Source organism: Agrobacterium sp. CNPSo 3708 (assembly GCF_028674915.1).
GTDB classification, from domain to species: domain Bacteria; phylum Pseudomonadota; class Alphaproteobacteria; order Rhizobiales; family Rhizobiaceae; genus Agrobacterium; species Agrobacterium cavarae.
In genome coordinates, this window is record NZ_JAQZSF010000002.1 from 401,676 (window position 1) to 459,346 (window position 57,671).

50 protein-coding genes (1 of these 50 only partly in view) are annotated in these 57,671 nt (G+C 58.2%); 19 read left to right on the forward strand and 31 right to left on the reverse strand.

From position 1 onward, the window contains the following. Positions 1–156, reverse strand: the 5' portion of a protein-coding gene (locus PVA19_RS04820) for a DUF2171 domain-containing protein (RefSeq protein ID WP_274101390.1). Its footprint begins 78 nt before the window's first position; 156 of the gene's 234 nt are visible here — the first part of the coding sequence; its start codon is at positions 154–156; its stop codon lies off the left edge, out of view. A 202-nt stretch (positions 157–358) separates the two neighbouring features. Between PVA19_RS04820 and PVA19_RS04825 the strand changes: the two genes are divergently transcribed. Both PVA19_RS04825 and PVA19_RS04830 read left to right on the forward strand, forming a co-directional pair. Beyond that, on the forward strand, positions 359–2,038 hold the full coding sequence (locus PVA19_RS04825) for an FAD/NAD(P)-binding protein (protein ID WP_274101392.1): 1,680 nt from the start codon (positions 359–361) through the stop codon (positions 2,036–2,038). A 52-nt stretch (positions 2,039–2,090) separates the two neighbouring features. Further along, positions 2,091–2,831: an MOSC domain-containing protein gene (locus tag PVA19_RS04830; RefSeq protein WP_274101393.1), complete on the forward strand. Its 741-nt coding sequence runs from the start codon at positions 2,091–2,093 to the stop codon at positions 2,829–2,831. Positions 2,832–2,848: 17 nt separating this feature from the next. Here the strand turns inward: PVA19_RS04830 and PVA19_RS04835 are convergent, their stop codons facing one another. The 12 genes from PVA19_RS04835 to PVA19_RS04890 form a co-directional block, all read right to left on the reverse strand. Further along, positions 2,849–4,090, reverse strand: a complete 1,242-nt coding sequence (locus PVA19_RS04835) for a glucoamylase family protein (protein WP_274101395.1) — start codon at positions 4,088–4,090, stop codon at positions 2,849–2,851. 106 nt (positions 4,091–4,196) lie between these two features. Next, complete coding sequence (locus PVA19_RS04840; RefSeq protein WP_116493540.1) at positions 4,197–5,267, reverse strand: lipocalin-like domain-containing protein; 1,071 nt, start codon at positions 5,265–5,267, stop codon at positions 4,197–4,199. Then, a complete protein-coding gene (locus PVA19_RS04845; RefSeq protein ID WP_274101397.1) occupies positions 5,257–7,665 on the reverse strand; it encodes an ABC transporter permease in 2,409 nt (802 codons plus the stop codon). Before PVA19_RS04845 ends, PVA19_RS04840 begins: the two co-directional genes overlap by 11 nt. After that, entirely contained in the window at positions 7,662–8,321 is a 660-nt protein-coding gene (locus tag PVA19_RS04850) for an ABC transporter ATP-binding protein (protein ID WP_274101839.1), read from the reverse strand. The genes PVA19_RS04845 and PVA19_RS04850 overlap by 4 nt, the downstream gene beginning before the upstream one ends. 51 nt (positions 8,322–8,372) lie before the next feature. Then, complete coding sequence (locus PVA19_RS04855) at positions 8,373–8,882, reverse strand: 2'-5' RNA ligase family protein (RefSeq protein ID WP_337993145.1); 510 nt, start codon at positions 8,880–8,882, stop codon at positions 8,373–8,375. A gap of 2 nt (positions 8,883–8,884) precedes the next feature. Beyond that, positions 8,885–9,136: a DUF2188 domain-containing protein gene (locus PVA19_RS04860; protein ID WP_062600022.1), complete on the reverse strand. Its 252-nt coding sequence runs from the start codon at positions 9,134–9,136 to the stop codon at positions 8,885–8,887. Between the two features lie 104 nt (positions 9,137–9,240). Then, complete coding sequence (locus PVA19_RS04865; protein ID WP_274101398.1) at positions 9,241–10,134, reverse strand: DMT family transporter; 894 nt, start codon at positions 10,132–10,134, stop codon at positions 9,241–9,243. A 253-nt stretch (positions 10,135–10,387) separates the two neighbouring features. Continuing rightward, positions 10,388–12,130, reverse strand: coding sequence for a chemotaxis protein (locus tag PVA19_RS04870; RefSeq protein ID WP_274101399.1), 1,743 nt, complete (start codon positions 12,128–12,130; stop codon positions 10,388–10,390). 179 nt (positions 12,131–12,309) lie between these two features. Continuing rightward, entirely contained in the window at positions 12,310–12,963 is a 654-nt protein-coding gene (gene alkB, locus PVA19_RS04875) for a DNA oxidative demethylase AlkB (RefSeq protein WP_274101841.1), read from the reverse strand. Positions 12,964–12,965: 2 nt separating this feature from the next. Beyond that, positions 12,966–13,601 (reverse strand): hypothetical protein, encoded by a 636-nt coding sequence (locus PVA19_RS04880; protein WP_274101400.1) that lies wholly within the window; start codon positions 13,599–13,601, stop codon positions 12,966–12,968. A 198-nt stretch (positions 13,602–13,799) separates the two neighbouring features. After that, positions 13,800–14,786: an aldo/keto reductase gene (locus tag PVA19_RS04885; RefSeq protein WP_440599134.1), complete on the reverse strand. Its 987-nt coding sequence runs from the start codon at positions 14,784–14,786 to the stop codon at positions 13,800–13,802. 102 nt (positions 14,787–14,888) lie between these two features. Further along, the gene (locus PVA19_RS04890; RefSeq protein ID WP_274101403.1) at positions 14,889–15,665 is read right to left on the reverse strand and encodes an SDR family NAD(P)-dependent oxidoreductase; all 777 of its coding nucleotides are present in this window, start codon (positions 15,663–15,665) and stop codon (positions 14,889–14,891) included. A 109-nt stretch (positions 15,666–15,774) separates the two neighbouring features. Between PVA19_RS04890 and PVA19_RS04895 the strand changes: the two genes are divergently transcribed. Both PVA19_RS04895 and PVA19_RS04900 read left to right on the forward strand, forming a co-directional pair. Next, on the forward strand, positions 15,775–16,695 hold the full coding sequence (locus tag PVA19_RS04895; RefSeq protein WP_274101404.1) for a LysR family transcriptional regulator: 921 nt from the start codon (positions 15,775–15,777) through the stop codon (positions 16,693–16,695). Positions 16,696–16,865: 170 nt separating this feature from the next. Next, on the forward strand, positions 16,866–17,588 hold the full coding sequence (locus PVA19_RS04900; protein WP_130978693.1) for a metallophosphoesterase: 723 nt from the start codon (positions 16,866–16,868) through the stop codon (positions 17,586–17,588). A gap of 80 nt (positions 17,589–17,668) precedes the next feature. On the opposite strand, the gene PVA19_RS04905 is transcribed toward PVA19_RS04900, so the two are convergent. Further along, a complete protein-coding gene (locus tag PVA19_RS04905; protein ID WP_062424148.1) occupies positions 17,669–19,480 on the reverse strand; it encodes an IlvD/Edd family dehydratase in 1,812 nt (603 codons plus the stop codon). Between the two features lie 495 nt (positions 19,481–19,975). Between PVA19_RS04905 and ytfQ the strand changes: the two genes are divergently transcribed. From ytfQ to PVA19_RS04930, 5 genes are all read left to right on the forward strand, one after another. After that, positions 19,976–20,935 (forward strand): galactofuranose ABC transporter, galactofuranose-binding protein YtfQ, encoded by a 960-nt coding sequence (gene ytfQ, locus PVA19_RS04910; protein ID WP_062441680.1) that lies wholly within the window; start codon positions 19,976–19,978, stop codon positions 20,933–20,935. 173 nt (positions 20,936–21,108) lie between these two features. Further along, positions 21,109–22,632: a sugar ABC transporter ATP-binding protein gene (locus tag PVA19_RS04915; protein WP_274101407.1), complete on the forward strand. Its 1,524-nt coding sequence runs from the start codon at positions 21,109–21,111 to the stop codon at positions 22,630–22,632. Beyond that, a complete protein-coding gene (locus PVA19_RS04920) occupies positions 22,632–23,675 on the forward strand; it encodes an ABC transporter permease (protein WP_062600030.1) in 1,044 nt (347 codons plus the stop codon). The genes PVA19_RS04915 and PVA19_RS04920 overlap by 1 nt, the downstream gene beginning before the upstream one ends. Next, a complete protein-coding gene (gene yjfF, locus PVA19_RS04925; RefSeq protein ID WP_082546327.1) occupies positions 23,672–24,652 on the forward strand; it encodes a galactofuranose ABC transporter, permease protein YjfF in 981 nt (326 codons plus the stop codon). Before PVA19_RS04920 ends, yjfF begins: the two co-directional genes overlap by 4 nt. A 21-nt stretch (positions 24,653–24,673) precedes the next feature. Then, positions 24,674–25,405 (forward strand): FadR/GntR family transcriptional regulator, encoded by a 732-nt coding sequence (locus PVA19_RS04930; RefSeq protein ID WP_062600031.1) that lies wholly within the window; start codon positions 24,674–24,676, stop codon positions 25,403–25,405. Positions 25,406–25,456: 51 nt separating this feature from the next. Here PVA19_RS04930 and PVA19_RS04935 read toward each other — a convergent pair whose 3' ends face one another. The 11 genes from PVA19_RS04935 to PVA19_RS04985 all read right to left on the reverse strand — a co-directional run bounded on the left by PVA19_RS04935 (position 25,457) and on the right by PVA19_RS04985 (position 40,396). Further along, entirely contained in the window at positions 25,457–28,714 is a 3,258-nt protein-coding gene (locus PVA19_RS04935; protein WP_274101409.1) for an error-prone DNA polymerase, read from the reverse strand. Beyond that, a complete protein-coding gene (locus tag PVA19_RS04940) occupies positions 28,711–30,228 on the reverse strand; it encodes a DUF6504 family protein (RefSeq protein WP_274101410.1) in 1,518 nt (505 codons plus the stop codon). The genes PVA19_RS04935 and PVA19_RS04940 overlap by 4 nt, the downstream gene beginning before the upstream one ends. Further along, on the reverse strand, positions 30,143–30,904 hold the full coding sequence (locus PVA19_RS04945; RefSeq protein ID WP_112519608.1) for an ImuA family protein: 762 nt from the start codon (positions 30,902–30,904) through the stop codon (positions 30,143–30,145). Before PVA19_RS04945 ends, PVA19_RS04940 begins: the two co-directional genes overlap by 86 nt. A 117-nt stretch (positions 30,905–31,021) precedes the next feature. Beyond that, on the reverse strand, positions 31,022–32,293 hold the full coding sequence (locus PVA19_RS04950; RefSeq protein ID WP_112519607.1) for an O-antigen ligase family protein: 1,272 nt from the start codon (positions 32,291–32,293) through the stop codon (positions 31,022–31,024). 7 nt (positions 32,294–32,300) lie between these two features. After that, positions 32,301–33,584, reverse strand: a complete 1,284-nt coding sequence (locus PVA19_RS04955) for a polysaccharide biosynthesis/export family protein (RefSeq protein ID WP_113260946.1) — start codon at positions 33,582–33,584, stop codon at positions 32,301–32,303. 119 nt (positions 33,585–33,703) lie between these two features. Continuing rightward, positions 33,704–34,384 (reverse strand): sugar transferase, encoded by a 681-nt coding sequence (locus PVA19_RS04960; protein WP_062424139.1) that lies wholly within the window; start codon positions 34,382–34,384, stop codon positions 33,704–33,706. Between the two features lie 668 nt (positions 34,385–35,052). Further along, a complete protein-coding gene (locus PVA19_RS04965; protein WP_062424138.1) occupies positions 35,053–35,613 on the reverse strand; it encodes a DJ-1/PfpI/YhbO family deglycase/protease in 561 nt (186 codons plus the stop codon). A 42-nt stretch (positions 35,614–35,655) separates the two neighbouring features. Next, positions 35,656–35,877 (reverse strand): hypothetical protein, encoded by a 222-nt coding sequence (locus PVA19_RS04970; protein WP_062424591.1) that lies wholly within the window; start codon positions 35,875–35,877, stop codon positions 35,656–35,658. Positions 35,878–36,334: 457 nt separating this feature from the next. Next, positions 36,335–37,237 carry an amino acid ABC transporter substrate-binding protein gene (locus tag PVA19_RS04975; protein WP_274101413.1) on the reverse strand — a complete coding sequence of 301 codons (903 nt, stop codon included), beginning with the start codon at positions 37,235–37,237 and terminating at the stop codon, positions 36,335–36,337. Next, positions 37,234–38,142 carry an amino acid ABC transporter substrate-binding protein gene (locus tag PVA19_RS04980; RefSeq protein ID WP_112519834.1) on the reverse strand — a complete coding sequence of 303 codons (909 nt, stop codon included), beginning with the start codon at positions 38,140–38,142 and terminating at the stop codon, positions 37,234–37,236. Before PVA19_RS04980 ends, PVA19_RS04975 begins: the two co-directional genes overlap by 4 nt. A gap of 43 nt (positions 38,143–38,185) precedes the next feature. Continuing rightward, positions 38,186–40,396 carry a putative bifunctional diguanylate cyclase/phosphodiesterase gene (locus PVA19_RS04985; RefSeq protein WP_274101415.1) on the reverse strand — a complete coding sequence of 737 codons (2,211 nt, stop codon included), beginning with the start codon at positions 40,394–40,396 and terminating at the stop codon, positions 38,186–38,188. Positions 40,397–40,658: 262 nt separating this feature from the next. Between PVA19_RS04985 and PVA19_RS04990 the strand changes: the two genes are divergently transcribed. After that, positions 40,659–41,591 (forward strand): methylenetetrahydrofolate reductase, encoded by a 933-nt coding sequence (locus PVA19_RS04990; protein WP_274101416.1) that lies wholly within the window; start codon positions 40,659–40,661, stop codon positions 41,589–41,591. Positions 41,592–41,624: 33 nt separating this feature from the next. On the opposite strand, the gene PVA19_RS04995 is transcribed toward PVA19_RS04990, so the two are convergent. From PVA19_RS04995 to PVA19_RS05010, 4 genes are read right to left on the reverse strand one after another with little or no spacing between them, the layout of a single operon-like run. Continuing rightward, positions 41,625–42,539: an ROK family protein gene (locus tag PVA19_RS04995; protein ID WP_274101417.1), complete on the reverse strand. Its 915-nt coding sequence runs from the start codon at positions 42,537–42,539 to the stop codon at positions 41,625–41,627. Continuing rightward, the gene (gene nagA / locus PVA19_RS05000) at positions 42,536–43,717 is read right to left on the reverse strand and encodes an N-acetylglucosamine-6-phosphate deacetylase (protein WP_274101418.1); all 1,182 of its coding nucleotides are present in this window, start codon (positions 43,715–43,717) and stop codon (positions 42,536–42,538) included. The genes PVA19_RS04995 and nagA overlap by 4 nt, the downstream gene beginning before the upstream one ends. Beyond that, positions 43,714–44,736: an SIS domain-containing protein gene (locus PVA19_RS05005; RefSeq protein WP_274101419.1), complete on the reverse strand. Its 1,023-nt coding sequence runs from the start codon at positions 44,734–44,736 to the stop codon at positions 43,714–43,716. Before PVA19_RS05005 ends, nagA begins: the two co-directional genes overlap by 4 nt. Positions 44,737–44,759: 23 nt before the next feature. Then, entirely contained in the window at positions 44,760–45,509 is a 750-nt protein-coding gene (locus PVA19_RS05010) for a GntR family transcriptional regulator (RefSeq protein WP_062424132.1), read from the reverse strand. Positions 45,510–45,979: 470 nt separating this feature from the next. On the opposite strand from PVA19_RS05010, the gene PVA19_RS05015 reads away from it, so the two are divergent. The 5 genes from PVA19_RS05015 (at position 45,980) to PVA19_RS05035 (ending at position 51,418) form a co-directional block, all read left to right on the forward strand. Next, on the forward strand, positions 45,980–47,158 hold the full coding sequence (locus tag PVA19_RS05015) for a Gfo/Idh/MocA family protein (RefSeq protein WP_274101420.1): 1,179 nt from the start codon (positions 45,980–45,982) through the stop codon (positions 47,156–47,158). 13 nt (positions 47,159–47,171) lie between these two features. Further along, positions 47,172–48,056, forward strand: a complete 885-nt coding sequence (locus PVA19_RS05020) for a carbohydrate ABC transporter permease (RefSeq protein ID WP_112954070.1) — start codon at positions 47,172–47,174, stop codon at positions 48,054–48,056. After that, positions 48,053–48,913: a carbohydrate ABC transporter permease gene (locus PVA19_RS05025; RefSeq protein WP_062424129.1), complete on the forward strand. Its 861-nt coding sequence runs from the start codon at positions 48,053–48,055 to the stop codon at positions 48,911–48,913. Before PVA19_RS05020 ends, PVA19_RS05025 begins: the two co-directional genes overlap by 4 nt. Positions 48,914–49,008: 95 nt before the next feature. After that, positions 49,009–50,172 (forward strand): ABC transporter substrate-binding protein, encoded by a 1,164-nt coding sequence (locus PVA19_RS05030; RefSeq protein ID WP_111847223.1) that lies wholly within the window; start codon positions 49,009–49,011, stop codon positions 50,170–50,172. Between the two features lie 127 nt (positions 50,173–50,299). Next, entirely contained in the window at positions 50,300–51,418 is a 1,119-nt protein-coding gene (locus PVA19_RS05035) for an ABC transporter ATP-binding protein (RefSeq protein ID WP_274101421.1), read from the forward strand. A gap of 138 nt (positions 51,419–51,556) precedes the next feature. On the opposite strand, the gene PVA19_RS05040 is transcribed toward PVA19_RS05035, so the two are convergent. Further along, on the reverse strand, positions 51,557–53,032 hold the full coding sequence (locus tag PVA19_RS05040) for a M81 family metallopeptidase (RefSeq protein ID WP_274101422.1): 1,476 nt from the start codon (positions 53,030–53,032) through the stop codon (positions 51,557–51,559). 34 nt (positions 53,033–53,066) lie between these two features. After that, complete coding sequence (locus PVA19_RS05045) at positions 53,067–53,555, reverse strand: hypothetical protein (RefSeq protein WP_274101843.1); 489 nt, start codon at positions 53,553–53,555, stop codon at positions 53,067–53,069. A 112-nt stretch (positions 53,556–53,667) separates the two neighbouring features. Here PVA19_RS05045 and PVA19_RS05050 point away from each other — a divergent pair, with 112 nt between their 5' ends. The 4 genes from PVA19_RS05050 to PVA19_RS05065 are packed head-to-tail and all read left to right on the forward strand — an operon-like array spanning position 53,668 to position 57,665. Beyond that, positions 53,668–54,054, forward strand: a complete 387-nt coding sequence (locus PVA19_RS05050; RefSeq protein ID WP_062424125.1) for a RidA family protein — start codon at positions 53,668–53,670, stop codon at positions 54,052–54,054. Between the two features lie 10 nt (positions 54,055–54,064). Beyond that, a complete protein-coding gene (locus PVA19_RS05055) occupies positions 54,065–54,931 on the forward strand; it encodes a MurR/RpiR family transcriptional regulator (RefSeq protein WP_274101423.1) in 867 nt (288 codons plus the stop codon). A 4-nt stretch (positions 54,932–54,935) separates the two neighbouring features. Further along, entirely contained in the window at positions 54,936–55,718 is a 783-nt protein-coding gene (locus PVA19_RS05060; RefSeq protein WP_274101424.1) for an SDR family oxidoreductase, read from the forward strand. Positions 55,719–55,745: 27 nt separating this feature from the next. Further along, positions 55,746–57,665: a beta-N-acetylhexosaminidase gene (locus PVA19_RS05065; RefSeq protein ID WP_274101426.1), complete on the forward strand. Its 1,920-nt coding sequence runs from the start codon at positions 55,746–55,748 to the stop codon at positions 57,663–57,665. Positions 57,666–57,671: the final 6 nt, after the last annotated feature.

Genomic DNA, 57,671 nt, shown 5'->3' on the forward strand with positions numbered 1-57,671 from the left:
CCAGTCAAGTGGGATAAGATGATGCTTGCCGTCATCGGCATCGTTCTTGGTGAGCTTGATGCGGCTTTGGCCCTCCAGATGATCGACGGTGCCGACATGGCTGCCATCAGCGGCTTTGACTTCCATATGCTCGCGAATATTGTCTGCAGATACCATTGGTATTTCCTCCTGTTTTATCGTTTCGGATGCGAAGGAAATGAGCCCGGCGCCGTTTCGTTCCGACAAAAAAATCACTCAAGCCGCCCAAAAGACCCAGACTGACCGTCCGTTAGCGGACGCTTTAAGAGACGATGGAACAACATTCCGATCCTAGACTTTAATGTGGTCACTATCATCATCCGGACTGGGCGGGATCCACGTGAAAAACAGAATCTGCATTATCGGATCGGGTCCGACCGGCATCTACACGCTGAAGAACCTGATCGAATCCGCCACTCCTCTCGACATCACCATCTACGAGGCCGAAAGCGAGGCAGGCAAGGGAACCCCTTATCTTCCCGGCATCAACGACCCGGTGATGTTGTGCAATATCCCGAGCATCGAAATTCCATTGATCGGCCAGATCTTGACGGACTGGCTGAAACAGCAGCCGGACGCTTATCTTCAGCGCTTCGGCATTGTCAAAAGCGAGATCAACGAGCGCCAGTTTTATCCGCGCGTGGTGCTGGGAGACTATTTCCATACGCAATTCCGTTTCCTTCTCGCAGAGGCAGAGGAGAGAGGGCACGTGGTCACGGTGAAGCCTGGCCATCGCGTGTCGGACATTGTCGTCGGTCCAGGCGCCATTCAGGTGAAAACGGAGCATGCCGAGCAGTTGGGGAGCGCTTTTGGTCATGTGATCATGGCGACCGGCCACGATTGGCCTGAAACGACCGAGACGAAGCCCGGATACTTCGTCTCTCCTTGGCCGGCTACCGCTCTGGAGAGCATTCGCGGCGGACGGCTCGGCATTCTCGGAACGTCGCTGAGCGCCATCGACGCCCTGATGACCGTCTCGACGTCGAACGGCTCTTTCCTCTATGACGAGGCAGGCGCGCTGACCTATAAGGCTGCAAGCGACGCCGGTGATTTTCAAGCGACCTTGATGTCGCGAAAAGGTCTGCTGCCGGAAGCCGACTTCTATTTCCCCATTCCCTACGAGACGCCGAGCATCTGTACGGAAGAAGCGGTCGATGCGCTGATTGCCCAGGGACCGAGCGGTCTTCTCGATGCGACATTCGAGCTTTTCCGTCAGGAACTCTCGCTGCGCGATCCGGACTATGCCATGCAGATCGGATTGTCGGATCTCGACGTCGATACTTTTGCCGATGCCTATTATGCGTATCGCTCTGGAACCGACCCCTTTGCCTGGGCCGCGCTCAATCTCGCCGAAGCGAAGAGCAATATGGCCAATGAGGTCACGGTGCCGTGGCGCAATGCCATCATGATCACCCATGAGATCGTTGCGAGAATCGTGCCTCATCTGGATCTTGAGGACTTCAAGCGGTTCGGAAAGTCCTTCAAAAGCATCTTCATCGATGAGTATGCGACTGTCCCGCATCTCTCTATTGAGCGAGTCCTTGCGCTTCGCAATGCCGGCGTGCTGTCGATCCAGAAACTCGGAAACGATTATGAGATCGCGACCGATCCCGGGCGCCGTGGCGCGACGGTGACGACGGACGATACGACACTCCAGTTCGACACCTTCATCGATGCGACGGGTCAAAGCGCCCATTCCGCCAAGGACATTCCCTTCCCCAGCCTTGTTAGCAGTGAGGTGGTGCGCGAGGCGCCAACCGTGCTGGAACGCAGCGTATTATCGGACGACAATGCGCGCGCAGTTGCCCATCTTGGTGGCATCGATGTGGATGAGGAGTATCGCGTTATCTCCGGGGGTGCACTTCAGACAGCGCTCTATTGCGCCGCAATTCCCTATCTCCTGCACAAACATCCATTTATACAGGGGATCACCAGTGCTGCTGAAATAGGAGAAGTCGTTGCAGGGTCGATTATCAAGGACTTGGCGAAAATTGACCTGCACGAGCGTCTTACGGCTTGAAGACGCTTCCCGTAACAGGGAAGCACTCTGATCAACCGTTGGAATTCGCAGCATGAATAAAGTCGGCCACATCCAGGAAATCTGGCGTTACCCCGTCAGTTCAACTGGAGGCGAAAGATGTGAAACCGTTACCCTCCATGAGAGAGGTATTGCCGGCGATCGGTGCTTTGGACTTTTCGAGACCAGCACCGGCGCCATCGCCACACCGGAAAAGGACGCACGCTGGCGCCCTGCCCTCATGCTCTCCAGCCGGATCGATGGCGCCGGAAAAACCTGGCTTCTGTTTCCCGATGGCGATGAACTGCCCATTGACGATCACCATCTTCCAAGAAGACTGTCTGCGCATTTCGGCTTCAGCGTCTCCATCGGCAAATACGCCGATGCGGCGGAGAAGCTCGAACAGAGGCTCCCCGTTATCGGCAGGGCCTATCAGGCAAGCCCGCTCCACCTTCTCTCCTCGGCCTCGGTCGAGCAGATCCGAAACCGTCTGGCTTCAGGCGAGGCCGATCGCAGGCGCTTCAGACCGTCGATCCTTCTCCAGGCATCGGTAGCGGATGCCTTTCCCGAAGACGACTGGCTCGGTGCCATCCTGCATATCGGCAATATCCGCGCCATCGTCATTGAGAAGACCAAGCGCTGCGGCGTTACCCTGATCCCGCAACCGGAGCTACCGGAGCAGCCGGATGTCTTGAGAACCATCCTGCGCACGAACCACAGATGCCTTGGCGTCTATTGCGATGTGGTCGAAAGCGGGGTTCTGGAAACGGGAACAGACGTATTCATCGAAGGATGAGGACCGGCCGTTTGGCTTCACTTCGGTCGCTCGAACCCCAACCTGTCCAGTCCGCGCTGTACTTCGGGTGCGTTCATGAACAACCGCCAAAGCAGACCAGAGCGATGGTTTTCCATCATCGCGACGATCGGCCCCTGGTTGGTGGCCAGATGCGTTTTCGCCGCCCAACCGGTGGCGGGTGAGAAGGAATCGACAAAACCATATCGTCCCAGCAGCTTTCCATTTTGATTGGACGCGAAGATCTCCAGCGCCTGTTCCGCCTCATCCGGCAGAAACGCAAAACTCGAAAGGGCGGCCGTCGGCGCGATAATGCCGCCATCAACGCTTGGCGAGAAGGCGCGGTAGCCTTTCGGCCCATCGCAGGCCGTCATCCCCCAGGCACCGTGAGCGCCAAACTGGGACTTGCAGTAATCGTGATTGATCTTCGCGTGGGCCGTCACCTGCTCAGCGTAATCGCAATAGCGGTCGCGAAGCCCGAACGGGTTGAGGCCACAGAACGAATATTGCGACAGGAACAGCGGGCCACCAAAGGGTTCGCCCAGAGGCAAAACCGTATCGAGATAGGTGTTACCATTGACCATCTCGCCATGCCTTGCCCACCCGGCATGGTAACTCTCCGGCTTGATGGCATGATGCTCTGCGCCAGCTGCAAGCACGTAAGCGATCAGCGCCTCGTTCCAGCCGGTGATCGGCACGTTGCGCGCCCAGTGATACTTTGGACTCCAATGCCAATAGAGCGGCCCATCCTTCTTGCGGGTGAACCACGACCACTCCACGCCTTGAATGATGTGATCCGCCGAAGCTCTAAAGGCCGTCTCGTCCGGAGCCTGTCCTGCGAAATACTCCCTAGCGCAGATGAGGCCCTGCAGAAACAGCGAAGTTTCTACCAGATCGGCACCATCGTCCCTGCGGCCGAAGGGGAGAATCGTCAGCGTCTGCGCATGCACGAAATGCGGTAAGGCACCGTGAAACCGCTCCACGGAGGACAGCGACTGAAGCATGCGTGCGACCCGCTCGAGCGCTTGCCCGCGACCGATCCATCCCTGCTCGCCACCGACAAGAATGGCCATGAGGCCGAAGCCAGCGCCGGATATCGAGACGATATCATTGATCGGCTTTCCCTCGGCACTCAGCCGGTCAAAAGGCAAGCCTGTGTCGGGGTGAGCGCCCGACCAGAAATAGTCGAAGGTCGACCGATGGATATCGTCGAAAAGATTGACGGAGGGAAAGGCGTTCGACTCGGACGTTTCTATTCGCACTCTTGTCCGGCTATCGCCTTTGCGACAGCCGCCCCTGGCATCGAGATCATGTATAAAACTCGCTTTCTCCGTCTCGAAAAGACGATGCTGAGCATAGGCTTATGTATCAATAGCCCGTCATCTCCAGATAACCCACACCCTTGCTGCTACCCTCGAAGGAAATTGGCCCCTCCCAATAGGGCGTGGACGTTGCCATCCAGGCCTGCTCGTTGAGGGGGCGCGTCGTGATATCAAGACCTTTGCCCGGAATTCTCACCCGCCACGCGACTGGAATGGTCTTGCCGTTCACATCGGCGCTCCGCAGCGGTTCGAGAATGACGTCATCGGGCGAAAGCGGCGTCGTCTTGCCATCGGCGGAGATCCAATTGGCAGACGTGTACCCACCCTTGCTATCCCGCAACCGGAAGGCCATGACCTTGTCGCCCGATGCCAGATGAAGCGAGAACCAGTCCCATCCGGTCTGATCTGCGGCAAGCGGCTGCGACGACCACTCGCGATCAAGCCACGCGCGCCCGCTGACCTTGATCGATCTGCCATCAAGTTCGGCACTGCCTGTGACCTGATAGAAGGGCTGGGAGTAGTAATAGCTTGCCTGGCCCGCGAGCGACTTGACCGAAAAACCGCGATCTCCCTGCAGCGCGAGAGGTCCTTTGGCATCCAGTTGCAGTCGATAGGAGAAATCCGTGCCGTTGGCCGTCAGCGTCAAATGATCCAGGGCGTCACCGGAATCCTGCGGGCGGACCGTCATCTGCCAATCATCGATCCAGGCACTGAACGGCGCGATTTCTACGCCGGCTTGCCCGACACCACCCCGTCCCAATTTCTCGGCAACGAAATGCTTTTCCGGGGTGGTGACCGCAGCGTGGCCGATCCAGATCTGAGAACTGGACCAGCCTTGCTTGTCGGTGGGCGCAAGGGCGGAACGAAAAAGTGTCCACTGCGCCCCGAGAGCACGGCCATCTTCGGTCGTCAGATTGGCGGTTACATACCACCACTCGATACGATAGTCCGGATGCGCTCCATGATCCTTGGGAAAGACCAAGCTCACGCCACGCTGTGGTATTGCAAAGCCTTGCGCCTCCGAGCCCAGCCCCGCAAATCCTTGCGCCGATGCTGCAAGCGGCTGCACCAGGGTGAGACATAAAAGCAGGAGGCTGAGATGTATTCTACCGCTCATTGGCAAACACCCTGAGAAGATCCGCCGGATCGATGGAGGCCAGGCGGCGGACGGGCAGGAGGATGGAGAGCAGCGCCGCAATCAGCGCGATGACGCCAAGGCGCAGCCACTCCAACGGAAAGATCATCATCGGAAGCTTCCAGCCGAAGGCCTCGACATTGACGATCGCGAGCAGCACCCATGCCAGTGCAAGGCCAACGGGAATAGCGAAAATGAAGGTGATGAACCAGAGAGCGAGCGTTCGCCACACTTCGAAAAACGCCAGATTGCGCCGCCTGATCCCCATAGCCCAAACGGGTGCGAGCTGTGGGAGTCTTGCGCCCGAAAGAGTAAGAAGGCTGGCGAACATGGCGAAACCGGCAACGCCAAGCGTCAATATATTGAGGGCCGCCGTTACGGTGAAGGTTTGCTCAAAGACTGCCCGGGACTGACGCTTGATCGCCGCCTGATCGATAATGTTTCCCTCCGGCAAGCCAAGCTCCGTAACCATCCGCCTCTTCAGCTCGGCAGCGCGGGCGGGCTCGACACGGATGCCATAGCGCAATTTCGAGGCTTGCGGGTAATGCGTCGTCAGAGCATTTGCGCCGACCATCAACTGACCGCGCGGGTTGCCATAGTCGGAATAGACGCCGACGATCCGCACGGTCCAGCCGTCCACAAGCCGCAGTGTTTCTCCGAGTTTCAAACTCTCTCCGCGCCAAAGCTGCTCATTGATGAGAGCGCCGGCCCCAGATGCAACGGCGTCCCAGGCATCTGGCTGCTCGGACAAAAGCGGCCAGTGGTCGCGATAGGTCGCATGGTCCGCGACCCCTGATATCTGCACCGGCTTGCCCATGACCTCCCCTTCAGCACTGAAGATCGGAAGCACGGCATCGGCGTGTTGTGGCAGCCATGCTCTGAGGCGAGCGGCTTCCTCGTCGTTTCTGGCGGTGACATAGAGCTCAGAGACCAGGCGCTGATCGAGCCAACCGATGAAGGTCATTCGGAAACTCGACACCATCGTGCCCACGCCGATATTGGCCGAGAGCGCCAGAAGCAGCGCCATCAAAGCAAGAGACAGGCCCGGCAATTGCAAGCGCGTATCCGCCCAGAACCAGACGCTCAGCGCCGCCTTTGCGCGCCGTTGCGCCCATGTGAGCGCTCTTGACAGGAAGGCAGGCAGAAGCAGTGCTGCCCCCAACAACAATGCGCCCAGCACTGTGAAACCGGCGACCAGCCCTTTGCCGAACAGCGCCACCATCACCGCGATCAGGAGAAGGCCGGTGCCCGCGATGGCCTGCAGGCGGAGTGCACGAGCCGATAAAAGGCCCCAGGCCTGCGGCTGCGAGGAGGCGAGAAGCGGCATGCGACGCACCCGCCAGAGGCTTTGGATGGAGGATAGCAGGGTGCCGACAAGCGCCATGCCCATTCCCGTGGCCCACCACTCCGGTCGCAATTGGAGGCTTCCCGGAACGGACGCGCCGTAGAGACCACGCAGTGTCGATGACACGCCAGGAAGCAAGGACGAAGCGATGACGTAGCCAAGGGCAACGCCGATAACTCCGGCCAGCAACGCCAGAACCAGGATTTCCACCAGGAGAAGCACGGTCAGCATGGGCAGCGAAACGCCAAGCCCGCGGATGGTGCGAAAGCTGGCTCGTCTCTGTTCGAAAGACAAGCCGGTTGCCGAGTAGACAATGAAGAGACCGACGATGAAGGCAAGAAAGCCGAAGGCGGTGAGGTTCAGGTGGAAACTGTCGGTCAGGCGGGCCATATCCGCCCTGTCTTCCATCGGCTGGAGGTGGAGCTCCGGCGCAATGGTTTGCACATCCGGCAAGCCGGAGCGCTGGTTTTGCGCCATCACAACGCGGCTCAATCGCCCGTCTCGAACCAACAACCTATCCGCCAGTCCGATATCGACGAAGGCGGCATCATCCGGCACATCCGGCGAAATCTTCAAGGGGATCTGCGTCTGACCCTCAAGTCGCGCTGCGGTCGCAGGCGATACGATCAGCAGGCCCTTGTCTGCCATGAAGTCCACGAGATCGGAAGAGCCGGCGATCTGAACCGGGCCGCCCTCACCCGTCATTGTCAGCGGATCGACTCCGATCAGCCTGATCCGCACCGTATTGAAACGGTAGTCACCCTCGATCACTGGCGAGACGTTCCATCCCGCCCGCCGAAGCGCACCAAAATTTTCCGGCGCGATCAAGCCTCCGTCGCTGGCAACGAGGCGCGGAAGGCTGCCTTGCTCGATGATCGACGCCGAGCGCGCATAACTCGCCCTGGCCTCCGCATTGATGGCCTGAACGCCGGACCACAATGCAGTCGCAAGACCGATCCCGAGCACGAGCGTCACAAGCTGCAGCGGGCGGTAGCGCCAGTGCGAGATCAGCGCGTGGAAAACGGCCCAGATCATGCGACGATCTTTCCACCGCGCAACACCACCTGCCGGTCCAGCTTGCTCGCCATGCGGCTTGAATGTGTTACCAGCAGCAGTGCCGAGCCCGCACTTCGGCTCAGCGAGATCATCAGGTCGAGCACCACTTCGCTGGTTGTCTCGTCCAGATTGCCGGTCGGCTCATCGGCCAGAACCAGTGTGGGGCGTGCCGCTAGCGTCCGGGCGATCGCCACACGTTGCTGCTGCCCGCCCGACAGTTGCTCGGGATAGCGATTGAGCAGCGTACTGAGGCCCAGGGTGTCGGTAAGTTCACGCGCCCAGTCCGCATCGTAGCGGCCGGCAAGCTTCGCATGAAAGGCAATATTGTCTGCGACGCTGAGGGAAGGAATAAGGTTGAACTGTTGAAACACCAGCCCGACAGTCTTGCGCCTGTAGCTGGCGCGTCCAGCCTCATCCAGCGCGGTAATATCTTCCCCATTGACTATGATCGAGCCGGTGTCGGCCCGATCCAGCCCGCCGGCAAGATGGAGAAGCGTGCTCTTGCCGCTGCCCGATTCCCCCGTCAGAGCCACACTTTGCGCCGCATCCACGGACAGGTCTATGCCACGCAAAACAGCAATCGGTCCCTCTGCGGTTCGGTAGGACTTGCTGACATTGGAGAGCGTGAGAAGCATTGCTGAAGGCATCACTTTCGTATTTGCCGGCGGAACGCCGGAAGCAGCACCCTACTGCGGAAAAGGCAGAAACGCGCGGTGTCCCCATGGTCCACCGAGATAGTCCCACAGGTCAATTCCAAGGATCGTGATATGACGCGGTTCAAGGCCTGCACGCAACGCATCGTAGAGAGTATCCGCGGACGCCTTCTCCACCTTGTTCTGGACAGTGATATGCGGTTTGAACTTCTGTCGATCCTGCGGCCCGGGCCACGATCCGAAGGCTCTAAAAAGGTTGGCGCGCAGGGTTTCCAATTCAAGGCTCATGATCTCGAAAGCGACGCCAGCTCCCAGATGCCTGACGCCAGAAACCTCTGCCGTGAAGGGCTGAGTTTGCGCCACAACCTCTTGGGCAACACCGGACGCTTCGCCAAAGACCCGTCCCGGCAAGTGGTGAAACAGGGTGACGTGGGCGTTTAGGAAGTTCCGATGGGGCGGAAAATGCTTCCGCCTCATTTGGTCAAAATATGCCATATCGCCTGGCGCGGCATGTGCCGTGACGATGATCGGCGGAAGCGTCATTTTTATCGGTCTGCGGTGTCGTCGACAACGTCCGTTTCCGGCCGGTCTCCACCCTTTACATGCTGCGATTGCCAGTGCCCATCGGCAAGCTGGTAGGAAATTTCAACTTCGTCTCCGCCGATCTGCTGGCGGCGCGCCGCATCCCGCGCGGCTTCCAGAGCCGTGTCATGGTCTGGAAAAGTCTCGGACCAGACATCATCGACGCGATACGCAAATCCACCGTCATGTTGATCGACATGATAAACAACTGCCATGAGAGTCTCCTTTTACAGGCTCTCGAAAACGTCGCGACAGCGTGGATGTTCCCAAGCAAGGTGGCTTCGACAGCGAAAGCATGGGCAGCGCAAACACGGGACGTCTAAAGAATACGCTCCTTCGGCGATCGCACTGTGCGCCGCTCCCAGCCAACAAGCACAAGGCTTGCGGTCACGATCAGAAGGGCGCCGATGAAGACATTGGCGGCCGGGATTTCCGACCAGATGAGATAGCCATAGAGAAACGCCCAGATCAGTCCGGTATACTCGACCGAGGCGAGTGAGGAAGCTTCGGCGTGCCGGAACCCCTCATAGAGCAGAAACTGGCCGAGCGTGGAAATCAGGCCGACTCCGATCATCAGTGTCCAGCCCTGCATGTCCGGGTTCATCCACAGCCAAGGCAGAGCCAGCGCGCAGGCGATGCCAAACAACGCGCTCGTCGCATACATCTGCGTCAGCGTCGTTTCACTCTTGCTGACGATGCGAACGAGTATGGTGCTCCAGGCCCAGCAGAAACCGGCAACGATGCATAGAAGCGCCGGCAGCCAGTTCGGCGAGTGCGTCGGATTAGCTGCGACGAGCACGCCGATGAAGCCGAAGGCACATGCAATCCAGCGCCCCATGCCGACCTTTTCCTTCAAGACAAAGATGGAAAGGACGACCACCATGATCGGCGCAGAGAAGTAAAGCGTCGTCAGTTCCGCCAGCCCAAGATAGAGGGACGAACTGTAGAACAGCATCCAGGCGATCAGCATCAGCGTTGCGCGCAGCACCAGCGTGCCGCGATACTTGCTCTTCAAAATGGATGGGTGACCGTAGAAATAAGCCAGCGTTCCGGTGATCGCCACGATGACTGCACTACGGACGAAAAGGATCTGGGGAACATAATAGGTTTCCACAAGGTACTTCACCAACGCATCCTGCATGGCAAAGCAGGAATAGCCCATAGCCGCGAGACTGATGCCGAAAAGCGGCCTAGCCTCCAAAGAACCCGTCATGCTCATTCACCACTGGCTGTCGATGCTAGCCCGTTGAAATACCGATCGGCGACCGGACTATCGAGCAAACATGGATGCGTCCGCCTCAGGCAACGCAGTGCAGGATGGATCGGATATCCTGCCGGCTTTTGCAACCCCAAAATGCATCAGGCTGGTTCACCAGTTTAACTCCGACCAACGCTTGCTAGAATAGCAGAAAGCCGCGGAGCGAACCCCACGGCTTTCGCACATGCGCTAAAACGGTTCCAAGTGATCAGAACAGCGCATCGGCAAAGAGATCGTCATCGTCTGCTTCCGCCGACGGTGTGGCCGTCGCGTGAGCGCTGGCGCCGTTGGCCGGCAGATATCGCACGTGGATATCGCGCTCATGGGCCATGGTGTAGAGCTTGTAGACGCGCGACGAAAAGCCTTCGATCTTGTCGGCGAAGCTCGATACATCGGCCTGGAACCCCTGCGACAACTGGGCTGCAATATTGCAGCAGTCGTTGAAGGTGGCACCGAGCTCGCTTTCGAAATCGAGGGTGGTGACGACAGCGCTGATGCGGCTGAACACGGCCTGTCCCTCTTCGGCGAGCGCCTGCGTCCCTTGCTCCATTTGAGATTTGGCATTCCGGATCGAATCCAGCGCTTCGTTGAGCGGCGCGCTGAAGTTCTTCGAAAGCCCCTGCCCCTGTTCCACCAGCGCCTGTGTGGCAAGTTCTACGCCGCGCAGATCCTCGACGATTGCGTCGGCCGGCGTTTCAAGCTTGCCGGCGAAGATCCGCATCTCGCCGCTGACGACGTTGACGGAACGTCCAGCTTCGCCAAGCTTGGAGCAACGCAGGTTGGAGTTCAGCGCCATGTAATGGATGTCGATCTTGATTGAACGCAGCACCTCGATACCGCGCAGCAATTCCTGAGCGCTCTCGGCAACGGAGAACACGACCTTGTCCGCGTCGCCGCTGCTGCCCTGGACGCGTTCAGCCAGCTTGCAGGCCTCGACAATATCTCTTTCCATCAGCGCAAGCACGTTGTTGTCACCGTTCGAGCTGCGATCGACGAGTTCGTCCCGCAGGGACAGAATGCGGCCCGCATCATCGATAAAGCTGGAAATGCTGGTGAAAATCTTGCTGCAATCGCGCTGGAAGTCCGCAGCCGTTTCGTCCATCTGTGCACTGACGAGCTGCAGCACTGCTTCGCGCAGCACCTCATGTTCGGTCTCGGTCAACGCTTCGCCTTCCGACGAGGCGACGAACTCTTCCAGCAGTTGGAGAATGCTCTGAATATGCTCGATGCGCTGTCTGGTAATGTCGCCGATCTGCAGATTGGACAGGACGGACCCGATCTTGCCTTGCACCCCTTGGGCAATCTTTTTGACCTGTCCTGCGATCTCCGCCATTTCCCGATGCTGGGCAACGATGCGGGCGGAGTTTTCCGTCAGTCCCTTGATGATGGGCGGAATGATCGAGCCGAAGTCGGTCAGTGTTTTCGATGAAAATGAGCGGGCATCGGTGAGTTGCGCGCGCATCGCCTCAAGATTGGCACCGAAGCGGGCAACCTCATCCGCACCCGACTGGATGCGATCGCGAATTTCGTCGGCAAAACCGGAGAACTCCGCCAGCCCCGCACCGGCAATCTTCACCGTTATGGCAAAGGTCTTGAGGTAGCGGATGGTCTCGTGAATGTCGTCAATATGGCCGCGGGTCGAGGCGCACATGGTGGTCAGTGCTTCGAAACCGGATTTACGATCGCGCTCGATTTCCGGCAGATGCGCCAGATCCGTCATCGTCCTGCGCAGACCGGCAACCGTCTCCTCGGTCTTGCCCTGGTCCATTGTTCCTGTGATCCCATCGAGAATGCCGATAAGATCGTTGAGCATCTCCATGACGGAAACGAGCACTGCGCCGCCATCAAGAAACCGCTTCTCGATGCGTGCATGCGCAGCCGTCAGCTTGCTGTTAAACTCAATCTGTTGGTCTGTATCGTAGGCCCTGTTCGGCTTGAGCATTGCACCCATGGTCGTTTCCCGATCTCGTGTTGTGCTTTCACGCTACACAGGAATGACGAAACGACAGGTAAACGCGACCTGAGGAAAGGGCGGAGATCGTTTTTAGAGTTAACACACTCGTTAAAGTCCAGTCTTTCCGCGACGATCGTCGAGACCTCAGCACAGCGTGGGCGTGGGCGACGCCTTGATTACACCACAGCGTGGCGGAACGTGAGGTTATAACGGAAGGGGCCGGCTTTCTCGTGGACGCCGTTTTTCAGTGTCAGCACACCGTGATAGAAAAGGCGGGAGGGTCCGCCCCATACCACCACATCTCCATGCTGCAACGGATACTTCGTCACAGGATCGGTGCGTTGCAACCCGCCAAACTGGAAGGCAACGGGGAGACCGAGCGACACGGAAACGATGGGACGGGAAAAGTCCTTCTCGTCCTTGTCCTGATGCAGCGACATTTTCGCGCCTGGCTCATAGCGATTGATAAGGCAGGCATTCGGCAGGAAGTCGGGATAACCGGCCTCGTTGGCAGCGCTTACCGCAAGTGACAGAAATCTCTCTGGCATCGGGCTCCAGTTCTCACCCGTCAGAGGATCCTGCCGCTCATAGCGATAACCGCGCCGATCTGTCACCCAGCCATAGGTGCCGCAATTGGTCATCGCGACCGACATGGAAAAACCACCGGGTGTGACCATGTGGCGAAAGGGGGCAGACGATGAAATGCGGTGAATATCGGCGATCAGTTCATCTGCCTGGGCAAGTGCACGGCCGCGCATGAGCACGGCACCCTCTGCCATATCCTGCCGGGACGCCTGCTGAGGCTCAAGCCCGGCGAAGAGGTCATTCATCATTACGCAGCATCCAGATCGGCTGTTTCAAGAGACGGGTGCAGCACCGGTCGATAACCCGCCTCCAAAGCTTTTAGCGTCGATGGCGGCGTCAAAAGCCCGTCAACGAAAGGCAGCGTGGATGTTTGACGATAACCTTCAGGGCTCCACCGGTAGGTATTGCCACTGGAAACGAGATAGGCCTCGCCTTGCGCCGCAATCATCGTCCCGTCCGGCAGCTCCTCGACAAGCGTCAAAAGGACATTGACGCGCTTTCGTTTCATCTGCAGGCGTTCGCGGTGCAGTGTCGCGTCGATATCGCGGATGGAACTTGCAGGAGAACCATTGCCCGTAACCCAGGCGGCAACGAACTTACCTGCCTCCTCACGCCGGCATTGAAAGCAGGGGCGATGCCCGGCTGCCAGCGCAGTCGCCTCATCGAGAAAGAACAGCTCCGTCCAGCTTCGCGACGCCATGACATCACGACGGACGTCTTTATAGCTGCAACTGCAAATCAACCAGGATTTCGAAGCCCATCGCTTGGTCGTCAGCGTTCGTGAGGCCGGATCGTGAATGATGCCGCGATTGCCGGTGAAGAGGCCTCGCAGTGGCAGGTCAAGAATATCCCCGAATGGATCGACGCGGTTTTGCAGCGGCATGTCCTTCCTCCCTTGCTTCCAGAGCAACATCAACAGTAGTTTCCAGAAACTGGACCATTTTAGGGTCAGAACGAGTAGATCGACAAATAACGCGTCATACGACTTTTTTTGATCTCAAGAGGTCGGCGGATACACATCCTTGACCCGCGGCAGGGCCGTGCGCGATGCGGCCCACGGCGTTCTTCTTCGTCTCTTCACCTACCAGCGCTGATGGACATGCGGCGCTATTTTGTCACGGTAAAGCGCCCGCACCTTATCCATGACCTCTGAGGGGATTGCCGCCACACGGCTCGCCGTAGCGTTAGAGGTTGCTTGATCGCGGTTTTTTGCACCGGGGATGACGACCGAGACGGCCTCCTCCATCAGGATCCAGCGCAGCGCGAACTGCGCCATGGTGACGTTGCTCGGAACGAGCGCTCGCAGTTCCTCGACTGCCTCAAGCGCAACATCGTATGGAACACCCGAAAACGTCTCGCCGACATCGAATGCCTCACCGTGGCGATTGAAGTTGCGGTGGTCGTCAGCAGCGAAGGTCGAGTCCTTGCGCATCTTCCCCGTCAGCATACCGCTTGCCAGAGGCACGCGCACGATGACGCCGACGTCGCGGCGCTTGGCCTCGGAGAAGAACAGGTCGGCGGGGCGGTGGCGAAACATGTTGAAGATGATCTGAACCGTCGATACGTTCGGGAAGGCGATGGCTTTGAGCGCTTCCTCCACCTTCTCGACCGATACGCCATAGAAGCGGATCTTGCCTGCCGAAACGAGGTCGTCCATCGCGCCGAAGACTTCGGGGCGATAGTAGACCTCTGTCGGCGGGCAATGGAGCTGGACGAGGTCAAGAGCCTCAACGCCAAGGTTCATCAGGCTCCGATCAACGAAAGCCTCGAGATTGGCCTTGGTATATCCATCGGCCACATGTGGGCTCAGCCTGCGTCCGGCCTTCGTTGCAACGATCGGCCGCTCACCGCCGCGCTCCTTCAGCACGTCACGGATGATGCGCTCGGAGCGACCATCACCATAAACATCAGCCGTGTCGATGAATGTCATACCGGCATCAAGCGCGGCATGGACGCTGGCCTTCGCATCAGTCTCGTCCACGTCTCCCCATGAGCCGCCGATGGCCCACGCGCCAAACCCGATTTCCGAGATATTCCATTCCGTCCGACCGAGACGGCGTGTCTGAATGGTCATGAATGTACTCCGTGAGAAAGGCCGACGACTTCGGCGGTGTGCCGGTCGGCTATGTTGGGGGCAAAGATCGGGAGGGACAAAGGCGCCAGAGGCGCCCTACGGCATCAGCTGTCCGCCGTTGACCTCAATAATCTGTCCGGTGATGTAGCCGGACAGGAGTGGCGAGGCGAGAAAGAGATAGGCGCCGACGCATTCGTCCGGTGTGCCGACACGGGCCATCGGGACGCTCTGTCGCTGGGCGTCGAGCATTTCAGGGCTGGTGTAGCGATCATGAAAGGGTGTCGCGATGATGCCGGGTGCGACGGCGTTGACGCGAATACCGTCGCCGACGAACTCCTTTGCGTGGCCGCGGGTGATCGTCGAGACGAAGCCCTTGGCGGCAGCGTAGAGGATTGCACCATTGCCGCCGCCGTTGCGTGCCGCAATCGAGGTCGTGTTGATGACGAAGCCCTGCCGCCGCCTCAGAAACGGAACGGCCGACTTTGTCGCAGCCAACACAGAGCGGGCATTGAGGTCCATGACACGCGCATAATGGGCGTCGTCCATATCCGCCGTCGGCACACGACCGAGCATGCCTCCGGCATTATTGATGAGCCCGTCGAGCCCACCGAGCTTTTCAGCTGCAGCCTCGACCACGCGTTCACTCCCGCTTGGCTTTGATACATCTCCCTGGATAAGGATGGCCTCACCTCCAGCGTGGCGAATGTCGGCAAGCACCGCCTCGGCCGCCGCAGCGCTTGCATTGTAATGAACCGCGACCTTTGCGCCTTGCGCGGCCAAGGCCTTGGCCACCGCCGCGCCGATACCGGTGGAGGCCCCCGTGACGAGAACGGCTCTGTCGTTCAAATCCGGGATCTTCAATTCGTGCCACATGGGGTGCTCCTCCGCACGCTTCGATTGGAAAGACCCTAGGCCTTGCAGGCACAGAAGCAAGTTCTTATGCTTGCATCACATTCAACGATGCACTGAACAGAAATCATTCATGCCGCCGTTTCTCCGCTCGGAGCTGCCCGATCTTGCAGCCTTCTCGATCGTCGTTCGTCGCCGCAGTTTCAAGGCAGCCGCAATCGAACTGGGGATCACGGCATCTGCTCTCAGCCACGCAATCCGCCGGCTGGAAGAGCGTTTGGGCACGAAGCTCCTCAATCGCACAAGCCGAAGCGTCGCGCCGACGCCCGCGGGGCTGCGCTTCGCCGCGCGCCTGGAGGCAGGGTTCGATGAGATCGGCTCGGCGCTCTCCGAGATGGACGACGGGCATGCCGGCGCTTTCGGCGAACTGCGCCTGAACATTCCCGCCGACGCCAGTCGCCTTCTCGTCAGCCCCGTACTTCCGAGTTTTCTGAAGCTCTTGCCAGATATGCGGTTTACGGTCGTCGTCGAAAATCGCCCGGTCGATATGGTGGCCGAAGGCTTCGATGCCGGGATACGATACGGGGACACTGTTCCTGAGGACATGATCGCAGTCGCGCTGACCGAGCCATTGGAGTGGGTCATCGTCGGTTCGCCAGCCTATCTCGACAGGCATGGCCGACCGAAGAAGCCGGACGACCTGATGCAGCATTCCTGCCTGCGCCTTCTTCTGGGTGACAACTCGGCGTTCCGATGGGAACTGGGCAATGGTGATGCCATGATACGGATCGACGTGCCCGGCAACTGCACGATCAGCGATACGCAGAGCACCATCGATGCCGCTGCCGACGGTTTGGGTCTGGGCTACGTCCTGAAACGCCGTGCCGATGCGGAGCTGCGCGATGGACGGCTGGAAGTCGTTTTGCCTCAATGGTCATCGACCGGTGCAGGCTTCCACATGTATTATCCGAGCCGACGGCAAAACCACCCGGCGCTGCGTCACCTGATCGAACTCATCCGGGTGCGGGAAGGACTGCCGCCTTTGGTGCGATGATACACGACCGACGGCCAGTCGGTGAAGCGCGGCGTTGTTGCGCGTCGGGGATGAGGAGTTTTCAAGTCCCGCAGGATCGCGCTGACAGGTTTCCTTTTCAACTCGAAGTGCTCTAAGGCTGGTAGAGATTTCCCGGCTCTAGCCACTTCTCCAGATCAAATGGTCCAGCCATGCGCCAGAAGCTCTTCTTCTCCGAACGACCGGAGGTCATCTATGCAGTAGGCGATGTCCATGGCTGCCTCGACCTTCTTCACATTCTGCAGGAGAAGATTGTGGCCGACGCCGAACGTGAAGTCGGCGAAAAGTGGATCATCATGCTCGGCGACTATGTGGATCGCGGACCGAAGTCCTCTGCGGTCCTCGAAGAGTTGATCACGACCCAGCCCGACGGAATTCGGCGTTTCTGCCTCGCTGGGAACCACGAGGAATCGATGGTGGATTTCATCCGAAATCCGCATGGTGATCATCGTTGGCTGGAATTCGGCGGTCTTGAAACCTTGCGGTCTTATGGCATTGCCAGGTTGCCAGAGGATAATCGGCAATTGCGAGCAGCCGTGCAGAAGGCCATACCGGCACATCACATTAGCTTTGCCGCCAGCCTTCCTTCGCTCATTGCGGTGCCGGGGCTGTGTTTTGTCCATGCCGGACTTTTGAACGACGTTCCCCTCGAACAGCAGGAGGACAAGAACCTCCTCTGGATTCGACCAAGCCAACAGGGAGCACCTTCGGTGGCAAACCCATTTCTGACCGTCCACGGTCATACGCCGGTGCGCAACGTCGCCATGGTCCATAACAGGTTGAATGTCGACACCGGTGCCTTCATGACGCGACGACTTTCAGGCGTGAAGATCAAACGCAGCGGCGAGATCACCGTCATGACGTCGGACAGGTAGAGAAAGAAAAACCGCCGGCTGTGTCACAACCGGCGGCGAGAAATGATGTGCCGGATCGCTCCGGCACATCGGACCATGCGTTAGTGGTTGTCGCGCGGAAGACCCTTTGTCTGGGCGATGCGCTGGTACTTCACGGCTGGCTCGAGCACTGCACCCGTTTCCATCTGTCCGACGATGCCGCGCTGGATTTCCTGCCACGGCGTCTGGTGATCCGGATATTTGTAACCACCCTGAGCGTTCAGCGCCTCATGGCGCTTTGCCAGTTCTTCCGGCGAGATCAGGATATCGGCGGTACCTCTGCCCACATCAATGCGCACGCGGTCGCCGGTCTGCAGGATGGCAAGACCGCCACCTGCTGCCGCTTCCGGCGAGGCATTGAGGATCGACGGGCTGCCCGACGTGCCGGACTGACGACCGTCGCCGATGCAAGGCAGCGAGTTGACACCTTCCTTCAGCAGGTAGTCGGGAGCACGCATGTTCACGACTTCTGCCGCACCCGGATAGCCGATCGGACCTGCGCCGCGCATGAACAGAACCGTCTGCGCGTCGATGCCGAGCGACGGATCGTCGATGCGGTGGTGATAATCTTCCGGACCGTCGAACACGACCGCACGGCCTTCGAAAGCCTCGGGATCGTTCGGGTTGGAGAGATAGCGCTGACGGAATTCCGGGCTGATAACGCTGGTCTTCATGATGGCAGAAGAGAAGAGGTTGCCGCGCAGCACGCGGAAGCCTGCGCGCTCCTTCAGCGGACGATCGTAAGGACGGATGACCTTCTCGTCTTCGATGATCGCACCACGGCAGTTCTCGCCGATCGTCTTGCCGTTGACGGTCAGGGCGTCTTCCATGATGAGACCCTGTTCCATCAACTGGTTGACGACCGCCGGAACGCCACCGGCGTGATAGTAGTCTTCGCCGAGATATTCGCCAGCCGGCTGCAGGTTGACAAGCAGCGGAACTTCTTCGCCATAGGTCTGCCAGTCATCGACGGTGAGCTCGACGCCGACGTGGCGTGCAAGACCGTTCAGATGGATCGGCGCGTTGGTGGAACCACCGATGGCCGAATTGACGCGGATGGCGTTGATGAAGGCATCCTTCGTCATGATGTCGGACGGCTTCAGGTCTTCCTTGACCATCTCGACGATACGAAGACCCGTGAGATAGGAGATTTCCTGGCGATCGCGATACGGTGCAGGGATCGCGGCAGAGCCCGGAAGCTGCATGCCGAGCGCTTCGGCCAGCGAGTTCATCGTGGTCGCCGTGCCCATGGTGTTGCAATAGCCGGTGGACGGCGCGGACGAGGCAACGAGTTTGACAAAGCCCTGGTAGTCGATCTCGCCCTTCGCCAGAAGTTCGCGAGCCTTCCAGACGATGGTGCCGGAGCCGGTGCGCTCGCCGCGGAACCAGCCATTCAGCATCGGGCCGACGGACAGAGCAATCGCCGGAATGTTGACGGTGGCCGCCGCCATAAGACAGGCAGGCGTCGTCTTGTCGCAGCCGATCGTCAGAACGACGCCATCGAGCGGATAGCCATACAGCACTTCGACGAGGCCCAGATAGGCAAGGTTACGGTCGAGACCGGCAGTCGGGCGCTTGCCGGTTTCCTGGATAGGATGAACCGGGAACTCGATGGCAATGCCGCCCGCTTCGCGGATACCTTCACGAAGGCGGTTCGCCAGCTCAAGGTGGTGGCGATTGCAAGGCGAAAGGTCGGACCCTGTCTGCGCGATGCCGATGATCGGGCGGTCCGACTGAAGCTCGGCCTGGCTCAGACCGAAATTCATGTAACGCTCGAGATAGAGCGCCGTCATGTCGGCATTTGCGGGATTGTCGAACCAGGCGCGCGAACGCAGCTTGCCTTGGGGGGCGGTCAAATTCTTCGAGTCTGTCATGATAATGGTCTCCAGCCGGAAGTGGCGAACGGGTAGGTCAACGGGAGTGCGACGAATTCATGGTGAAGCGTCGACAATGGGACCACGCAGACGCGTAGCGGAGACGACGACATCTGGCAAGGCGGACATCTGCCCAAACCTTCCACTGCGTCCAAACTCTCGCTGACGATTCGCACGATTCCTCCCGCCTCAATCTTCTTCTTCCCTTGCCTGATCTGCGGCAATTGAGGAATGCGGTCAATGCCGCAGATTGTTCTTTGTATTCGTATTACTATTTCGGGATGAACGCAATTGTCAAGGAACGCAAAGACAGACGCGGCAATGCCGCTGGAAAAATATTACTAAATTATCCCATTGAATCTAATTATCTTTATTTAGAATAACCCGTTCTATTTCAAGCTGAGTGGCGATCCGAAGCAAAAAATCGCTTTTCAAAGATAATACTATATGCTCATATCGCCCCGTCAGCCGACATCATCTCTGGGAGGATTAAAGATGAAAAAAGCACTCGCGGCGGTTACCGTCGCTTTTTCCGTATGCCTGGCTTCTGGCGTATCCGCAAAGTCGCTCACCGTCGGCTTTTCGCAGATCGGCTCCGAATCGGGCTGGCGCGCTGCAGAAACCACCGTCACCAAGCAACAGGCTGAAAAGCGTGGCATCACTCTGAAATTTGCCGATGCGCAGCAGAAGCAGGAAAATCAGATCAAGGCCGTTCGCGGCTTCATCGCCCAGGGCGTCGATGCCATTCTGATTGCCCCTGTCGTCGCCACCGGCTGGGACGCCGTTCTGAAAGAAGCCAAGGAAGAAAACATTCCCGTTATTCTTCTTGACCGTCAGATCGAAGCTCCAGATAGCCTCTACCTGACCGCTGTGACCTCCGACCAGGTTCACGAAGGCAAGGTTGCCGGCGACTGGCTGGTCAAGGATGTCGGTTCGAAGGACTGCAATGTCGTCGAACTTCAGGGCACGACCGGCTCTTCCCCTGCCATCAACCGCAAGAAGGGCTTCGAAGAAGCCATCGCTTCGCACAAGAACATCAAGATCACGCGCTCGCAGACCGGCGACTTCACCCGCACCAAGGGTAAGGAAGTCATGGAAAGCTTCATCAAGGCTGAAAATGGCGGCAAGAACATCTGCGCTGTCTACGCCCACAATGATGACATGGCTGTCGGCGCGATCCAGGCTATCAAGGAAGCCGGTCTGAAGCCTGGAACAGACATCAAGGTCGTCTCCATCGACGCCGTTCCGGATATCTTCAAGGCCATGGCTGCCGGTGAAGCGAACGCAACGGTCGAACTGACGCCGAACATGGCTGGTCCTGCCTTCGATGCACTTGACGCTTACCTCAAGGACAAGAAAGAGCCGAAGAAGTGGATCCAGACGGAATCCAAGCTCTATACGGCGTCTGACGATCCGATGAAGGTCTATGAGGCAAAGAAAGGCCTCGGCTACTAAGACCGGTTTGGGGGTGAAGTCCGCTTCACCCCAGATATCCAAACGCTTCCGTTCTTGCGCATTGCAGAGTGCCGCTGGTTCTTTGCTGAACGTGCCTCATATCGGAACTGGCGATCGGAACGGTGCTTCGGCACCGTTTCCATCACGCTTTTTCTTCAATGGAATGCTTCAGAATGTCCGAACAACCGTCCCTTCTGGAAGCACGTGCCATCGGTAAGTCCTTCCTCGGCATAACCGCTCTCGACAATGTCGATTTCACCCTTCGTGCGGGTGAAGTCCATGCGCTGCTCGGCGAAAATGGTGCCGGCAAATCCACGCTCATCAAGATCCTGACCGGCGTTTACACCCGCGACAAAGGAACAGTGCGCCTCGATGGCGACGAGATTTCCCCAGCCGATGTCGGTGAAGCGCAAGCGCTCGGCATTGGCACCGTCTACCAGGAGGTCAATCTCCTGGAAAACCTGACCGTTGCCGAAAATCTCTTTCTCGGCCGCCAGCCGCGCCGCTTCGGCCTCATCGACAAGCGCACCATGCGCGACGAGGCCCAGAAGCTGCTTGGTCGCTATGGTCTTACCATCGACGTCAATGCCCTGCTCTCCAGCTATTCGGTCGCCATCCGGCAGATCATTGCCATTGCGCGCGCCGTCGATCTCTCCGGCAAGGTGCTCGTTCTGGATGAGCCGACAGCCAGCCTTGACGCGCATGAAGTCGAGATGCTTTTCACGGTGCTGAGGCAGTTGCGCACCGAGGGTCTCGGCATCGTCATCATCACCCACTTCCTCAACCAGGTTTATGACATTGCCGACCGCGTTACGGTCCTGCGCAATGGTAAGCTGGTGGGCACGCGCACCATTTCGGAGCTTCCGAGAGGCGAGCTCATTTCCATGATGCTCGGGCGCGAATTGCAGAATGTCACCCATAACCGCCAGCCCTCCGACAATGATGTGGTCGAAGCGGCGCCTGCCATCCGTTTTCAAGGCTATGGCAAGCGCGGCAGCGTCGAACCCTTCGATCTTGATATTCGTCCGGGAGAAGTAGTCGGCATTGCAGGGCTCCTCGGTTCAGGCCGCAGCGAAACCGCCTTCCTTCTCTTTGGCATCGACAAGCCGGAAAGCGGAACAGCGACCATCGATGGCAAGCAGGTGTCCATCCAATCACCGGAAGCGGCCATCGACCAGGGCTTCGGCTTCTGTCCTGAAGAGCGGAAGACGGACGGCATTATTGGCGATTTTTCCGTCGCCGATAACATCGCGCTTGCCCTGCAAGCCCGTCAGGGCTGGATGCGCCCGATTTCCAAGCGTCAGAAGGCAGCGCTTGCCGACGACTTCATCAAGTCGCTCGACATTCGTCCCGCCGATCGTGAACGTCCGATCAAGTTCCTTTCCGGCGGCAATCAGCAGAAAGCAATCCTTGCCCGCTGGCTGGCAACCGAGCCTCGCCTCCTCATTCTTGATGAGCCGACGCGCGGCATCGATATTGGTGCACACGCCGAAATCCTCAAGATGATCGAGAAGCTCTGCCAGGAGGGCATGTCGCTCGTCGTCATTTCGTCGGAGCTGGAAGAACTGACGGCGGTCGCCCATCGCGTCATCGTCCTGTCGGACCGCCGCCATGTTGAAGAACTCAAGGGATCCGACGTGACTGCAGAAAACATCATGAAGGCGATTGCGACCTCCGCCCGCACGGAGGCCGCGTGATGAAGAGCGTAACGTTGAAATTGAAGAGACTGGCGCCGCAGTTCATTGCGCTGTTCATCATTCTGGCTGCCATTACGGTGATATCGCCCGGCTTCCTGAACGTCTCGATGCAGAATGGACGCCTCTATGGCAGCCTTATCGATATTCTGGTGCGCGCCGCACCCGTGGCGCTTTTGACGATCGGCATGACGCTGGTCATTGCCACCAAGGGTATCGATCTCTCCATCGGCGCGGTCATCGCCATTTGCGGTGCGGTTGCAGCCACGCTGATCAGTGCCGGGCATTCCATTCCCGTCGTGATCGCCATCTCATTGGCAGTCGGTGTTGCCTGCGGCATCTGGAACGGCATTCTGGTCGCCGTCCTCGACATCCAGCCGATCATTGCGACCCTCATTCTCATGGTTGCCGGTCGCGGCATTGCGCAGCTGATCACCGAAGGCGTCATCCTGACCTTCAACAATGACAGCTTTGCCGCCATTGGTTCCGGCTCCTTCGCAGGCGTTCCACTGCCTGTGGTGATCTGGGTGGCGAGTGCCATTCTTATCGGACTTCTGGTGCGCAAGTCCGCGCTCGGCTTCCTGATCGAGGCAACCGGCATCAATCGTCGCGCCGCCGCACTTGCCGGTGTTCGCGCCCGCTTCCTGCTATTCTTCGTCTACGCGATCTCCGGACTATGTGCCGCCATCGCCGGCATGATCGTGACCGCCGACATTCGTGGTGCGGATGCCAATAATGCCGGCCTTTGGCTTGAACTCGATGCGATCCTGGCGGTCGTCATCGGCGGCACGTCGCTGAATGGCGGACGCTTCTCCATCACCGCGTCGCTCATCGGCGCGCTGATTATCCAGACGATCAATACCGGTATTCTTGTCTCGGGCTTCCCACCAGAATTCAACCTGATCATCAAGGCAGGCATCATCATCGTGGTTCTGACGCTTCAATCGCCGGCACTTGTCACTTTGCTCGGCTTTACCAGAACGCCGAAAAAACCAAGCCCGGCGGCACCGGCGCCCACCACCAACAAAGGAGAAGCTGCGCGATGATCCACACACGCAACCTTCCCTTCTTCACCACGCTGGCGATCTTCATCATTGCCTATGCCCTGTGCGTTTCCCAATATCCGGGCATTCTCAGCACACGGGTCATCGGCAATCTTCTGACCGACAATGCGTTTCTCGGCATTGCGGCCGTCGGCATGACATTCGTGATCCTGTCTGGCGGCATCGATCTGTCCATCGGCTCGGTCATCGCCTTTTCCAGCGTCTTCGTCGCCGTGCTCGTCAACGGATATGGTGTTCATCCGCTCGTTGCCTTCGCGGCAGTACTCGTCATCGCCACGATTTTTGGCAGCCTGATGGGCGCGATGATCCGCTTTCTCGCGATCCCGCCCTTCGTCGTCACCCTCGCAGGCATGTTTCTGGCACGCGGGGCCGCCTATCTCATGTCGACCGATTCCGTCCCGATCTCCCATCCGGTCATCGATGCCATCCAGGGCTTCTATATTCGTGTGCCCGGTGGCGGTCGATTGACGGCGCTTGCCATCCTGATGCTGATCGTCTTTGCAGTCGGCATATTGGTGGCAGCCCGCACCCGCTTCGGTGCCAATGTCTACGCACTTGGTGGAAACCAGCAATCGGCGGAACTGATGGGTGTCCCCGTCGCCAAAACCACGATCGGTATCTATGCGCTGTCCGGCTTTCTCTCCGGTCTCGCGGGCATCGTCTACACGCTCTACACTTCCTCCGGCTACTCTCTGGCAACCGTTGGTGTCGAACTGGATGCGATTGCCGCCGTGGTGATCGGCGGGACGCTGCTGACAGGGGGAACAGGCCTCGTTGCCGGCACTTTCATCGGCCTGATGATCCAGGGCCTCATTCAGACCTATATCGTTTTTGATGGAACACTGTCATCCTGGTGGACGAAAATCGTCATCGGCATACTTCTGTTCATATTCATCGTTTTGCAACGCACAATCATCTGGTACTCAAACAGAAGAATGGCGGCGGCTCACCCGGCATAACATCAGCGAGGGAGATAGTTGTTGGGGCTACTGGAAAACACGATATCAGGACGAAAGCGGCGCAACAGCCATGCGCACGTCGTGGCGGAACTTGGCAGCGCCATTGTTTCGGGCCGGATACCGGAGGGTTCCCTTCTCCCCAACGATGCCGAACTCTCGCTTCGCTTCGGCGTATCGAGGACCGTTCTCAGAGAAACGATGAAGACGCTGGCCGCAAAGCGGCTGGTGGAAGCCAAAGCGAAAGTCGGGACACGCGTTCTCGACAAATCAAGCTGGAACTTCTTCGACCCGGACGTGCTGGGATGGCGTTGCGAGGCTGGTCTCGATCCTGAGTTCATCGAGCATCTGGCCGAAATTCGCCTGGCGCTTGAGCCGGCTGCTGCAGCAGCGGCTGCTCGGCATGCATCCAGTGAAGACATTGTCGCGCTCTACGCGATCGCGGCGAAATTCGACAACCCTGCCCATACCGCCGAAAGCATTGCCAAGATCGATCTGGAATTCCATCTGGCCGTTGCCAGCATTTCCGGCAATCCCTTCATGCGTTCTGCCAGCGGTCTGATCGAGGCGGCACTCGCCATCTCCTTCAAGCTCTCGTCGCCAGCCTCTGCTCCAGCCACCATCGCGGAGATTGCCGCCAACCATTTGCGCATCGTCCATGCCATTGCCGCGCGAGATGAGGCCGCCGCCGTAAAGGCGATGCGGCACGTGATCGAAGTCGGCAAGGATCGGATCAAGAACTCCACTCTCACCTGAAGCGTCGCGAGAGCGTCACTCGACTTTGCAACGAAGTTGCGTTGTGGCTCTTCAATGGAAGTTGCGACCCTTGACGGTGATGTGATCGTCATCGCTCTCCTGAAGAGCTGGTCTCGGCGGCAACCCGCGTCTGTCACGCGTCGTCGGTATCCCATGGTGAAACTCATCGCCGCGACCATGCGGCAGGGGAAACGGCTTATCCCTTTCGCCGACACTTCTCAGAACATCCGACAGATCGGTGATGCGGTGGGCGACGACATGCACGACCTCGCCTTCACGCTGAAGCTTGCCGTAAATCCCCACCATCCCCGCCGACAGGATGACACGGCGGTATTTCTCGAAGGTCTTCACCCAGACGACGGCATTGGCAATGCCGGTCTCGTCTTCGAGCGTCATGAAGATGACGCCCTTCGCCGAGCCAGGGCGCTGCCGCACGAGCACGAGACCAGCGACCTCCAGCCAGCGACCGTCATTCGTCTTGAGCGTCTCAGCGCATGTCACGATCCGACGTCGCGCGAGATCCTGGCGTAGGAAGCTCATGGGGTGGTCTCGCAGCGTCAGGCCCACATGGCCATAGTCCTGCACAACCTCTCCGCCTGCGGTCATGGGCAGCAGGTTGACTTCCGGCTCCTGCATCTCCTCGATCAACGCGTTCTCCCGAGCAGCTGCGGCAGCAAAAAGCGGCAAGGGTTCATCGCGCAGGCCCTTGATCGCCCACAATGCCTCACGACGTGAAAGACCGAGAGACGGCAAAAAAGCATCCGCTTCGGCAAGACACACCAGCGCGGAAACCGGTACCCCTGCCCGCCTCCATAAATCATCGATAGATTGAAAGGGACGCTCCTCCCGGCACGCGATAATATTGCCCGCATGATGGTTGGACAGCCCCTTCACCAGCCGCATGCCAAGGCGCACGGCGTTGCGATCTGGACCGACCTTCTCCTCCAGCATGCAATCCCAGCGGCTCGCATTGACGCAGACGGGCCGAACCACAACGCCGTGATCACGTGCGTCGCGAACGAGCTGTGCCGGGGCGTAAAATCCCATAGGCTGGGAGTTCAACAGCGCCGCACAGAAGATATCGGGATGGTGGCACTTCACCCATGCCGATGCGTAGGCAATCGATGCGAAAGAGGCTGCATGGCTTTCGGGGAAACCGTAGCTGCCGAAGCCTTCCAATTGCTTGAAGATACGCTTGGCGAAGTCTTCGCTGAATTTATTTCTGACCAAGCCCTGAACGAGCTTTTCTTGAAACTCGTTGATCGTCCCTACGTTTTTAAAAGTGGCCATGGCTCTTCGCAAACGGTCAGCGTCATTGGCGCTAAAACCGGCGCATTCGATCGCTACACGCATCGCCTGCTCTTGAAAAAGAGGAACACCGAGCGTCTTTTTGAGAACGTTTTCCAATTCAGGCCGCTCATAGACCACCTCCTCCTTTCCTTCCCTTCGTCGAAGATAAGGATGCACCATGTCACCCTGTATCGGACCGGGCCGAACAATCGCCACCTGAATGACAAGGTCGTAGAGTTTACGAGGCTTTAGCCTAGGTAGCATCGACATCTGCGCCCGGCTTTCGATCTGGAACGTGCCGATCGTATCGGCCTTGCAGATCATGTCGTAGGTCGGATCGTCGTTGTTATTGATACTGGTCAGTCCAAACTCTTCACCCTTGCGAACCGTCAGCATTTCGAAGGCTCTGCGCATGCAGGACAGCATGCCGAGTGCCAGGCAATCCATCTTCATGAATTTGACGATCTCGATATCGTCCTTGTCCCATTCGATGATCCGCCTGTCCTTCATGGATGCTGGAAGAATGGGAACGAGTTCGTCCAGCCGGTCATGGGTCAACACAAAACCGCCGGGATGCTGGCTGTAATGGCGGGGCGTTCCGATCAACTGGCGCGCGAGATCGAAGGCAAGTCTGACGCGCCGATCCTCCAGATTGATATTCAATTCATTGGCATGCTTCTCGCCGGTGCCTTCCGTCCACCACCAGATCTGCGAGGACATGAGTTTGGTCAGATCTTCGGGAAGGCCCAGTACCTTGCCGACATCGCGGATGGCGCCCTTGCCGCGATAGCAGGTCACCACAGCACAAAGCGCCGCCTTATCGAACCCATAGTGATCATAGATCCACTGGATGATTTCCTCGCGCCGCTGGTGCTCAAAATCCACATCGATATCCGGCGGTTCGTCACGGTCCTCGGAAACGAAACGCTCGAAAAGAAGGTCGCTTTCATCCGGATCGATTGCGGTGATGCCGAGGACATAACAGACCGCCGAATTGGCCGCAGATCCACGTCCCTGGCAAAGAATCTTCATCTCCCGTGCCTTCCTGACGATAGTATTGACGGTCAAAAAGTAGGGCGCATATTCCTTCTTGGCGATGATGGTCAATTCGTGCCGAAGCGCCTTCCTCACCTTTTCCGGCACGCCATTGGGATATCGCTTCGGTGCCTCATCCCAGACGAATTTTTCCAGCGCTTCCTGCGCCGTCAGGCCTGGTACCTGCCGCTCGTCCGGATATTGATATTTCAATTCAGAGAGCGAAAAGCGACATTTCTTCATGATCTTCAGCGTATTTTCCAAGGCATCCGGATAGGCAGAAAAAAGCCGGTACATTTCCTCCGGCGGCTTCAGATAGCGATCGGCATGTCGCTCGCGGCGAAAGCCCGCATCGTCGATGGTGCAGTTGTGGCGAATGCAGGTAACGACATCCTGAAGCATGCGACGACCGGGCTCATGAAAAAGAACGTCATTGGTAACGACCGTTGCCACGCCTGCGCGTGCTGCCATCTGCGAAAGCTCATGGAGGCGCAGCGCATCGTTCGGTCGGCGGCGCAGGCTCATCGCCACATAGGCGCGATCGCCGAAATCAGCCCTTATCCGGCGCAAATGGCTGGAAAGCCCTTCATGCGTCTCATCCGGCAGGAGAACCACGATCAGTCCTTCGCCATAGGCGACCAGATCACTCCAGGTGAGCTGGCACTTGCCAGCCTTGCCATCTCTCTTGCCGAATGTCAGCAGGCGGCATAGGCGGGCATAGGCCTCTCTGTCCACCGGATAGACCAGCACGGAAACATCCTGCACTAGGTCCAGTCGACAACCCACCACCAGCCGCATACCAAGCTCTTCGGCAATCTTGTGCGCCCGCGGAATGGCGGCGAGGCTGTTGCGATCGACAATACCCAATGCCTCTATGCCAAGCGCTTTGGCCTGGGCGAAAAGCTCCTCACAGGAGCTGGCGCCGCGCAGAAACGAGAAATGCGAGGTGACCTGCAGCTCGGCATAACGAACACCCGTACTCATGCGAAAAATCCATGCATGAACCACTCCAGAGAGCCGGTCTCGGTGTGCTCGCCATCGCCGGAGCGGAATATCCAGAAACGCTCGCCGCTCTCATTTTCCACGCGGAAATAATCGCGCACCGCCGAGAGTTCTCGATCACGCTTCCACCATTCGCCAAAGACGCGCTCCGGCCCGTCGGCCCGTTTGACGATGTGACGCACCCCGCGCCATGTGAAGTTTCGGGGAGGATGATCGGGCAGAAGCGCTACCGTCTGGATTGGCTCCGGCTTGAACAACAACCTCACCGGCCTTGGCCAATGTTCCGGCCAGCCGGGTGCATCTTCCGTGGCCTCGGCTGGAATCTTTTGAACGGAACGCTCCGGCACATCGCTTTGAACGGCGGCATAGCGATAGACCTTGTGGCCACGGTTGAGGATGATATCGACAGCCTCGCCAATATCGCCTCCTGCTTCTTCCAGAAGAACGGAGCGCGCCTGCCCGGCAAGAAGCGGCTCGGCATGGGTCGCCGTCAATGTCATCTTTTCGATGCCGAAACCCGGATCGATCGTCTCGATACGATCGGTCAGAAGGCGCGACAATTGCTTGCTATCGCGTGCGGGTTTGGAGGTTCCGGCCCGAATGGCCTGCACACCACTATCGACACGATGGAAAACGAGATCGACACGGCGCGCACCTAAACCTCGCTTCTCCAAATCCAGACAGAGGTCGGACACAAGCTTTCGAGTGTATTTTGCAATGGTTTCTGCAGCACCAATCGGTTCGGGAAAGAAGCGGCGCACGGTCACCAGTTCCGCCACGCGGACCGGCTCTATCGGTTCCGACAGGATACCGTGAGCCTGATCCAGCTTGCGACCCACTTCCGGGCCGAACCGCAAGGTGATCGGCGCGCGCGGCGCAGCTGCCAATTCTCCAATACGGCGAAAGCCCAAGACCTTCAACTCATTGACCAGATGTGCATCCAGCCGCAGGGCGGCAAGCGGGAGAGGCGCGAGCGCTTCGCGCACGCTGCCTTCAGGTAAAATGGTGACGGCTTCGCGCCCGAAACGGGCAAGCGCGTGGGCTGCTCCCCAGCTTTCGGCAATTGCCGCACGCGCCGTAAAACCCAGCGCATGCAGGCGATTGATCATGCCTGTCAGCATCAGTCTTTCATTGCCATGCAGGTGATCGGCCCCGGTCGTATCGAGCACCAGCCCATCGGGCGTATCCGGCGCGACGATGGGGGCATAGATGCGCAAAAACCAGAAGGCCAGATCCTCAAGGGCTTTTGCATCCTCCACCGGCTTCAAGTCTTCGACAATCAGGCCCGGTAGAATGGCCTGCGCCTTGCTGGCCGGCATGCCGGGCCGCAAGCCCGCTTTCAGCGCGGCGCTATTAAGAGCAGCCACGAGCCGGCGGCTTCCCTGGCGGGCGATCATGACGACCGGAGTTTCAACCGGCGGCGCTTCGTCCCCAAGCATCCTGCGGTATCGATCCGTCTGCCATGTCGGCAGGTATAGCGAGACGACCCTCTGCATCACAGGCTTCCACTTCCAGTTCAAAAGGTTCGCCGCCCCGGACACGCAGCAATTCTACAAACCAGCGTGACCGCCCTACCCCGCGTACCGGCAGCGGGGTGGAGGGACGCATGGAAATGCGCCATCGGGTGACGGCGGCGGTCGGCTGACCAAAATCGGCGACACCGCTCACATGACGCCAGCGGCGAAGCGCTATGGCTGCCACGCCCGAAGCTTCCGCCGTCAGTTGCAGACGCCGCGACATGTTCATCGGCAGCTTCGACACTTCACCGATCACGGCACCAAAGCCGTTGCAGCGAAGCCCCTCCTCGAAACAATCCAGCACGCCCTTTTCGTCGCGGCATTCGACGATGATCAGCCGGTTATGCGAGAGCCCTGCCTGTGTGAGAGCGGGCATGAAAAGATCCGGACGGGTCACGCACCAAAGGATCTTGCCCTTCAACCGGGCAGCGATCCCCGCACAGAAGAGTGCTGACGCTGCACCGTCCACGGCACCATTTCCGCCGCCGCTCACTTCATGCAAGCTGCCAAGCTTCAGGCCTTCACCGGGAAGACGCTCATCCATGGCAGGAATATTGAAGGGCAGAGTCTGCTGCTGTCTGGCAGGACCTTGGGTGATCCTCTCCAGCCTTTCTCGCAATTCCTCCACGACAAGCTGTTCTGCGCGCTTCTGCATGACACGAAACTTCTCAGAGCATTCCACGCTAAAAAACTAATGTTCACTTTTTGTTCTAGATTCACAAAAGAGTCAACATGAGTCAGCCCGACTCCTGTGGAGAGATGGATGATTCCTTTATCTCCCGGCCAATGGCCGTACCGCGATACCTGCCAAAAAGGGCGATGTGACCACAGGGGTGCGCCGCGGCAGGCAGAGTTTGCCAGCCGCGTAGAACAGCAGGAACGAGCCGATCTGGTATGCGAAAATAATGTCGATCTCGACGAAGGAGCGCACGACAAACAGGGCGCAGAGCGAAAACAGGATGAGCGCCTGCGGATCCTGATTGCGCATAAGGATCGAGCGCAAGTGACCCAAAAGCGTGCCGTAGAGCAGGATGACAAGCAGAGTGAGACCGACGAAACCGTTCTCCACCACCACCTCGATATAGGTGTTGTGGAAATGAAAGCCGCTGCGACCGGAAATGAAGAAATCGTCCCAGAGCCGTTCGGCATCGGAGAAGCCCGGCACCCAGAAACCCTGATAACCAACACCGAAAATTGGCGCCCGCTTGGCCGCCTCGATGCCCTGCTGCCAGAGATAGGTGCGTCCTGTCAGCGTCGTGTCCTTGCCGAAAACGCCAAGGATCGCGTCGAAGAGGCCGAACTGTAGCGCGGCCACGACAAACAGACCGCCCAATCCAACGGCTGCAAAAAACAGCATCTTCCTATTGCCAGGGGATAAGGCCCAGAGCGGCAGCAGACCCGCCATCATGATGACGACGGCTGCAGTGGTGATGGCGGATGTTGCCGATTGCGATGCAAGCAGGCTGTAGGCCGAGATCAGACCGGCAACGCCCGCGATCGGCAACCACAAACCTCTTTGGCGCAGCACAAGCACAGAAGCTGCGGCAAAGAGCACCCCAAGCGAGGCATAGAAGCCCAACTGGTTCTTGGAAGAGAATGCACCGACGAAGCTGGTCGTGCCATCCAGCGCATCGAAAAGATAGGTTCCAAACAGCAGTGAATAGAGAAGAACGACGGTAATGCCGATCAGCGCTCCGCGCGTCAGCGTCTTGATCGATATGACGCGCATGGCAATCAGCGCGCAAACGATGTGCGTCATGTACTGAATGGAGGCGCGCAGGCTGACGGACATGGCGTCCGACCAGAAGCTCGACAGCACGGCCAGAATGCCGAAGGCGAAAATCCAGAAGTAGCGGGTATAATTACCGAGCACCCGGCGATAATCCACGACGACCAGAGGCAGCCAGACGGCGTAATAGGCAAGGATCGAGATCTGTCCGAACTTCGACGAATAGGCGAAGACAAAGAAGGACAGCGCCACTGCCGCCGTTCCGTAGAGCCCGTTTCTGTCAGGATCGATCAGTGCCGATTTCGCAATCCGCATGGCAGCCTCACTGCATCAGCACTTCCGAGGAAACCTTGATAACGTCGCCAGGCTCAAGCGCCGTGGTTTCGTCAACCTTGATTTCCTTCGATTTTCCCTTGTCCTCACGCACAACGACATAGGAAATCGAGGCCGACTTGCCGGACGGATCGAAGCGCAGAGCTTCCGCCGATTGCGCCAAGGCCTCCGACATGAGTTCGCGGCTGGTGGAAAGCTGGAGGTTCAGCTTCTGCAATTCGGCCTGCGTATCCTGCAATTCCTTGGAGCGCTGCGCGTCCCAGTCGTTTCGCAGGTTGATCTCATCCTGGATCGCCTTGTTGATATCCTGCTTGGCGCGCAAAGCATTCGTATCGATGTCGAGAAGCGTCGCCTCAACCTCGGCTGCGCGTTCTTCCGCCGAGATACGACGCTGAGCAAGCGCAAGACCTTGCTCGTTCAAGCGGTTGACCTTTTCCCGGTCTTCGTTTGCCAATTGCAACTGACGCTGCTGGCTCTCTGCCTTCTTGCGCAGAGATTCCACTTCCGCATCCAGCAGTTCACGCAAATCCTTCAACGCTTTCAATTGAAGCGTATAGCGCTCGGTGCGAGACTTCATCAGCGCGCTTTCGCTTTCCAGAAGCGCATCGATATTGACGACCTTTTCCATTTCAGGCGTCTTCTTAATCTCCTGGTCGCCGCTCACTTCGGCAAGCAACCTTGCCTGACGCGCCAGAAGACGGCCGCGCTGATCGTCATAGACGGCGGCGTCGCCACGGGCATTGATAAAGTCACGGGCGAAACGCTGCCCTGCATCGGAACGGCGCAAACCGCCCGCGAGGCTGACAGCCTTCAGAACCGTCATATTGGGCGCATAGGGATATTCGCCGGGCGTTTGCACATCACCCGTCAGGAAGACCGGACGGAACTGGGCAACTTCGACGGAGGCTGATGGAAGGTTGCGCAGAGCAAACTTGCTTTGAAGCTGCGCGCCGATCGCCTCTCCCACCTCGCCTGCGGTCTTTCCGGCAACATTCAACTGGCCGATGAAGGGAAGCGCCAGCGTGCCTGAGGGGCCGACGGAGTAATCGCCATTGATCACATCCCAGTTGCGGATGGTGCCGTCTGCCGGCTGCCATTCGGCAACGCGGATGCGAAGCTTGTCAGCGGTTCCGAGGCGGTATTGGCCATCCTGCGCAAGCGCGCTGAGCGGACTGGTCAGCAGCAGCGCCGCGGCAACAGCCAGAGCAGTACCTTTGCACCATGTTTGGGTGCGCCGTTTTCTAGGGAGGGCTTCGTCGGCAATGCCAACCATGTAAAACTCCATGTTGATGCCTTGAAAAGTGAATGTGCGACCGGCTCAGGTCCGGTCGCAGCCGCAAGGCATGGCACAGGTGGGAGGGTCTGCGTTCATGCCGAGTATCTAATCTGGCTTCAATAGCTGCCGCGGGACATGCAGACAGCTGGCACGGTTTTCATGATGATGGAAATGTCTCTCATCATCGACCAGTTCTGAACATATTGCGTGTCGTAATCCACGCGCTCCTTGTAGGAGACGTCGTTGCGACCGCTGATTTGCCAGAGACCGGTAAGACCAGGACGCGTGCTGAGATAGTAGCGCGCGGCACTTTCATAGTAGTTGAGTTCCTCGTCCACGACAGGACGAGGACCCACAACACTCATTTCACCACGAATGATGTTGATGAGCTGTGGCAGTTCATCAAGGCTCAGTTTGCGAAGAACGCTGCCGACAGCTGTGACACGCGGATCGTTCTTCAGTTTTCTCGTCTGGCGCCATTCTTCCGCAGCTTGCGGGTCAGACGTCAGATATTGTTTCAGCACCTCATCTCCGTTCACGACCATCGTGCGGAATTTCAGGCAATGAAACGTGCGGCCATTATGGCCGATACGGCGGTGGCCGTAAAAAGCGGGTCCCTTGTCAGAGAGTTTGACCAAGACCACGATCATGAGAAAGATCGGGCTGAGGACAAGAAGGGCGAGCAGTGCCGAGGAAACATCGAAACTGCGTTTCACGATGCCCCCGATAGGAAAGCTCACATCAGACTCTTCAGAACCACTAAGCGGCGAAACAGCCGATCGAGTCGCGGACTTCATAGAGAGAACTCCATTTATGTTTTGCGATAGGTCGGTACCCGTTGGGCGCGTCATGCAGTCATCATGAGACATGAAGTCTGTGGTCGGAATTTGGTGCTTTTGAATTTTTTGTGAGGCAACGTTACCCGGCTGCCTAAAACCGGCCGCCCCAAATTCCTCACATCATGTTGGCTGAGACTATTGATGAACGCCTATAAAAGGAACAAAGACAGGCAGGCGTCATGCAGTTGACGCATGGTGACCATCTCCATGTATTACGCAGCCATTTATATTAAAACTGTTCTTCTGGTTTACTGGTCTTGCGGGTAAGATGGAGCGCTTTTCTAAGGCTCGATTAAATAAGAGACATGTAATATTTCTTATATGCAGCGCAGCAAAATTATGGCGCCGCACATATAAAATAATTAAAAATAAACCGTTTTTGTTGGGAAAAATTAATTTCAACCGCTTTCTGAAACGTTTCCGAGACGAAAGAGTGGCTTAAATAAGGCAAAAATGTGGCAAAATATCCGCCTCACGGAGTGTTGCCTGCCCCGACTCGCGATTTGAAGGCACCTGCACTGGCGCCTCCTTCTTCATATTCGCCTCATATCGCCGCGCCCAAAAAAAAAGCTGGCGCACCCATGGTGCACCAGCCCTTCGTCGGTCTTGAAGCTATGAAAAATAGCTTATGCTGCCTTGCGTTCGTGACGGCCTTCCTCGACCTCTTCGACGATCTTTGCAACGAAAGCTTCCAAGTCGTCAGGGTTGCGGGAGGTGACGATGCCCTTATCGCAAACGACCTTTTCGTCCTTCCAAATGCCGCCGGCATTCTTCACGTCGGTTTTGATGGAGCCGTAAGACGTCACTTCACGGCCGCGAACCGCATCGGCTTCAACTAGAAGCCATGGTGCGTGGCAGATGGCAGCCACAACCTTACCGGACTTCACGAATTCCTTGACCACGCGCATCGCGTCGTCATTGGCGCGAAGGACGTCCGGATTGATCTGGCCGCCAGGAAGGACGAGAGCGTCGAAATCTTCGATCCGCACGTCCTTGGCGAGCAGGTCGACTTTCACGCTGTCGCCCCAGTCTTTCTCGTCCCAGCTCTTGATCTCGCCGTCCTTGATCGAGGCGATCTTGACGTCTGCGCCTTTGCGCTGCAGCTCTTCGTACGGCACGCGAAGCTCCGAGCGCTCATATCCGTCGGTTGCGAGAATGACGATCTTGGCAGAATTGATAGCAGTCATGACTGTTTCCTTCCTGGTCTATATTCTGTTGGGGTGGGCTCGTTAGGATTCTACGTCTGAGTTGACAGACGGTAGAAAGAATTCGACATCGGCGATCCGTGCCTTGTCGAGGGTTGCGATGCGCTCCTGCCAGAAGCGCTCGGCTTCTTCCGGCTCATGGTCGTATTGACGGACAAATGTCTTGTTGTCGTCGATCATGACCTGGCGGGTGCCGCCAAGGAGCATGTATTCTTCCGCAAGCTTTCGCGTTTCGGTCTTTTCCACGTCAAAACCTCCTTGGCAGCCAAATTGTCTTGGCAGATTGGGCGGAGACGGCCGGATGGATAAGAAGCTCGTCTGCCTTTTCGTTGGCCATCGAGAGAAAACGGAAAAATCCCGATGTTCTCCGGCACCATCACGTCCGTTTGACACGGCGCGTCTCCTGCCAATCGAACGTGCCCCTCAGGCATTGGTTCCTGAAAAATTAACGGCGCAAAGGCCGGAACAACTCGGGGAGAAGACAAAACGGGACGCGCGACGCCGGCGTTCAGGCTTTGACACGCAGGCGCGACGTCTAGCGAAATAGTCGCAGCATGGACCTAAGCGCGTCGCAATCTTTCAGATTTGCTCTTACGCTTTCGTTCTTGTTTTGCCGCATGCCTTGATCGCATCGCCGCGACACAGGTTTGCTCAGCATGCTTATAGATCGAAAGGATAGAAGGGATCTCACACCCGTCTGCGCTTATTCAACGATCTTCGGGTTGTGGAAAGCTTCCGCAAGGAAATTGCTCATCGGCAGACCAAGGTTGATGTTGAGCCCCGGCATCGATTCCTCGAACCAGCGCTTGTAAATCTCTTTGGCAGTCTCTGACTTGTAAATCTCGCTCAGTGCTTCGTTCACTGCCCCGACGAACGCCTTGTCGTTCACGCGCATCATAAAACCAAAGGGCTGGGCATCTGTCACCTGCTCCTCGGAAAGCACATAGTCGGAGGGGTTTTGCGTGCGGGCGATCATCGTTTTCAGCAAAACCTCATCCATGGCGAAGGCTGCAACACGACCTTCTGTGACCATGTCGAACGCAGCCTGAAGACTTTCAACAGGAACGGCTGAGATATTCAGTTTCCGCCTGCGGCTACTCTCATTGATTTCATTGACATTGACGGTGCCGAGAGCCACGCTCACCGAACGCCCCTTCAGATCATCCAATGTCTTGAAACCGCTTTTCCGCAGGGAAACGTACCGTGTCACGGTGAAAAAGTGCGGGTAGGCGAAGGCTGCGCTCTTGCGCCGCTCTGCCGTGTTGGTGCTTGCGTTGCACTCGATATCTATCGTTCCATCATTGAGAAGCTGCACGCGATTGCTGGGCGTGCGCGGCACGAACTCGACATCGATGGATTGCACCTTGAGCCGCTGCTTCAGTTTTTCCACCACAGCACGGCAAAGGTCGATCGAGTAGCCGAGAACCTGGCCGTCCGCATTGAGAAAGGAGAAGGGTGCTGTCGAACCATAGCCGATCCTGATCTTGCCCGTCTGGGCAATTCGATCGAGGGTGGGCGTGTCGAAAACCTTTTCCTCTGCCTTGGCTTCAATCGAGCCGAGCGCGCAGAATGCAAGCAGGAAGCAATGAAAGATGTACATTCTCATTGCAGGTACTCCTTTGGCTCCTTGAAGGCGGCCTGCAGCTCTGGGGATAGCGGAAGGTTGAAATTGCGCCCGTCCGGCGGCAAAGGCGACATGAACCACTTGTTGTAGATCGTCTCGATTTCGCCGTCCGTAAACATCTTGTAGAGAGCTTCATTCACCAACGTCTTGAACGCATCATCGCCCTTTGGCAGAAGAATACCATAGGGTTCAGGCGGCCCGAACGTTTCTTTCGAGATCATATAGTCTCCAGGTGCATTTGAAAAAGCCACGTGGGCAGCTAGAAGAACATCATCCATCACGAAGGCGGAAGCGCGATTGTTTTCGACCATGGCGAAGGCTTCAGAATTCACCTTGCTGATCAGTACAGAGATGTTCAGCTTTTGCTCCCTGTTCACGTTTTGCAATTGCGCGATGTTGATGGTCCCCGTTGTCGAAGCCACCGTTCGTCCGGCCAGATCCTTGATACTGTTCAACCCACTCGATTTTTTCGTCACGAAGCGGGTCGCTGTGATGAAGTGGGGATAGGAGAATGCCACCTGCTCTCGCCGCTCGGCATTGTTGGTCGTCGCGCTGCATTCCATGTCGATCTTGCCGGACTTGACCAACAGGAAACGGGTTGCGGGCGTCGCCACCACATAATCGGTCTTCAGGGTATCGAGCTTAAGCGCGTCTCGAACGTGATCCGCAATCCTTTGACATATATCGATGGAGTAACCGCGCACGACGCCATCCGGCGTCACATAGGAAAACGGCAGTTCGTCCTGGCGGTGCCCGAACGTGATCGTCTTGGTACGCGCAATCTTGTCGAGGGTCGGGCTCTTCAACTCCTCAGCCGCAGCAGAAAGCGTGAGAAACGGCGAGGAGACGAGCGCGGCGAACAAAGTGGGAATGACCGAGCGGCGCATCAGCCCACGGAGGGTAAGAGAAATATGCTGCATGTCTCTACTCCTAGCGGTGCACCATCTTTGCGGGTGCGGAACGATAATGGCTCTCGATATCGGCAAGTGGCATGGGGCGGCCAAGGTAATAGCCCTGCAACAGGTCGCATCCGGCAGCACGAAGCAGCGAAAGCTGTTCTGGCGTTTCCACGCCCTCCGCCGTCGTTTTCAATCCAAGTCCTGCGGCGATGTGGATCACACCTTGAATGATTGCCAGGCTCTGGGTGCTGGTCATCACGTCGGCAACGAAGCTGCGGTCGATCTTGATCTTGCTGATCGGTAGTTTGGTCAGATAAGCAAGGCTCGAATAGCCGGTTCCGAAATCATCAAGCGCGATCCTGACCCCAAGCGCCTGAATGTCTTGCAGACATGTGATGGCCTCCGATCCGGAGAGCAGAACCGTTTCCGTCAACTCGATCTCGAGCCGAGATGGCGGCAAGCCGCTGTCATTCAGCGCCCTTTGCACCTTCTCGACAAGATCGCCCTGCTGTAACTCGATCGCCGAGATGTTGACGGCCACCGTTGCCTCGTTCGGCAATCGCATGGCTTCCTGGCAGGCCCGCTTCAACACCCAGTCGCCGATCGCACAGATCTGGCCGGTCTTTTCGGCCAGCGGAATAAAGTCGTCGGGTGTCACCCAGCCGCGAACCGGGTGCTGCCAGCGCACCAGCGCTTCATAGCCGACAGGCTCGGGATTGGAGAAGCAGAAGATCGGCTGGTAGTGCAGCACGAATTCGTCCCGCTGAACCGCGAGGTCGAGGTCCTGCTGCAGTTCGTGGTCCTGTTCTTTCGACATTTCCATGCCATGTTCGAAGAACTGGAAATTCCCGCGACCGCCGGACTTGGCGCAGTACAGCGCCACATCGGCATGTTTGAGCAGTTCGGACATCTCGTGACCGTGAAGGGGCGCTATCGAAATACCGACGCTGGCCCCGACGGAGGCCTCTTTGCCCAGCAACATGAACGGGTGTGATGCTGACGTGATGATACCCTTCGCCAGGCGACTGGCCTCACGCACCGCATTTTTACGGACGATCTGCAGGATCGCGAACTCGTCACCGCCTAGTCGAGCCACCATGTCCTGCGGCCCGATCAGTTGCAGCAGGCGCTCTGCGAAGGATACGAGAAGAGCATCGCCGCTCGCGTGGCCCAACACATCATTGACCGCCTTGAAGCGATCGAGATCGAGAAGCATGACATTGAACCGTCGGCCATTTGCCAGTTCCCCAATCTCGCTCTCCAGCCGCTTGCTGAAGAAGGCTCGGTTTGGCAGTCCGGTCAGCGGATCGTGATGGGCAAGATGTTCCATCTGTTTCGCCACATCGCGGATCTGGCGCAGGTTCTCCCGCTCGACCACGGCTTCGCGCACCTTCTCGATCGCGACGGCAACGCGACCGATCTCGTCCTTGCGATGTTGAAACGGCGTCACCGAGGCCGTGTCGTCATGGGCGATTTTGGTGAGTGCTTCAATCAGCGCCGGCACCGGCATGAAGACCTTGCGCATCAGAAGTGCAACGACCCCGCCGGTCACGAGCAAAATGGTGATCAGAAGCGCAAGCGAATTCTGTAGAAGCTTCGTTTGTGTTTCGAGAAGCTTGGAAGCCTCGCCGATCGTCGTGACCACACTGCCCTGCAGCTTTCCATTCTGATCGACCACCGGAACGAAAGCAATGAAGTGCCGCACCGTACCAAGCTCGGCAAAGCCGACGTAGAATGCATCCATCGCCGTGCCTTCTGGCAATGTCAGCGAGATATTCTCCACCTCCCCCAGCGCGTCGGCGGAACTGGTAAAGGTCTGACCAGCGGGGTCCTTTTGAAAAATCCAGACATTGTTCTTGGTTTGCGCAGCGGCAAGCGCCAGAACGTCCCCGGGATTGAAGCCCGTATCCAAAATGGAGGCATCGTCACCCAGCGGTCGCTCGCTGGTGATCTTGACGATCTGGCCGCTGCTATCACTGTCGATGGAGATAAAGGTGTAGATGGTGCGGATCGCAGAACTCGTCACCTGCGCGTTCAGTTCTGCCTCGCGACGCCATTGGTCAAGCGAGTCCCGCTGGACCATCACCCAGCCGACAGCAGCGCCAACGAGATAGGCAAGCACGACACTGGACACGAGCGAAACGGTGATCTTCCAGAACAACGACTGATACCAGACAATTCTGGCCGGCCGTGCTGGCGCTTCTGCCTCAAAATGATCCGCACTTTCCGTGCTCAAGAGCATCTGGCTCTCACTTTGGCCTCTTATGAAAGAGAAATCAGGTCAAAATTATCTTCTAGCGTCTCGTTACGTCGCAGTTTGAAACACCACTGTTCAGCAAGAGAGTAAAAATATCCTCACATGGTTCGGCAGGATTCGATGCAATGGATAAAAAAGAGCAAATAAATCGATCCGGGTAACCGCACGGCTGTCCAGTTTTAGGTCTGGATTGAAGATCGCTGCGGCTCTAAATATCGCGCTTGGCATGCGGAAAGAAAATCGGCTTATGGCAATACTGAAGTTTACCGATCGGACGAAGAACAAGAGCGCGCTTGGCGCGAAAGATTTGAGTTTTCTCCTCAATCCGTATTCCATCGAGGTGACGCCGAAGACCGCCGCGAAGATCACTGACTTTTCCAGGCTCCTGCCGCCTGGAACACGAGTCTATATTGCCCACATCACCGGGACATCGATCCAGGACATGGTCGCGACGGCGAAAAGGCTACGCCAGGACGGGTTCGCCGTCATGCCGCATTTTCCCGCACGCAGCATTCCCGACATCGCCACTCTGAAGAGTTGGATAGAACTTTATCGCAATGAGGCTGATGTCACCGAGGCCCTGTTGCTGGGCGGCGGGGAGACGCGTCCGGTCGGCACGATCGAAAGCTCGATCCACTTGCTGGAGAGCGGTCTCTTCGACCGGCATGGTTTCCAGCGGCTGCATGTGGCGGGCCATCCGGAAGGGAGCCGTGACATCGATCCGGACGGCACGACCAGCAATGTCGATAGCGCTTTGAAGTGGAAAACGGACTTCTCTCGACTGACCGATGCCGAGATGGCGATCGTCACGCAGTTCGGTTTCGAGCCCGGGGTGATCACAACTTGGGCGGAGCGAATTGCAGAGGCGGGCGTCAGTCTTCCAATCCATGTGGGGATCGCGGGCCCGGCCAAACTCCAGACCCTGATCAAGTCCGCCATCTCCTGCGGCGTCGGCCCCTCATTGAAGGTGCTGCAAAAGCGGGCTTTGGACGTGACGCGATTGCTCATGCCCTATGAGCCGACCGAGATGGTGGACGCGCTGACGGCTTATGTCGAGAACAATCCGGCGTCGCTGATATCGCAACTCCACCTCTTTCCTCTGGGCGGAATTGAGCCGGCAGCGCGCTGGGTTGGAGACAACACCATGACCCAGGCTCAGGCTGCCACTGGTACGTCGTAATATAGAGCAGAAGGCGTTGGCGCGACCGAGCCTCTACCGACTTGAAGCGAATGCCAGTCCCAGCACGGCCGCCCCGACGAGACCGGGCTCAATGGCACACTCAGCCTGTACCACGAGCGGTCTTTGGAATTTGCGGAGAATTCTCGCTCTCACCGCGTGATCGAGCGCCTCGATCAGCGGCAGCGAGTTGGATAGGCCTCCGCCGACCGGAACGATGGTCGCACCGGTCATGTTGATGACCAGCGACAGGGGTCCTGCGAGAATGTCGATATAGATATCGATCGTGCGCGCAGCTTTTTCATCGCCGTCCTGCCAGGCAGCAAGGATCTCTTCCGCCTTCATCTCGGTGCCGGTCAGGTGACGGTGAAGCTTCTCCATGCCGCGAGCGCTGCCAATGGCATCGACACACCCATCGAGGCCGCAGCCGCAGGCAAAGCGCGGCAATTCCACAGGGGGACTGCCGGCACGCGTGGCAGCAACGGGGCCATGGCCCCACTCCCCGGCAAAACCGCCGGCGCTGTTGATCAACTTGCCATCCACAACAAGGCCGCCACCGACACCCGTGCCGAGAATGGCCCCGAAGACGACGCGATGTCCACGCCCTGCGCCTGCGCCATATTCCGCAAGCGCGCAGCAATCCGCATCATTGGCAATCAGCACGGGAATCCCAAGCGCTGCCTCAAGGTCTGCTTTCAACAGACGTCCATGGGCGCAGGGAATATTGGCAATGTTGGCACGGTCGGTATCGGGGTCGATGACGCCTGCAATCGACAGAGCGACGCAGTCCGGCCTCTCTCCGATTTCTTCGATCACGGATCTCAACACATCGACAAAGGCATCGAAATCATGGATCGGCGTTTGCCGGCGTGCAACCGGGCGGATGTCGTCGACAGCCCAGGCGCCAGCGCCCTTGATGGCGGTGCCGCCAATATCGAAACAGACGATCAAGCCGCAGCCCCTTTTGAAAAATCTTCGCCGAAGACGCAAGCGCCGCCGATGAAGGTCGCCATCAAAGATAGATCCGGCTTCAGTACCAGCATGTCGGCGTCCATCCCGGCGGCGAGACTGCCCTTGGTGGCGCAGCCAATCGCCTCAGCCGGATAGAGCGAGGCCATATTCAACGCTTCCGTCAAAGGCAATCCGATATGCTCATGGGCAAAGCGCACGCAAGAGAGCATATCGATATCGGCGCCCGCAAGCGTACCATCAGCAAGCGTCAATCGTCCGCCACGACGGAACACTTCACGATCATTCAGGAGGAAACCCTGCTGATCAGTGCCGATGGTCGACATGGCGTCGGTGACCAGGAATATCCGCCCCGGTCCCTGCTTGGCAGCGAGCGCCACCTGAATAACGATCGGATCAACATGGAAGCCATCCGCAATAAGGCCACAGGACAAGCGGCCATTGGCCAGTGCCACACCAACCAGACCCGGCTCGCGATTTTCCATCTGGCTCATCGCATTGAAGAGATGCGTGACCATGGAGGCGCCGGCCGACACGTAAGGCAAAATGTCTTGCGCCTTGGCATTGGTGTGACCAAGGCTGACGACATATCCGGCTTCAACCAATTTGGTGACATCGGCGGTCGAGACACTTTCGGGCGCTAGCGTGATAAGAGCCTCGCCGAAGTGACCGGCTTTTTCCACGAGGAATTGCAGATCGTCGCTCTCAAGTGGGCGGATCAACGAGGGATCGTGGGTTCCCTTGCGGGCGACCGAGAGATGCGGACCCTCCAGATGGAGACCGAGATAGCCTGGTACCTTTTCCGCAAAGGCAGCAATACCCGCTGCAACGGCCTTGCTCCGGATATCGACCGTATCGGTAATCAGGGTGGGCAGAAGGGCGGTCGTGCCGTAGGAAGCGTGTGCCGAGCAGATCGTGCGAATGCCGTCGAGATCAGGCTGGTTGTTCAGCAATACGCCGCCGCCGCCATTCACCTGAAGATCGATGAACCCTGGAACGATGAGGCCACCGGCCACATCACGACGCTTGATGGAAGACGATAGATCTGCCACCGGCGTAATGGCCTTGATCCGGCCGTTTTCGACAACAAGCGCGTGGCCATCCAGAAAGACAGCCCCGTCGAAAATCCGGCCGCCACACAGCGCGAATGAGCCAATCATCGTGTTTCCGTCACCTTCTTGAGAGCTGCGGGCTTGTCGGGATCAAAGCCTCGCGCGCGCGACAGCATTTCGACCATGCCATAATAAGGAACGATCAGGGCCAAGGCATCGGTCAGTGGGTGACCCGTCTCTACGAAGGGAAGAATGGTGGCACCCCTGCCCTTGTCGGACGTCAGATAGACATTGGCATTCTTGCCGACGAGACCCGATGCCGTTTCGGCAATCGAGACTTCCGCCTTGTCACGCGCAGCAAAGGCGATCACCGGGAAGCTTTCGGCAACCAGCGAAACCGGACCATGCAGCACCTCAGCGGATGAATAGGCTTCGGCGTGCAACTCGCAGGTTTCCTTGCACTTCAGCGCCGCCTCCGTCGCAATGGCAAGTGCCGGGCCGCGGCCGAGCATGTAAAGAGATTCAGCCTTGACCAGCGGCTCCACCAACACACTCCAGTCGAGCGCAAGCGCCTTATCGAGCTGGTCTGGGAGCGCTGCCACAGCCTTCTTCAAGGAGTCCGAGCCGCTCCATTCGGAAAGAACCGCCAGTCCTGCGACGATCGAATTGACGTAGGACTTGGTGGCTGCCACAGCGATTTCCGGTCCAGCCTGGATATTAAGGGCAATCGAGGCGGTGTCGGCGAGAGGAGACGGTGTCGTATTGACCAGAGATAAGGTCAAGGCGCCGCCCGCCTTCGCCCCTTCCAACATCGAGACGATATCCGGGCTCGCACCCGACTGGGAGACCGCGAAGGCCGCAGCCCGCTCCAAGCGCAGTGGCGCCTTGTAGATCGAGGCCAATGACGGGCCGAGAGACGCGACCGGAAGGCCGAGTTCAAGCTCTATCGCATATTTCAGGAAATAGGCAGCATGGTCGGAAGAGCCGCGAGCAACGGTGACCACAACGGCCGGATCATGGGCCGCAAGAGCGCGTCCTGCCCGCGAAATATCGTCTTTCCCAGCATCCAGAAGCCGGGCCACGGCCTGGGGGATTTCGTCGATTTCGCGTCGCATCATTGTCGTCATGAGTATGGCCTCTAAGGTTTTGATCAGGCGCCGATCGTGAGTTCTGCGACGAGATCGTAGGCGTCGCTGCGATAAAGCGCAGTGGAGACTTCCATCACGCGCCCGGTATTGAGATAGGCGATACGCTGCACGGAAAGCGCTGCGGAACCGGGTGGAACCTCCAGCAACTCGCTTTCGTCATCGCGCAGCAGCACCGCGGAGATTCTCTGATTGGCGCGCACCGGGCGAATGTCGCGGGCCGCAAGCGCGAGATAAAGCGAGTCTTCGACCGTCTCAGGTTCGGGCAGAATGTCGTCCGGAAGGCTGGTCCGCTCGAGCGCAATCGGCATATCGTCGGCGGTGCGCAAACGAAGGATACGTGAAACGCGAGCCCCGCCCGAAAGGCCGAGCATCATGGTTTCCTCAGCTGTGGGAAATTTGAGCCCGCGCTCGATCCAGCGCGATCCTGCCACCATTCCACGACGACGCATATCTTCGGTAAAGGACGTCAACCGTGTCAGAGGCTGCTGCATCTTCGGCACCGGCTTGGCGACGAAGGTTCCAGAACCGCGGCGCCGAACCAGAATGCCCTGCTCGACCAGTTCGTCGATCGCTTTTCGCACGGTCACCCGGCTGATCGCTGCAGCATCGGCGATATCCCGTTCGGCTGGCAGGGCATCGCCGTGCTTCAATCGCCCATTGGATACGGCATCCTCGATCAAGCGGCGCAACTTCTGGTAAAGCGGCCCGCCCCGTAATGCCTGCAATTCACCAAACGGCAAAACACCGTCCATTGCGCCTCTCCGATCTTTGCATGGGGAGATGGTCCGCCACCTACAGCAGAAATCGCCTCTCAAACACCATACCAAAACTGATACCAATACAACGCCACATTGGCAATATGCAGGACCAATCAATCGATAAATGCCAAAATACCAGTGATTTCAACGCCGAACATATATTCCACGGCTGCCTCGAAACAAATTTTTGTTCCACTATAGACAGAAGGTATTTTTTTGGTATTAGTTATTAACAACGACGACCGGCCTGCGGAAAACCGAAAGTGGCTGGCGAGGGGAAATACCCAAGACTCCAGTGTTTAGACGTTTATCCTCCACGCCCAAAAAGCGGGAGACAAAGAAGAACATTCAGCGCGTGAAAATTATTTTCATAGCCACACTCGATTGCGGTTTTTCCGGTTGACCATATCGGAAATTTGCAACAGGCTACGAAAATAAATTACGAAAAGGGGAGCTGCAAAGCCATGAAAGTCGCAATAATCGGACTCGGATTCCGCCTTGGCTATCTTGGCCAGGTCTTTACGGAAATCGATCCTGATTTTGAGATCGTCGCCCATGTCGACCCCGAACCAGCGGGCATGAAGCAGCTGGAGGCAGAGAATATTTCGGCTGGCCACGCTTACGAAACACCCGAGGAGATGATCGCGAAGGAAACCTTCGATCTGCTCATGATCGGCTCCCCCAATACTTTCCACTTAGAGCATATTCGCATCGGTCTGGAAGCGGGCCTGACGGTGTTCACCGAAAAGCCGATCGTCACAACCATCGAAGAAAGCTTCGAACTCGCGCGGCTTCTGAACCAGTACGGCCAGGACCGTCTGATGGTCGGTCTCGTCCTTCGTTACTCACCGCTTTACCGCGATCTGCGGCAGGCACAGGCTCAAGGGCTTCTCGGCGATATCGCCTCGATCGAAGCCTCCGAGCATATTGCACCCTATCATGGCGCCTTCTTCATGCGCGACTGGCGCCGTTACGACAAGCTAGCGGGCGGCTTCATGCTGGAAAAGTGCTGCCACGACCTCGACCTTTATAACGGCGTGATGGGTGTGCGCCCGCGCTATGTTTCGAGCTTCGGCGGACGCCGTAGTTTCGTGCCGAAAAACGCCCCACAGAATAGCGGCGTCAACGATCTTGATATTTATTTCCGCAAGCCAAGCGGCTGGATGGGTGCCGACAAGGTGTTCGACAGCGATGGCGACATCATCGATTTCCAGACCGCCATCGTCGAATATGAAAATGGTGCGTCGCTGGCCTTCCACACGAACCTCAACGTGCCGGACGAGTTCCGCCGCTTCTGCGTCGTCGGCGCGAAAGGCATGGCGGAAGGCGATTTCGTCCGTGGCTTCCTCGACGTTCACCGCGCCCATGACAGCGCCAAGCTGATCGGCAACACCTATCAGGCCCCATCGGTAAAATCGCACCATTACGGCGCGGACGAGCAGATGGCCACCGATGTCTTTGCCCATGTCACGACAGGCGCTGCCCTACCGGTTTCGGCGCTCGACGCAATCGAAGCCGGCATCCTGGCGATTGCCATGGACGAGGCGCGTGCTGCCCGCAAGGTGGTCGATCTGGCGCCAGTCTGGGCAAAGTACGACGCTTGCCTTCACGGCACCGAAGACGCGCAAAAGCGCTCCGCCTGATGAAAGGGTGATCATGGACACCAGACGAAGCGCCGTTTTCTTTGCCTGGCTGCTTTTAGCGCCAGCCCTCCTCTATGTTCTCGCAATTGTCGCCTACCCGCTTGTCGATACGTTTATTCTGTCCTTTACCGACGCATCGCTGAAGAAGACCACCAACTGGGTTGGCTGGGCCAACTACGACAAGATTTTCAACGCTACTTTTGCGGAAGTCATTATCCGTACCTTCATCTGGACGTTCTTCTCGGTCGCCATCAAGATGATTATCGGCACCTTTGGCGCGACCATGCTGAATGCCGCAGTACCAGGCCGTGCAATCTTCCGCATTCTGACAATGCCGCCTTGGATCGTCCCCATGGCAATTGGCATCTTCATGTGGGGCTGGATGTATAATGGCCAGTTCGGCATGATTTCCGGCATGCTCCAGCGCACCGGTCTGGTCGATGGACCGGTTGCCTTTCTGGCGCAGGGCTCCACCGCGTTCTGGGCAACCGTGATCACCGATGTGTGGATCGGCGTGCCGATGGTGACGCTCTACCTTCTCGCCGCCATGCAGGCCGTTCCGCAGGATCTTTACGAAGCCGCCTGGGTTGATGGTGCCGGACGCTTCTATCGTTTCCGCCGCATCACGCTGCCGCTTCTCGTGCCTTCTATGATCACCATGTCGATGCTGTCGCTGATCTCGACCTTCAACTCCTTCGACATCATCTGGATCTTGACCCGCGGTGGCCCGAACGGCGAAACAACGACGATGATCATCGATACCTACAAGACCGCCATCGGCTCTTATAAGTATGGTGAGGGTGCTGCCCGCGCCGTGTTGATCTGCATTTTCCTGTCCATCTTCTGCCTTGCCTACTTCCGCATTGTCAGCAAGCTTTCTGCCGGAGACAAGCGATGACACCTCCTCCCGCACTGATCAACCGCTACAAGTGGTACGAAATCCTCGCGATCTATTGCGGCATCGCGCTGTTCCTGATCTTCGTGCTGTCGCCCTTTGTCGAAGGTTTTCTGGTGTCGCTGAAGCCGCTCAGCCAGCTCTTCTCGTCACCCTATCGCTTCTGGCCAGAAAATGGCTCTTTCGAAGCTTACCGGACGATGTGGGTGAGCGTACCGGGTTTTGCCCGGTACATTTTCAACTCGTTCTTTATCTCCGGCATCGTCACGGCCGTCGTGTTGGCACTTGTCATCCCCGCCGCCTATGCCTTTGCTCGCTTCGAGTTTCGCGGCAGCGGTCTGTTGCTCGGCGCCTTTCTCGCCGTCAACATGTTCTCCGGCGCGGTCCTGCTCATCCCGCTCTTCCGCTTGATGCGCTCGATCGGCGTTCTCAATACATATCTCGCCATGATCGTGCCGGGCGTGGCTTTCCTCATCCCGTCCGCTATCTGGTTGCTGCGAACCTATATGATGCGCATCCCGCGTGAGCTGGATGAAGCAGCCTATGTCGATGGTGCCAGCTACTTTTACACCCTACGCCGCGTGATCATCCCAATCGCAATGCCCGGCATCGTGGTGGTCGCGATCACGACGTTCATCGGTTCTTACGCGCAACAGTTCATCTACGCACTGACCTTCAACTCAAAAACGGAATACATGCCTCTGCCGGTCGGCCTGTTTGCCTATTTCGGCCGCCAGGAGGTCATCTGGAACGAACTCATGGCCGCAAGTTTCGTCGGCATTGCCCCGGCGATGATCGTGATCTTCTTCCTGCAACGCTATCTCGTCAGCGGACTGACCGCAGGCGCGGTGAAACAATAAGATAACCACCAGAGAATGGGAGACTGACCGTGAATACCAAATTCAAGTTTACCCTCTACGCGCTGAGCCTTGCTGCTTCGACAGCACTGGGCGCCATGTCTGCACACGCCGCCGACAAGGAAATTTCCTGGATCTATTGCGGCGACAAGATCGACCCGATCCATGAAAAATACATCAAGGAATGGGAAGGCAAGAACGCGGGCTGGACCGTCAAGCCGGAAGTCGTGGGCTGGGAACAGTGCCAGGACAAGGCAACGACGCTTGCTGCATCCGGCTCTCCAGCCGCCATGGCCTATGTCGGCTCGCGCACGCTGAAGCAGTTCTCCGAAAACGACATGATCGTTCCCGTTCCGATGACGGACGAGGAAAAGAAGTCCTACTATCCGCACATCGTCGATACCGTCACCATTGATGATCAACAGTGGGGCGTTCCGGTCGCTTTCTCCACCAAGGCTCTCTACTGGAACAAGGATCTGTTCAAGAAGGCAGGTCTCGATCCTGAAACGCCACCGAAGACCTGGGCGGAAGAAATCGCTTTCGCCAAGCAGATCAAGGAAAAGACGGGTATTGCCGGTTACGGCCTGCCTGCCAAGACCTTCGACAACACCATGCACCAGTTCATGCACTGGGTTTACACCAACAACGGCAAGGTCATCGATGGCGACAAGATCGTCATGGACAGCCCTGAAGTGCTGGCCGCTCTGAAGGCTTACAAGGACATCACCCCCTATTCCGTCGAAGGCGCAACTGCTTACGAGCAGAACGAAATCCGCGCGATCTTCCTCGACGGCAAGGTCGGCATGATCCAGGCTGGCTCGGGTGCCGCTTCGCGTCTGCAGAAGACCGGCATCAACTGGGGCATCGCAACGCTTCCGCTTGGCCCATCGGCCAAGGGTCCGGGCACGCTGCTCATCACCGACAGCCTTGCCATCTTCAAGGGTTCGGGCGTGGAAGACAAGGCGATCGAATTTGCCAAGTTCATCACCTCTCCCGGTCCGCAGGGCGAGTATGAGCTTCAGGGCGATGCCGGCCTGACGCCTCTGCGTCCTTCTGCAAAGGTTGATGAATTCGTTGCAAAGGATCCTTACTGGAAGCCTCTGATCGAAGGCATCACCTATGGTGGTCCTGAGCCGCTCTTCACCGACTACAAGGGCTTCCAGAACACCATGATCGAGATGGTCCAGTCTGTCGTCACCGGCAAGGCTGAGCCTGAAGCCGCGCTGAAGAAGGCGTCGGCCGACCTCGAGCAGTACAAGTAATATCGAACCGAAGGGGGCGTTCTCTCAAACGTCCCCTTCGACACCACCGCATGTGACGAACAGCCTTGCGGTACACCAAACAGCGCTGCCGAATGCACCGGGTGCAAACGGCCCTCTGGAGACGATCGTGGGTCAGCTTCATCTCAACAACGTTCAAAAATTCTACGGCGACTTTGAAGTCCTCAAAGGCGTGCAACTCAATGTTCCGCACGGAGAATTCGTCGTTTTCGTCGGCCCATCCGGCTGCGGAAAATCAACGCTGCTGCGCATGATTGCAGGCCTGGAATCGATCAGCGACGGCGATATCGTCATTGATGGTATCCGCGTCAACGAAAAGCCGCCGGTCGAGCGTGGCATCGCCATGGTCTTCCAGTCCTACGCACTTTACCCTCACATGACCGTCTTCGAGAACATCGCCTTCCCGCTGCGCGTCGAGAAGATGGCGGAAGACAAGCTCCGCGAAAAGGTCCACGCGGTCGCCAAGATCCTGCAGCTTGAGCATCGCCTCGAGCAGCGCCCCGGCATGCTGTCTGGTGGCCAGCGCCAGCGCGTTGCTATTGGCCGCGCGATCGTGCGCGAACCGAAAATCTTCCTGTTCGACGAGCCCCTGTCCAACCTTGATGCAGCACTTCGCTCCGACATGCGCATCGAACTCACCAAGCTTCACCGGCAGCTGAAAGCGACGATGATTTACGTGACCCACGACCAGGTGGAAGCCATGACCATGGCCGACCGTATCGTGGTTCTCAATGCCGGCAGCATCGCGCAGGTCGGCTCGCCGCTGCAGCTTTACCACAAGCCGGACAATCTCTTCGTCGCAGGCTTCATCGGCAACCCCAAGATGAACTTCCTGCCCGTGACCTGTGTGGAAGCTTCCGACACCGGCGTGACCATCGCCTACGAAGGCAAGCAACTGACCGTGCCTGTCGCGCGTGGAAACGTGCGTGCAGGCGATACGCTGACCCTCGGCATACGTCCGGAACATTTGAGCCTCGGCACCGGCGACATGACCATTACGACAGTGCCAGGCGTTATCGAGCGTCTCGGCATCAACACCATTTCCTATTCGACGCTTTCTACGGGCCAGCAGTGGTGCGCTCTTCTTTCGGGCTCGGCGCCTGTTGCAGTCGAGCAGCCCGTCTCGGTTGCCATCAACGGCGCGGACTGCCACCTCTTCGATGGCGATGGCAACGCGCTGGAACGTCGTATCGATTGGAAGACACAGGAGCTGCCCGTTCTGGCCTGACCTCCGTTACGAGGCGGCTTGAAGCGCAGATAAAGTTTAAGGGCGTTTCCTCGGTTGAAGGAAGCGCCCTTATACTATGTGCTCATTCGATAGATGCCGAGAGAGCATCCGCGAGCTCTCACGACCATCGGTGACCGTTCACGCCGCCTTATGTCCATGCGGGTCCTGCACGATCGGCCAAATATCCCGCCTGACGCGGCGATAAGGATTGGTCGCCGGGTCGTTGGGATAGGGTTTCCCAGCCGAGCAATAAAGGATCTGCGACGCGATCTTGGAAAAGGCGGCATAAAAGTGGTTGGTCGATTTGATCAACAGGATCTTCCTCGACAGCGGATCGATATCGAGGGCCGTGAAGAGAGACGGGTCATAGCTTTGAACCCGCACCGTCCCCAAAATCACGTCGATCCCGTCGAAGTGGATATGGGCAGCATCACCGAACGGCGCGATGCTGTCTCCAAACTTCATCTCGGCATTGGGCACAACCTTCACGACCTTAACTAGGGCATCGATGGGATCGCCGGTATTGGGTGCGGATTTCGCCCCGAAGCGCAACGGAATTTCAGCCCCCTCGCCTGCCGCCATGCAGATTTGGACGGCAATTGGATCCCACACGAGACCGGCAGCGACGCTTGTAGCGCCTTGGGCCATCAATTCACGCAGCAGCACCGTTGCATCGCCCGCCGTACCGCCGCCTGGATTGTCCCACACGTCTGCGATCACCACCGGACCGGTTGAGGTATCCGCTTTCATCGCAAGCGACACAGCCTCGGCCTCACCGATCTGCGGCATCATGAAGGTGCCGCGCTTGTCGAAGAGCTCAAGCCCGATGGAACGCGCCAGCGCCACGCCCTTGGCCGCATTGCCATCGGTCACCGCGATGGTCTTCGTTCCCATCTCCGGCACATCGCCCGCCATGAAGCCATGGATAACGGACAGCGATAGTACTTCCGGGTCCTGCTTCTCTGTCGCCATCATCCGATCGACGATGCTGCGCATCGGCTCGCGGGACGTCGGGAACACGTCGATCATGCGGCAATCGAACACGGACATGACCGGTTTGACGCGCCCCTCCAGCGTATCCACCGCGATCCGCCACAGATCCTCAGCGCGGTCGACGAAGTCCGTATGCGGAAACTCCTTGAAGACGACGAAGAAGTTCACGGCATCGACGCGCTTGCTCGTCAGGTGGCTGTGCGGATCGAGCTCGGCGCAGACCAGAATATCGGGCCCGACGATCTCGCGGACGCGCGCCAAAAGATCGCCTTCCGGGTCGAGGTATCCATCCGCAACCATCGCGCCATGGAGGCCAAGCACCACTGCATCGACGGGCATTGCCGCGCGCAACTGATCGAGAATTTCATCCCGCAGGCTCTCGAAGGCCTGACGGTTGATGAGGCCCGCCGGGTCCGCCCATGCCGCCGTTCCTTCGATCAGCGTCCAGCCTTTGGCGGCGCAGACCGTGCGACCGACAGTGATCGGAGCGGTGCAAAGCGTGGGTGTGACGGGATGCTGGCCCGGCGGTGCATACAGCGATTCCTCGAAAGCCCGCCTGTCGATGCAGATCGGCGCGAAAGTATTGGTCTCAGTGGCGAGAGCCGCGGTAAAGATGCGCAAGGGCTTGGGCCTTTTTTGCTGAAGGGCAGGACGTTTACTGGCCCATTGGATTCGGCAGATAACCGGTGAAGCCGGAAATCTTCCAGCGACCTTCATGCAGGCGGCAATAATAGAGTGTCTGCCACTTCATCACATCGGTCGAGCCATCAGCCTTCTTGATGCTGCCGTCGAATTTTTTGCGCACCAACGCCGTTTCGTCAGAAATCTCGATCTCTTCCAGGGTCGTCGTGGTGAAAATTGCCGTCCGTGGGTCTTCGCCGTAACTACCTTCTGCAAACTCGCGTGCCTGTTTCAGCCACTCGTCGCGGTAGGCGGGAAGATTGGGGAAGGCCAGCGTCCACTTGTCGGGATTCGGTTCGCGATTGCCGCTGATGCCGATGAAACCGTCTTCCACGAAGTCATCTGCCACCATTGACCAGTCCGCGGCCAGAAATGCATCGATATCGCGCGGAACCAACATCTCCCAAATGGCGTGTCGCGCCGCATCCGAGGCAGGAAACGGGTTTCTGAAGGGATCACGCATCGAGGGCTCCATATCTAAATTATTTTCATGATGACCAAAAATCTCTGGCAAAAATCCGTTTTCTATGGTCACTTGTCAATGAATAACGAAAATAATTTGCAAGGCCAATCCCATGAGCATCAAACGATATGGCGCTGAAAAATCCGGCGCAGGTGGACAGACACTTCCTTTTGCACGCGCGGTCGAGGCCGATGGCTGGCTGCACGTTTCCGGTCAGGTGGCCATGGAAAATGGCGAGATCATCTCCGGTGGCATCATCGAACAGACTCACAAGACCATCGAGAATGTGATCGCTATTCTGCACGAAGCAGGCTACGGCGTCGAGCATGTCGTGCGTTGCGGCGTGTGGCTGGATGATCCGCGCGACTTCTGGACCTTCAATCGCATCTACCAGAGCTATTTCGGCGAACATCCGCCGGCGCGCGCCTGCGTTCAGGCCTCGATGATGGTGGACTGCAAGGTCGAGATCGACTGCATCGCCTATAAGCCCAAGTCCTGAAAGCAGGCCGATGGATATCTTCGCGACCATTCAGGATGAAAGAGCGCAGTTTTCGCCATCCGAACAGCGCATCGCGGAGATATTGCTGAACGAGTTCGACTTCGCCGTCGGCGCCTCGATCATCGAACTGGCCGAAAAGGCGGATGTCTCTCCGCCGACGGTGACCCGCTTCTGCCGCCGCCTCGGCTGCCAGAACTTCGCCGACTTCAAGGTCCGTCTTGCCAAGACCGCCTTCGTCGGCGTGCGTTACCTCAACCCGGAAGCCAAGAGCACGTCGGCGGAGGATGTCGCCGAAGACATCATTACCAAAGCCCAGAACGCACTCTTCATGGTCCACCGCGCGCTCGATCCACAGGCACTCGATGCTGTGGCCGAGCGGATTGCCGCGGCCTCCATGGTCTATGCCCTCGGCTCCGGCGGCAATTCCTCAATGGTGGCCCTCGAACTGCAGAACCGGCTGTTTCGCCTGGGCACCCGCATCACCGCCAGCAATGACCACAATATGCAACTCATGCTGACGGCAGCAGCGCAGGAGGGTGATGTGATCATCGGCTCGTCCTTTTCGGGCCGCAATCAGGAGCTGATGCGCTGCTTCAAACTCGCAAGAGAAAACGGCATTCGCACCATCGCGCTCACTCAAGTGAAAAGCCCGGTGGCGAGGCTCGCAGATCATGTCATCGGCATCGACCTTCCAGAAGGCGACAACATTTATCGCCCCACCTCGACGCGCTTTGCCTATCTCGCGGTGATCGATGTGCTTGCCAGCCTGGTGGCCTACAAGAACCGCAAACACTCCACCATCACGCTGCGCCAGATCAAGCAGCAGTTGCTGGAGCATCGCGATGGCGGCGACGACCGCCAGATATTGGGAGACTGACGACATGACGACCCATAAGCGCATCGCCGTGGTGACAGGCGCTGCCGGCGATATCGGGCGCGCAATCGCTGCCCTTCTGGCAGCGAGCCATGACCTTATAGCCCTTGTCGATAATGATGCGGGCGCTCTGGAAAGCGCGGTCGCCGCGCTTGGCGGCGGAGCCGCTTACGTAACGATCGTCGCCGATGTCACCAGTGCCGATAGCCTCAAGGCCATGACGGACCAATTAGAGGCGCTCGGCAAGGTCGTAACCCTCGTCAACAATGCCGGTGCAGCACGCGCCGTTTCACTACACGACACGACGCCGGAGATCTGGCGCATGGATTCGAGCCTCAATCTGGAGGCTGCATTCCTGACCTTCCGCGCGGTCGAGCGCGACCTGACGGAAATGCAAGGATCCGTCGTCAACATTGCCTCCGTCAACGGTATGGCTGTCTTCGGTCATCCGGCCTATAGCGCCGCCAAGGCGGGGTTGATCCATTTGACCAAGCTGATCGCGGTCGAATACGGAAAATTCGGCATCAGAGCCAACGCCGTGGCGCCCGGAACCGTGCGCACCCAAGCCTGGGAAGCGCGCGCCGAAGCCAATCCGAATGTGTTTGAAGAGGTGAAACGCTGGTATGCACTGCGCCGTATCGCCACCACGCACGACGTCGCCAATGCCGTCCATTTTCTGGCAAGCGATCAGGCAGCGGCGATCACCGGTGTCTGCCTGCCCGTCGATTGCGGGCTGACGGCGGGCCAAGCCGAGCTGGCCCACACCTTCTCTCAATCCGAACATTACTGAACACACATAAAAATCAAGGGAACGACGATGAGCAAGACCGGATTCCGCCTCGAAAACGCATGGCATCCCATTGAGGGCGACCCGTCAGGCGGGTTTGTCTTTACCCTCGTCAACCTCACCGACACGCCGATGAGCGACTTCAAACTCGCCTATACGGCATTGACGCGCGTCATGGATAACCCAGCTTGCGAGAACGCGACGTTCCTGCTGCGCAACGCCAACTTCCACCAATACGCGCCGCCTGCCGGCTTCGTTCTGGAGCCCGGCGCCGGCTGGCGCTTTACCGTGCGCGGCCTCTGGCGGCCTGCCAAGCATAGAACCGACGGGGCGAAATCGGCCTATCTGACATTCTCCGATGGTACCCATCACACCATCGACGTTGCCGATCTGATGCTGGAAGGCAGGGTCAGCGAACCGCAAAAGCCGCTCCTGCCGGAAGGACGCGTCACTGAGCCTTTCTCGCTTCTGCCCTGGCCGAAACAGGCGCAGTTGCAAGCCGGGGAAACACCCGTCGTGCTCTACCCGGCAGCGGGCAGCACGCTGGCTGACGTGAAGGCGATGGACACCGTCCTCAGTCTTCATCGCCGCCTGTTTTCTGCAGCCCATCAGCCATTTTCGCTGATCGCGGTCGAACAGGGTAAGGCTGTTCGTTTTCAACAGAGCGCTTCGCTTGCGGCGGAAGCATATGAGCTGACATTCGCCGAATATGAGATCGTGCTTGCCTATGGCGGCGATGCGGGCCGCCAATATGGCCTGACAGCACTCGCACAGCTTCATGATGGCGCGCGCAGAAACGCGGCGCTGTTCCGCTTCCCGGCTTCGGGCACCATCACGGATGAACCGCGTTACGGATGGCGCGGGTGCCACCTTGATGTATCGCGCCAGTTTGCTCCGGCACCAGACGTGCTTCGCCTCATCGATATTCTCGCCTGGTACAAGATGAATGTGTTCCACTGGCACCTGACCGATGATGAGGCGTGGCGCTTCGAAGTTCGTGCCTATCCGCAATTGACCACCGTGGGCGTCATGCGCGGCCCCGATGAACCGATGCTTCCGCAGCTTGGCAACGCCGCAGAACCGGTCGGGGGCTTCTACACCCAGGCGGATGTCGCTGCGATTATCGCCCATGCGAGCGAGCTGAATGTCGAAGTCGTACCGGAAGTCGATATTCCCGGCCACAGCACTGCGATCCTGGCCGCTCTTCCCGAACTGGTTGACGGTCAGGAAGCGCCGGATAGCTATCGCTCGGTTCAAGGCTTCCCGAACAACGCCCTTAATCCCGCCATCGAAGAGACCTATGTGTTCCTCGGGAAGGTCTTCGATGAAATGGTCGAGCTCTTCCCGTCAAAGCTCATCCATATCGGTGGCGACGAAGTCGCCGACAACACCTGGATGGCCTCGCCACTGGCGCGCAAACTGATGGAGAAGGAGGGTCTGGATGGCACCTTCGGGCTCCAGAGCCACTTCATGAAGCGGATTCAGAAAATGCTGGCCGACAGAGGCCGCAGCATGGCGGGCTGGGACGAGGTCTCCCACGGCGGCGGCGTCGATCCGGACGGCACGTTGCTGATGGCATGGCGCGCGCCCGAAGTCGGCGTCGAGCTGGCGAAAGAGGGCTACGACGTCGTGATGACGCCGGGCCAGGCCTATTATCTCGACATGGTGCAGGACGAAGCCTGGCAGGAGCCGGGCGCCAGCTGGGCCGGCACCGTGCCGCCGCATCACACCTATCACTATGAGGCAGTGGGTGATTTTCCCGAGGACCTGAAGCCGCGTCTTCGTGGCGTGCAGGCCTGCATCTGGACCGAACACTTTCTCAACCGCGACTACTTCAACCATCTGGTCTTCCCGCGTCTGCCGGCCGTGGCAGAAGCCGCTTGGACACCGCGTGAGCGCAAGGATTGGGATCGCTTCTCGGCGCTCGTGCGCCTCAGCCCCACGCTTTGATCGGAG

What these genes read in the sequence shown, in the direction of transcription:
- PVA19_RS05055 (WP_274101423.1), top strand. Translation starts at nt 54,065, where the DNA reads ATGGATATCTTCGCGACCATTCAGGATGAAAGAGCGCAGTTTTCGCCA.
- PVA19_RS04845 (WP_274101397.1), bottom strand. Translation starts at nt 7,665, where the DNA reads ATGATCTGGGCCGTTTTCCACGCGCTGATCTCGCACTGGCGCTACCGC.
- PVA19_RS04950 (WP_112519607.1), bottom strand. Translation starts at nt 32,293, where the DNA reads ATGCGGATTGCGAAATCGGCACTGATCGATCCTGACAGAAACGGGCTC.
- PVA19_RS05060 (WP_274101424.1), top strand. Translation starts at nt 54,936, where the DNA reads ATGACGACCCATAAGCGCATCGCCGTGGTGACAGGCGCTGCCGGCGAT.
- PVA19_RS05025 (WP_062424129.1), top strand. Translation starts at nt 48,053, where the DNA reads ATGACACCTCCTCCCGCACTGATCAACCGCTACAAGTGGTACGAAATC.
- PVA19_RS04965 (WP_062424138.1), bottom strand. Translation starts at nt 35,613, where the DNA reads ATGACTGCTATCAATTCTGCCAAGATCGTCATTCTCGCAACCGACGGA.
- PVA19_RS04890 (WP_274101403.1), bottom strand. Translation starts at nt 15,665, where the DNA reads ATGTGGCACGAATTGAAGATCCCGGATTTGAACGACAGAGCCGTTCTC.
- PVA19_RS04850 (WP_274101839.1), bottom strand. Translation starts at nt 8,321, where the DNA reads ATGCTTCTCACGCTCTCCAATGTCAGCAAGTCCTACCGAACCGCAGAG.
- PVA19_RS04990 (WP_274101416.1), top strand. Translation starts at nt 40,659, where the DNA reads ATGGCAATACTGAAGTTTACCGATCGGACGAAGAACAAGAGCGCGCTT.
- PVA19_RS04900 (WP_130978693.1), top strand. Translation starts at nt 16,866, where the DNA reads ATGCGCCAGAAGCTCTTCTTCTCCGAACGACCGGAGGTCATCTATGCA.
- PVA19_RS05020 (WP_112954070.1), top strand. Translation starts at nt 47,172, where the DNA reads ATGGACACCAGACGAAGCGCCGTTTTCTTTGCCTGGCTGCTTTTAGCG.
- PVA19_RS04915 (WP_274101407.1), top strand. Translation starts at nt 21,109, where the DNA reads ATGTCCGAACAACCGTCCCTTCTGGAAGCACGTGCCATCGGTAAGTCC.
- PVA19_RS04905 (WP_062424148.1), bottom strand. Translation starts at nt 19,480, where the DNA reads ATGACAGACTCGAAGAATTTGACCGCCCCCCAAGGCAAGCTGCGTTCG.
- PVA19_RS04865 (WP_274101398.1), bottom strand. Translation starts at nt 10,134, where the DNA reads ATGACGGGTTCTTTGGAGGCTAGGCCGCTTTTCGGCATCAGTCTCGCG.
- PVA19_RS04940 (WP_274101410.1), bottom strand. Translation starts at nt 30,228, where the DNA reads ATGCAGAGGGTCGTCTCGCTATACCTGCCGACATGGCAGACGGATCGA.
- PVA19_RS05005 (WP_274101419.1), bottom strand. Translation starts at nt 44,736, where the DNA reads ATGACGACAATGATGCGACGCGAAATCGACGAAATCCCCCAGGCCGTG.
- ytfQ (WP_062441680.1), top strand. Translation starts at nt 19,976, where the DNA reads ATGAAAAAAGCACTCGCGGCGGTTACCGTCGCTTTTTCCGTATGCCTG.
- PVA19_RS05010 (WP_062424132.1), bottom strand. Translation starts at nt 45,509, where the DNA reads ATGGACGGTGTTTTGCCGTTTGGTGAATTGCAGGCATTACGGGGCGGG.
- PVA19_RS04955 (WP_113260946.1), bottom strand. Translation starts at nt 33,584, where the DNA reads ATGGTTGGCATTGCCGACGAAGCCCTCCCTAGAAAACGGCGCACCCAA.
- PVA19_RS04935 (WP_274101409.1), bottom strand. Translation starts at nt 28,714, where the DNA reads ATGAGTACGGGTGTTCGTTATGCCGAGCTGCAGGTCACCTCGCATTTC.
- PVA19_RS05065 (WP_274101426.1), top strand. Translation starts at nt 55,746, where the DNA reads ATGAGCAAGACCGGATTCCGCCTCGAAAACGCATGGCATCCCATTGAG.
- PVA19_RS04870 (WP_274101399.1), bottom strand. Translation starts at nt 12,130, where the DNA reads ATGGGTGCAATGCTCAAGCCGAACAGGGCCTACGATACAGACCAACAG.
- alkB (WP_274101841.1), bottom strand. Translation starts at nt 12,963, where the DNA reads ATGAATGACCTCTTCGCCGGGCTTGAGCCTCAGCAGGCGTCCCGGCAG.
- PVA19_RS04855 (WP_337993145.1), bottom strand. Translation starts at nt 8,882, where the DNA reads ATGACGCTTCCGCCGATCATCGTCACGGCACATGCCGCGCCAGGCGAT.
- PVA19_RS05015 (WP_274101420.1), top strand. Translation starts at nt 45,980, where the DNA reads ATGAAAGTCGCAATAATCGGACTCGGATTCCGCCTTGGCTATCTTGGC.
- PVA19_RS04975 (WP_274101413.1), bottom strand. Translation starts at nt 37,237, where the DNA reads ATGAGAATGTACATCTTTCATTGCTTCCTGCTTGCATTCTGCGCGCTC.
- PVA19_RS04840 (WP_116493540.1), bottom strand. Translation starts at nt 5,267, where the DNA reads ATGAGCGGTAGAATACATCTCAGCCTCCTGCTTTTATGTCTCACCCTG.
- PVA19_RS05045 (WP_274101843.1), bottom strand. Translation starts at nt 53,555, where the DNA reads ATGCGTGATCCCTTCAGAAACCCGTTTCCTGCCTCGGATGCGGCGCGA.
- nagA (WP_274101418.1), bottom strand. Translation starts at nt 43,717, where the DNA reads ATGATTGGCTCATTCGCGCTGTGTGGCGGCCGGATTTTCGACGGGGCT.
- PVA19_RS04880 (WP_274101400.1), bottom strand. Translation starts at nt 13,601, where the DNA reads ATGCCGCTGCAAAACCGCGTCGATCCATTCGGGGATATTCTTGACCTG.
- yjfF (WP_082546327.1), top strand. Translation starts at nt 23,672, where the DNA reads ATGATCCACACACGCAACCTTCCCTTCTTCACCACGCTGGCGATCTTC.
- PVA19_RS04830 (WP_274101393.1), top strand. Translation starts at nt 2,091, where the DNA reads ATGAATAAAGTCGGCCACATCCAGGAAATCTGGCGTTACCCCGTCAGT.
- PVA19_RS04985 (WP_274101415.1), bottom strand. Translation starts at nt 40,396, where the DNA reads ATGCTCTTGAGCACGGAAAGTGCGGATCATTTTGAGGCAGAAGCGCCA.
- PVA19_RS04960 (WP_062424139.1), bottom strand. Translation starts at nt 34,384, where the DNA reads ATGAAGTCCGCGACTCGATCGGCTGTTTCGCCGCTTAGTGGTTCTGAA.
- PVA19_RS05050 (WP_062424125.1), top strand. Translation starts at nt 53,668, where the DNA reads ATGAGCATCAAACGATATGGCGCTGAAAAATCCGGCGCAGGTGGACAG.
- PVA19_RS04895 (WP_274101404.1), top strand. Translation starts at nt 15,775, where the DNA reads ATGCCGCCGTTTCTCCGCTCGGAGCTGCCCGATCTTGCAGCCTTCTCG.
- PVA19_RS05030 (WP_111847223.1), top strand. Translation starts at nt 49,009, where the DNA reads ATGTCTGCACACGCCGCCGACAAGGAAATTTCCTGGATCTATTGCGGC.
- PVA19_RS04945 (WP_112519608.1), bottom strand. Translation starts at nt 30,904, where the DNA reads ATGCAGAAGCGCGCAGAACAGCTTGTCGTGGAGGAATTGCGAGAAAGG.
- PVA19_RS04920 (WP_062600030.1), top strand. Translation starts at nt 22,632, where the DNA reads ATGAAGAGCGTAACGTTGAAATTGAAGAGACTGGCGCCGCAGTTCATT.
- PVA19_RS04980 (WP_112519834.1), bottom strand. Translation starts at nt 38,142, where the DNA reads ATGCGCCGCTCGGTCATTCCCACTTTGTTCGCCGCGCTCGTCTCCTCG.
- PVA19_RS04860 (WP_062600022.1), bottom strand. Translation starts at nt 9,136, where the DNA reads ATGGCAGTTGTTTATCATGTCGATCAACATGACGGTGGATTTGCGTAT.